The sequence below is a fragment of the Sphingomonas sp. 2378 genome, from assembly GCF_038084995.1.
GTDB lineage: Bacteria > Pseudomonadota > Alphaproteobacteria > Sphingomonadales > Sphingomonadaceae > Sphingomonas.
In genome coordinates, this window is record NZ_JAXCMJ010000024.1 from 1 (window position 1) to 51,945 (window position 51,945).

Here is a 51,945-nt window from a genome sequence, read left to right on the forward strand (position 1 = left end):
ATCTGCTCTTCCGAAAACTGCTTCCGCTTCATTCCGTCCGTCCCTTTAAGGAGACGGTCTCTACTTCCAGTTGGATGAAGAAACGGGGGTCACGTCAGCAAGCCCATGTCTGCCCCTCCACAATCGTCTGTTCTCCTTCCCGATGGATGGAACCCGGGACGCGTAGGGTCGTTGCTGAGCGTCGGTCAGTTCATTCTACAGGCCGACGAAGAACGATCGAGGCTAAGTAAATGATTGACAGTGATAATATCGGTTACACTTTATCCAAAAGTGTATCAGGAGGCAAGCTGTTAATCGTTTCGGCCACCCTTCCTGGTTACCTGACTCAGGATTGACCTCAGCGTCGCCGCTGTGAGCGTGCCGGCATTTGTGACTATGGGACGGAGTATCGGCAGATACGGTCGGATCAAGCGTTTGCGGGGGGGTATCTGAAGTGAATACGATCGGCATTGATCGTGCGCGGGATAATAGGCCCTGCCACCCATCGGGCCTCTCTTCGCAGTTGCTGGGCGGGGAAGGCGGAGCGACTCGCTCTTCGCGCCACATGCGGGACGCGATTTCCCGCTCCTCCGGACCGACAGCGCTGGTATAGATGGCTGTCGTCTTGATGTCCGCATGTCCCAGCCACCGCTGAACCAACGTCAGCGGTACGCTTGCCTGGATCGCCCGCACGCCAAAGCCGTGGCGCAATCCCTTGGGACTGGCATAGCTTCCCCGGACCATCGCATCGCTCATGACTTCGCAGATCCGGCGATATCCGGTCATGCGCGACCAAGGCCACAGACGATCATTCGTCCCCTCAAGCGTTTTAAACCAACGCTTTAGGGCTTTCAGATAGGAAGCGGGAAGCGGTACGGCTCGATATACACGTTTCCCCCGTTTCTTCAGGCAACGGATGACGACGTGCTTCGCTTCGAAGTCGATACTGTCCTTCGTCATGGCCAAGGCTTCCGATATGCGGCAGCCGGTAAAGGCCATCATGCAACAGAATGTCTTGATGTCGGTGCTGCATGATCCGGCAGTATGGACGAACGCATCTATTTCCTGAGAAGTGAGATACTTACGTTGGCCATGGTGGTTGTAGATCGCCGCGGGCATGGTCTCCGTTCCCTGTGCAGGACTGCTTTCCGAGGAACAGGTTAAAGTCATTGCGTTACCATAACGTCTCTCCCGGGCGGCTGATACACTTTTGGATATACGGTAACAGATTCAGTGGTTCGATCCCGACCGCTGCCAAGCTGGGGGTTGCCGATGTCTTTGCGTGCAAAAAGTGGGAGGCAGTCGGCAACCACCTGTGGCACGCTATGCTCGCCGATCCAGCCGGATCGTTACGCCGCGCATTTTCAGTTCCGTATCGGAAATTATCCGCACCTTTTGTCCGCTTATGGCAGCGCGACGGCTGATGCCGTGGTGTCGGCGGTATGCGATCGGCTGGCGCAGGTCGTGCGAAATGATGGTTCGATCGAACGGGTCGCGGCCGATTTGATAGAAATCCGCCTCCTTTCGCTGCCCACCCTTGGCGCCGAACCCGATGGATCGGCCTGTGAGGCATGGGTCGGCGATGTGTGCGAAACCTTGCCGACCGTTCCGTTCGAAACCGCCGCTGGTCCCGTCCATCTCTGGCTGTCCGGGCGCTGGCGTCTGGCAAGCGACGGAGCAGAGTTCGGAGAATGGTGCTTTCCCTTTGTCGGTGCGTCCCCCGGCCAAGGCGATTGGGGTGCCCGGTATCGTAGGGACATGGCGCTGGCGTCGCGCGTTCTGGCAACGCTCGAACCGTCCGGCATCAATGATCCGGATGGCGATTTGCAGTTGTGCTGGCGAGTAGTGTCTAACGTGGAAGACGGGCGCGTCGCCTATTTCGAGACATTGGCGCGGCTGCTCGACCGGGATGGTGCACTTTCTGCGGCCGATGACTGGATATTGGCGCTCGAACGGACCGGGATGGTGCGTCTGTTGGACCGCCATATGGTGCGACAAGTCCTGACCGATCTGGAGCAGGCGCCGGACGAGGTGAACCTGGCGGTCAAGCTGTCCGCGCTGAGCCTATGTGTCGATCCCTGGTGGGCGGATGTGATGGCGCGGCTGTGCGCTCGACCGAATGTCACCCGGCGACTGTTGATCGAGATTACCGAAACCGCTGCCGTGCCAGACATTTCGCGTGCGATTGCGTTGGTCGACCAGCTCCGCCGACTGGGATGCCGGATCGTGATGGATGATTTCGGGGCGGGTCACGCTTCGATCCCTCAGGTGCTCGCCTTCGCACCGAATATCGTGAAGGTGCATCGCATCTTCCTATGGCGGGCAGGCACGTCTTCACGCGACCAGTTGCTCTTTGCGCGGCTCTCCGCGCTGGCGGCATCGCTGGGTTCCATCGTGGTGGCGAAAGGCGTGGAAACGCCTGAGCAGAGTCGAATTGCCCGGGATGCCGGTGCGCTGTGGCAGCAGGGCTATTTTTGGGGGCGGCCATCCTATTGTCGGCCCTGGCGACAAACATGGCGTCATTCGCTGGCAGTCCTCGACCGGCCGACCAGCCGATGCCGTCCGGCAAGCCTGTGTTTTGCGGTCGGGCAATGAGGGCCGCGCAGGTTCCGGATCGCTGGGCGGTGCGATGGCTTCGGTCGACCGAGGTCGTATCATCGTCATATGGGCAAGTAGTTGATTCAAGGGGGCGGCCATGACGGATGTCAAGCATCGGTTCATGATAGAACAAGATCGAGTTTTTGGTGAAGAATCGTTCCGGATTGGTGATGATCTCCAAGATGCCTTGTCATTTTTCCGTGGAGTGCTTTTCGCGGTATCTCTGTCGGTCCCGTTCTGGGTTGCCGTCGTATTTTGGTTGGCATGAATAACAACGTCCATGGCTGCGGTGACGGTGGCCATTTGTCCAAGACGCATCGAAAGGAATGGGTATGTTGGTATTGGCCACTAAATCGTTGATCGCGGCGTCCGCCATCATCTCGCTGGCAGCCGCCGCGCCGCCCACGGCAAGGAAAGCGGCGCGCGTTGGTGCCAAGGTCGGTGCGCAGTCGGGCGGGGCGACTGGCACGGCGGGGGCAGGCAGTGCTGCAGGGGCAAGCGGTGTGGCGGGCGGTGGCCTGCTGACCAACACGCTGTTCCTTGCCGCCCTGGGGGGTGTGGCAGCGACAGGCGCGATCATCGCGGTTGCTGCCGGAGATGATGATCGGCCGGTCAGCCCGGCATCGTGATCCGCGCCTAACGGCGAACATAGACCACTTCCATTGAAGTAGGCCCAGATCCGTAGCGCCGGTTCTGGGGAGGGGAACGCACGTGCTAAATTCGGCTCAACGTTCAATGGGCTATATAGAGGAACCGGCGATTGTCGACGCGCCGGGATGGGGCGGCGCCATGTTATCCGCCAAGCCCATTCGCTTCGTGTTTCTGGGTGGAAAGTTGTGCTTGGCGGATGCCATCGCCTTCCTTGCGGTTTTCAGCCTGTCCGCAACGATTGGCGGGGCGGTCCATCCGCATCTACTGTGGATACTGGGCGCCATCTACTTCGCCGTCGCGGTCTATGGAGCCGCTTATTCGCCCGCGATCGCCGCCGACGCAGTACGTAGCACGCAGCGGGCGTGGCTTGCGCTGCTCATCACCTTCTGCGCCGTGGGGACCTTCGCAATGCTGGAGGGGCGGTCGATCGACCACGTGTCCTCGGCTTTGCTCCCCTCCCTGACCGGCCTAGCCTGCACTTTGGGCGTGGCGCGTACCGCGCTGGCGCTGATGTTAGGGTCTGCCTGGTGGAGTGAACGATCGGGGCGGCACCGCACGATCCTGCTCGTCGATGGCGATGCAAGCCCGTTCACCCCGATGGACGGTTTGGTGATCGACGCCGTCCGGCACGGTCTGCGCGCCGATGTTCATGATCCCGACGTTCTGGAGCGGCTCGGCGCGCTGGCGGGCAGGGCCGACCGGCTGGTCGTTTCCTGCCCGCAGGATCGTCGCGCCGCCTGGGCGGCTGCATTGCGCGGCGCCAATGTCCCGGTGGAACTGCTGGTCGAGGAAGTCGCGTCGCTGGCTCCCATCGGCGCGGGCAGCTTCCATGGACAGGCGACGCTGAAGGTGGCGGGCGAACCGCTGTCGTTCAGCGACCGCATCACCAAGCGGCTGTTCGACATCGTGGTGGCTGGGACCGGCCTGCTTCTGCTGACCCCGTTCCTGCTGTTCACAGCGCTGGCGATCCGGCTCGACAGTCCCGGCCCGGCGTTGTTCCGTCAGCCGCGCATCGGTCGGGGTAACCGACAGTTTCGGATGCACAAGTTTCGCAGCATGCGTGTCGATACGCAGGATCTTTCCGGCAGCCGGCTGACCCAGGGGCGCAGCGACGATCGCGTGACGCGGATTGGCCGGATCATCCGATCCACCAGCATCGACGAACTGCCGCAGCTGATCGACGTGCTGCGCGGGGACATGAGTATCGTCGGACCCCGGCCTCATGCGCTGGGCGCGAAGGCTGGCGACAAGCTCTATTGGGAAGTCGACACCGCTTATTGGCACCGCCATGCCGTCAAACCCGGCATGACCGGACTGGCGCAAGTCCGCGGCTTCCGAGGCACCACCTTCGTCGACGCGGATCTCCAGAACCGGCTCGACGCAGACCTCGAATATCTTCGCGACTGGTCGCTGGGGAAAGACATCAAGATCGTCTTCCGCACCGTCATGGCTCTAGCCGGCCGATCGGTCTTCTGACCGCCTCCTTCAACGCCCGCCCGGCGCACCGGGCAAGCTTTCGCGCGCAAATCACGAGCAGGGGTTTCTTGTAATGCACATTGCTGTTTTCGGTCTGGGCTATGTCGGCCTCACGGCGACGGCTTGTCTCGCCAGGGATGGCCACAAGGTGAGCGGTATCGAGGTCAACGAGGCCAAGGTTGCCGAACTCAATGCGGGCGGATGCCCGATCACCGAACCAGGACTGCATGAACTGCTCCGCAAGGGGCGGGAAGACGGCCTTCTCAGCTATTCCCAAAGCGCGGCCGGCGTCATCAACGAATGCGACATGGCCATCGTCTGCGTCGGTACGCCGAGCGGCCCCGACGGATCGCACAATATGACCTATATCAGCGAGGTCAGCCGCCAGATCGCCAGCGCCGTCACGTCGAACCGCCCGAGTCCGCTGACCGTCGTGTATCGCTCGACGATCCGCCCCGGAACGCTCGATACGCTGATCAGCCCCATCTTCGAGGCCGAACTGGGCGACCGGCTGAACGACGCCGTCGAGCTGGTCTACAATCCCGAATTCCTGCGCGAAGCGACCGCGATCGAGGATTATTTCCACCCGCCCAAGATCGTCATCGGTACCGTCGACGGGAAGCCCTCGGCCAATATGACGGCGTTGTACCAGGGGATCGACGCGCCCCTGTTCGTGACGCGGTTCCGGGAAGCCGAATTCACCAAGTTCGTTGATAATACCTGGCACGCGGTCAAGGTGACCTTCGCCAACGAGGTCGGTCGCACCGCCGTCAAGCTCGGCATCAGCGCGCGCAAGGTCCACGAAATCTTCGTGTCGGACACCAAGCTGAACATCTCGCCCTATTATACCCGACCCGGCGGCGCGTTCGGCGGTTCCTGCCTCCCCAAGGATGTGCGCGCACTGCAATATATCGCGGCGGATGTCGGATCGCATACCGCGATGATCGATTCCATCATCCGGTCGAACGAAAGCCACAAATATTTCCTGTTCGAATATGTGCAGGAACATGTCCGTCCAGGCGGCAAGGTTCTGCTCGCCGGGCTGTCGTTCAAAGCGGAAAGCGACGATCTGCGCGAGAGCGCCAATGTCGACCTTGCACGCAAGCTGCTGGAGGCTGGCTACCAGCTTTCGGTCTATGACCCCGTGGTGGTCCCCGCGAAGCTGATCGGGCAGAATCTGGGCTATGCCTATAGCCAGATCCCTGCGCTCAACAGCCTGTTCGTTCCCCGCGACGTCGCGGAAACAGAGGATTGGGATCTCGCCATCGATACGGTCGGGCTGATCGCCGACCTGAAGGTCAATGCGCGCAAGCATGTTAGCACCAACCGGCTGCCGTGATGGTCGACGCACTTCCAAAGGTCATGGACTGTCTGCCGAGCGACCGGCCGTTGCGCGTGGCGGTCGTCTATAGCCGGTTGCCCTTTCCCATGATGCGCGGCGATCAACTGACCGTCGCGCATCTCCTCAGTTTCCTTGCTGCAAGGGGGCATCAGGTCGATTTCTACACGCTGGCGAAGCATGGCGAGGTCTCGCGGGTCCAGCGGGACTGGCTGAACCGCGCGTGCCGCCATGTCCGCATTCATTCGCACGGGATCGGTCAGATGGCGCGCGGGCTGATCGAGGGGCTGTTCCGCCGCGAGCCGGTGCAGGTCGCCATGTTTCGCAACCGCTCACTGACGCGGGAAGTGAAGGCGAGGGTGCAGGCGGGCGAGTATGACGTCGTCTACTGCTATTATATCCGGAGTGCGCATGCGGTGCCCCATGCGCTGACCCGTGTCGGTCGCCCGGAGGATGCGCGTGCGCCCGTCTCGTTCTTGGCGATGCAATTGTCGCAGTCGCTCAATTCCCGACGCATATTCGAGAATGAGCGTCATGCCATCAAGCGACTCCTGTATCGCATCGAAACGGCGCTGTGCGAACGCTATGAGGCGCGCATTTGGCAGCGCTTCAATCGAGCGGTGCTGATCGGCCCCGCCGACGTCGCCACGGTCGAGGCTGTTTGTATAGCGCAGAAGCAGCGCCCGATCGACAATTGGGTTTATGGCGCACACGGCACCGACCTGACCCGGTATCGCCCGGCGATGGCCGCGGAGGTGGTTGCCGGTCGGATCGTCTTCTCCGGGTCCATGCTCTATCAGCCCAATGTTCAGGCGGTGCTGTGGTTCGTCGATCAGTGCTGGCCGATCGTGCGCACTGCTGTTCCTGGCGCCACGCTGATCATCCAGGGGCGCGATCCGACCGCGGCCATTCGCGATCTCGACGGTCGCAATGGGATCACCGTCACCGGTACGGTGCAGGACGTGGGGCATTTCATCCGTTCGGCAACGGTCTGCATCAATCCGATGCGTGCAGCCGGCGGCATGCAGAACAAGCTGATCGAATATATGGCCTGTGCCAAGGCGACGGTGGCCACCTCGATCGCGAACGAGGGCATCATGGCGCCGGACGATACGCTGCGCATCGCCGACGATGCCGATGGCTTTGCCGCAGCCGTAATCGCGCTGCTGTCCGATCCGGACCAGGCGATGGCGCTGGGGGCCGCCGCGCGCGCCTTCGTCGCGAGGCACTGGACGTGGGAAGCCCATTTCCTCAAGCTCGAAGAGGCATTTTACGACAGCCTGCGCCAGGAAGTGACGGCGGTAGCGCCGACCCTGTCCGGTGCGGGGATCGCGGGTTGATGTCGCAAGCCATGGGGGCGGCCTGGGACGGACGTGCGGTCATGTCGGTGGCGGCGCCCGATATGCTGGCGCGGATGACGCTCGCGGCGGCGCTGGTGCTGTGCTGCCTGCCCTATCTCGTCTTTGGGCCCATCGCCGCGCCATCGCAGGTGCAGCCCTGGGCAGCGCTGCTGTGCTGGGCGTTCCTCGTGCACCGGCTTTTGACCGCGACGTTGCGCGTCACCGGATTCCACCTGCTCGTGCTGTGCTTCGCCTTGTGGTTCATGCTCTATGTTTCCGAACCCGGCTCGGTCGGCCTCGACTATTATCTCCGCCGCTCGGCCAGTTTCGTCATCTGCTGGGCGATCCTGGTCGCCGCCACCTATGTGTCGCCGTCCTTGTTGTGGCGGGTGCTGGCGTTAACCTTGCCGTTGTGGACCATGTTCGCGCTGCTGGGATTTGTCAGCAAGGGGGCTTATCTGGCCGTCACGCGCCCGCTGGTTCCGACCGCTAGCGGCATCCTCGGAGGACGCGGCGCCACCAGCCTGGCACCGGAAGCCACCGATTTCGGCTTTACCATGGCGTTCATGCTGTTGCTGACGTTGGTAACGCGCAAGGCGCTGTCGCGCGAGGGAGCGGTAGTGCCGGTCTGGCCTGTGGGCCTTGCGCTGTTGAACGTGCTGCTGTCCCAATCCGGCTCGGGCTTCTTTGCGGTGATGGTGCTGGGCGGGCTATGGTATCTCACCCAGCGCACGGCGGGGCGGGGGAGCCTGTGGCCGCGCTATCTAGTCGTTGGGCTTACGGTCCTGGCCGCATTGTTCCTGATCGGTACCATTCCCGAAACGGGCATTCGTGGCGTTGACCTGATCTTGTTGACGCTGCGCTCCCCAATGGGCTTGTTGGACACGACATTGTCCTATCGCATCGTTCAGAATGCCGTCGGCATCCTCGGCATGATGGACTCGCATGGGCTCGGCTATGGGGCGGGCGCATTCCTCAAGCTGGGGGGGGCGATCTATGCGCGGCACGACCTCGACACCTTCTTCGGGCTGACCGGTTATTACGCGACCAGCGTTCCGCTGAGCTTCAACGGATCGCCGCTGGCCTATTTTCCGGTGCTGTTCCTGGAGTACGGCCTGGTCGGCCTGGCATTCGCGGTGCTCCTGTTCCGCACGGTCGCCCTGTCGGGCATATCGTTTCGGCCACTCTGCCTCGCGATGATGTTCATGACGTGGGTGCAGAGCTTTCCGGCGGCCTATCCGCCCTTCTGGCTGCTGATCGGGCTGGCGCTGAACCCCGGTTTCTGGATCGCTCCGGCCCGGCAAGGCGGTGTGGCATGAACGGTGTATCCACCAGCGCGACGGCGCGCTTCGGTTATGTCGCCGGTCTGGATGGGCTCCGGTTGCTCGCCGTCGCGATCGTCGTCGTCGCACATTACCGCCTGCTGCCGAATGTTCCGGGCGGATTTGGCGTCTCGATCTTCTTCTTCATCAGCGGTTTCCTGATCTCGCGCCTGCTGTTGGCCGAGGAAAAGACCCATGGTCGGATCGCGCTCGGCCGGTTCTATATCCGACGGCTCATCCGGCTGTTGCCGCCGCTGCTTTTGATGGGCGTGGTCGCCGTTCCGCTGCTCGTGTGGATCGATCCTGCCGGTTTTTCCTGGTCACAACTGCTCCTGTCCTTCGCCTATCTCGGCAATGTCCAGAAGATCGGTGCGCGACTATTGGGATGGGATGCCGGTTATGACGCGCTGGAGCCGCTGTGGAGCCTGGCGGTCGAGGAGCATTTCTACCTGCTCCTGCCGCCGGTGTTGCTGTTCGTGCGAAGGGGGACAAGCCGGATCATCCTGCTGGCTGCAATACTGAGTGGAGCGCTGGCGTTGCGCATGGCCGTCTCATGGATGGCACCGCAGCAGGCCGACAACATCAACTACAACTTCACCCTGACCCGGATCGACGCGATCGGCTGGGGCGTGTTTTTGACGCTGCTCCTCGACGCCGGTGTGCTGCGCGTCTCGTGCTTCGAACGACGTGCCTATTGGCTGCTGTGGGGCGGGTCGGCCGCCATGATCGCGTCGCTGGTCCACTGGGCCGATTGGTATGAGGTCGCGTTCAAATATACGCCGCAGAGTATTGCGATCGGCGTGGCTTTCTGCGGGCTGATCTTTCCTGAGCGAACGCTATGGGCGCGTCGGATCGCCGAATGGCCGACCGTCCGCTACCTCGGCCGGATCAGCTACGAACTCTATCTCTGGCATTTCCCGATCTATTTCGTCGTGGGGCATTTCCTTCCCGCGCCCTTTCCACGGGCGCTCCTGTCCCTCGTCCTCACTGCAGCCGTTTCGACATTGGCCTATTCGGTCACGACGCAGCGACTGGGCCCTCTTAGGAAACGTTATGGTAGTCACCCCGTTTGATGCCGGGCGGAGGCAATCGCCCGGCATCATCGCCCTTGCTCGCGCTGTCGCGTCGGCGCTTCCGCTGGGATGCGGCGCGATGTTGGCACTGTTGAGCGGCTGCGCCCGCCCCGACATGCCACGCGACGGTGCGGCCTATCGGGTGATCCCGGTGGTCGCGCCGGAGGCCGACCGGGAATATGTGCTCGGCGCTGCCGATGTCATCAGCCTGACGGTGCTTAACGAACCCGATCTGAGCCTGAAGGAGGTGCAGATCACCAGTGGCGGCAACATCTCGTTGCCGCTGATCGGGCAGGTAAAGGCAAGTGGCCTGACGACCGACGGACTTGCTCGCGCGATCGCCGGCCGGCTGGGACAGCACATGCTCATCAATCCCGATGTGGCGGTCAACCTGACGACCGCCGCGTCGCTGAAGCTGGTTGTCGAGGGCGCCGTCAACAAGCCGGGCATCTACCCGTTGCAGGGCAAGACCAGCCTGCTGGGCGCGATCGCCATGGCGGAGGGAACGACGCGCGTATCGGCATTGGGAGAGGTCGTCATATTGCGGACGATCGACGGCCAGCCGATGGGCGCGGTGTTCGATGTCGGCAAGATCCGCCGGGGCGAAATGCCTGATCCGGAAATGCAGCCCGGCGACACGGTGGTGGTCGGGTTTTCCGCACTCAAGGCCGCATGGCGCGATGTGTTGAGCACCGCGCCGCTGGTCGCAGTCTTTCGACCCTTTCGATAAGCGCGGCACGGCCACGCGCCTGTGCCGATCGGACCCTGATCGGATCTGTTACTGATGCCCACATTTTCAAAGGCTACCCCGGCCACTGCGGCCCGCAGCGATCCGGCCATGGAAGAGTCCTGGCTCTTCTCCGGCACGCAGATCGATCTGGAGGGCGTGCGGCTGGCCCTGATGCGCAACCGCTGGTTCGTCGTGGCGATCTGCTGCGCAGGACTTTTGCTGGGGTTGAGCGTGACGTTGCTCACCACGCCGACCTATCGTGCCGAAGCCAGCCTGCAGATCGACCAGCAGGCGTCGCGCGTGCTCGACGCGCCCGATGTCGAGCCGGTGCAGGCGGTGCAGGACGCGGACCGCTTCCTTCAGACCCAGACCGAAATCCTGCGCAGCCGCACGCTGGCGATCCGCGTTGCCGAGACGCTGGGCCTGTTCAAGGACAGGGCGTTTCTAGACGCCATGCGCGTCAAGTGGAAAGGCAGCGCGCCGGGGCAGGCGGATGCCGAAGTTGCGCTGCGCGAACGGGTTCTGGCGACCTTGCGCGAGCATTTGAACGTGACGCTGCCAGATGGGTCTCGCATCGCCAGGGTGACGTTCGACAGCCCCGATCCCGCACTGGCCGCAAAGATCGCCAACGCCTTTGCCGATGCGATGATCGCCAGCAACCTGTCCCGCCGGTTCGACACGTCAGGCTATGCCCGGCAATTCCTGCGTGAGCAGCTTCAGCAGGCGAAGGAGCGTCTGGAGGAATCCGAACGGAGCATGGTGGCCTATGCTCGTTCGACCGGCATCATCGATACCGACGCGATCAAATCGGCGAACCAGCAGACGAACAGCACCCCGTCGCTCATCGGGGCGAGCCTGGTCGAGGCCAACGACGCCTTGTCGCAGGCACGGGCAAGGCGGATCGATGCCGAACAGTTCTGGCGCAATGCCCAGGCGGCTCCGGTGATGAACCTGCCCGACGTGCTGTCCAATCCTGTCGTGCAGACCATGATGGAACGGCGCGCCGAACTGGATGCGAGCTATGCCGAGCAGAGTCAGCGCCGGCAGAGCGATCATCCCGACCTGATCCGCCTGCGCGGACAGATCGCCGCGCTCGACCAGCGATTGGCAGGGCTCGCGGCGAATATCCGCGACTCGATCCGCAACCGCTTCCTGACCGCCGAACTGCAGGAACGGCAGATGCAGGCGGAGGTGGATCGGCTGAAGGGTGCGACGCTGACCGAACAGGATCGCTCGATCCGCTACACGATCCTGCGGCGCGAGGTTCGCACCAACCGCGAACTCTATGACGACCTGCTCCAGCGGTTCCGACAGGTGAGCACGGCGGCGGGCGTATCGTCCAACAACATCGCGATCGTCGACGCTGCATCGACGCCCGGCCGACCGGTCGCGCCGCAACTGGGCGTCAATCTCGGGTTGGCGCTGCTGGGATCGCTGATCGTCGCGCTCGGCTTTGTCTATCTGCGTGAGAATCTGGATGATGCCGTGGGTTCCGTCGAACAGACAGAACGCAAGCTCGGCATCACCGGTCTGGGCATGGTACCGCGACTGGAGGCCGGGCTGGTGTTCCGTGAGGAACTGGAAAGGCCCCATTCGCCCTTGAGCGAAGCGATCCACGCGATCCGCTCCACCGTCGAATTGTCGGACAGTGCCGGGCCCCCACGGACGACCTTCGTCACCAGTTGCGGCAAGGGCGAGGGCAAAACCAGCATCGCCTATGCCCTGGCACGGGATTTCGCGCAGACCGGTCGCCGGGTGCTGCTGATCGATGCCGATATGCGCCGCCCTTCGATGCACAAGCTCTTCGGGCTGGAAAACCGGAACGGACTGGTCGACCTGCTCCGGCGCGAGGCGGAGATCGCCGATGTCGTGCACTCCACGCCGATACTCAACCTCGCATTCATCGCGACCGGCGGATCAGCGGCCAACCCGGCCGAGTTGCTGGCGATGGGCACGCTGCCCTGGCTGGTTGGACAGTTTGAGGAACAATACGACCTCGTGCTGTTCGATGGTCCCCCCGTGCTGGGGCTGGCCGATGCGCCCAGCATCGCCGCCCATGTCGATGCCACGCTATTCGTAGTGGATAGCAGCAAGGTCAACCGCCGCACCATCCGCGCTGCTCTCCGCCGCCTGCGCCTGAGCCGCGCGGCCCTGCGCGGCATCATCCTAAACCGGGTCGAGGTGCAGGCGTTCGGCTATGGCTATGGCTATGCCTATTATAATTACAGCCATGACGACGCCCCTCGCAAGCGATGGTGGCGTCGATGATGCGATCGCTGCGCGCCTTTCGCGCCGATCCGTTGCCCGTTGCGATCTTGCTGACGGTGATGGCGGGGGCGGTGCTGATCCTCGTTCAGACCTTGCGCTTGCTGTCCGATCGCACGGACCCACGGCAGCGGCTGGCGGTCTCGCTCTATGACCAGGCGGCGCTGCGGGACCTTGCGCTCGCCGAACGCGCGACCGGGCACGGGGACTCGGCCGACGCGCTGGCCGAATTGAGCGGCAGACTGGGCTGGCGAGACAGGGAGACGCAGCGACTGTTGATCGACGCCGCGATCCGACGCGGCGACGATGGAGCGGCGATGCGCCACGTCGATGCGCTGCTGCGGCGCAGGCCCGCGCTCGAACCTGCCTTGCTTCCGGCGCTGCACGCGGCCGCGGTGGACGGGACCGGGCGAACCGCCCTGCTGCTGCGTCTGAAGGCCCGGCCGACATGGCGCACCGCCTTCTTCCAGCGGATCGACGCGATCCCGCCCGCTTTGCGCGATGCGCACGAGGCCCTGCTCGAGGTGTTGGCACGGCAGGGACAGCTCGATCGGACAGGCGAACTGGTACCCTATGTCCAGGCCCTGGCCGCGACGGGGGAGGCGGCGCGTGCGCGCAACTTCTGGCTGCGGTTGACCGGGGCGGAGCAGGGGGCGGTGCTCGATCCGGATTTCGAACGGCTTCGTCTGGACAGGACGGCGGACCGGATCGTGCCGTTCGAATGGACCACGCGGCGCCAGCCGGGCGCGGACATGCGCCTGGTCTCGGGGGCAGGGGGCCGTTCGCTCGTTGTCGGTGTCGACCGATCGGCTTTCGGCGCGCTGCTGTTTCAGCAACTGGTGCTTGGGCCGGGGCGCTATCGCTTGATCACTGTCACCCCATCCCATCAGGTGATGGGACTTGGCGTGCTCCGCTGGACGCTGCGGTGCCTGCCCGGCGGCACCATGGTGGCGATGGCGGGGGCACCGGAGACGTTTGGCTGGCGCGAGGATTTCGCGGTGCCGGCGGACGGCTGCACGACGCAGATCGTGGCGCTGGAAGCGCGGCGTGCCGATGGTCCGTCATACAGCGAGGCGCGCTTCGACCGTATCACGATCACGCCGGTCGGGGGGGCTGGGCGTTGACGTCCCACGACCGTTCGACCGGTAGCAGTCAACTCGTCCTGCGCGCGGCGGTGCTCCTGGTCTTCGCGCTGCTGTTCGGTGGTGGGGGCAGCGGCCACCCTGTCGCGGAACTGACCATCGAGGCGGTGGCACTGACGATACTGGCATCGCTCGTGCTGCGGCCATTGCCATCGCGTTCGCCGGGGGCCGCCGTGCCTCTGGTGCTGCTGATGCTCGTCGCGGTGCTGATCGTCGTGCAACTCGTGCCTTTGAATCCCGGTTGTTGGCGCGCTCTGCCGGGGCGGTCGCTGGCCGCCGTCATCGCCGATCGCGTGGGATTGAGTGATCGAGCCTATCCGATCAGCCTCGATCCCGCGGCGACGCGACGCTCGTTGGCCGCATTGCTGCCCGCCGCCGCGATGCTGACGCTGGTCATCCATATGGACCTGCGGCAGCGGACGCTGCTTGCCTGCATCGCGATCGGTTGCGCGCTGGCCAGTCTGATGCTGGCCGTGGTGCAGCTTGTGGCGGCCGGAGCATGGGGGACCATCTATCCCGAAGGCCATGTCGGCTATGCCACCGGCCTGTTCGCCAATCGCAATCATCAGGCGGCGTTCCTGCTGGTCGCGACCGCCCTGACCGGCGCTTTGCCGCGATCGCGTTCGATGGGTGCGTTTCTGCCGCTATCGCTGGCGGTGGCGCTTGGGGCGGGAGTGATCGCCACCACGTCGCGCGCCGGGTTGGTGCTGCTGCCGATCGCGCTGTTGCCGGTGCTGCTGCGCCAGTGGCTCGTCCGCTGGCGGTGGATGGTGCCGCTGTCGGGCGTGGCGGTGATCGGCGCGGTATCGCTGGCACGGCATAATACGGTCATCGCGCGGGTGGTCGAGCGGTTGCACAGCGGCAATCTCGAGCGTTTCCGCTTCTGGGGCGATAGCTGGACGGCGATCACGCGCTCTTGGCCGGTCGGGTCCGGCTTCGGCACATTCGAGACCATCTTTCGGTCGGTCGAACCGCTTGATCATGTGGGGCTGCATTACGTCAATCACGCGCATAATGAATATCTCGAACTGATGCTCGAAGGCGGTTTGCCAGCCATGCTGCTGCTGCTGCTTGCCGTTGTCTGGGCGGTCAGGCGCTGCATCGCCATTTCCCGGCTTGGCCGGGATGCCAGGCGGCTGGCCTGGGCGTCGGCAGCCGGATTGCTGGTGCTGCTGCTCCATTCGCTGGTTGATTATCCGACGCGGATTCTCGCGATCCAGTTGCTGGCCGCGATGCTGGCCGGCTTCCTTACCAAGCCTGCGCCGTCACTGCCCATGATGGGCCAGTCCATCCCTCGGTTTCGGGCGCGCTTCCTTCCATTGATCGACAAGGCCGGTTTCCGATGATCTCTCAACCGATGGCGCATGCGCTGCGTCGTATTCCCTTGCCCGTGCTGGCGCACCAACTGCGCCGAAAGTTGCGCGATCATGTCGTGCCCCTGGCGCCCCGCCATTATGCCCGCCGGCTTGCGCGATGGACCGATGCCACGCCGGAATTGCCACAACCATGCGTGCTGGATGCAGGCCTCGCCGACTTGATCGGTCGCTACTATCGGGTCGATGCAGCGGCCCGCGCCGAAGCGGCGCGCGGCGTCTTCCGTCTGATGGGGCGGCAGGTCGATTTCGGTGGTATGGCCGACATCGACTGGCGGCACTGCCTGCCCGAGGAGAAGGATCATCACCTCTGGCGCATGAAGCTGTGCCAGCTCGAAGTGATGCATTCTCTGCTGGCGGAGGGCGATGCCGACGATGCGCAGACCGCGCTTGCCCTGCTTGACATGTTCGAACGGGCGACGGGGTTCGATCTTCCTGCGCCGTTCCAGACGATCTGGTCGCCCTATGGCGCATCGCACCGCATTCTAGCCCTATTGAGCGGCGTCGCCTTGGCACAAGCGCGGGGCAAGAGCGATCCGCAGCTCCATGGCCGGGTCGCCGGGCTGCTGCGCCGCGACGCGGCATTCGTCCGGGCCAATGTCGAACATGACCTGCGCAACAACCATACCGAGCGTAACCTGGCGGCGCTGTGTCTCTATGGCATGGCATGCGGCGGCTATGGCGGGGCGGCAAACCGGCGTCTGGATCGTGAGGTCGCGGCGATCATTGCCCAGACCATTTTGCCCGATGGCATGCAGATCGAACGATCGGCGATGTATCAGGGGCTGAGCGTGATGGCGTTGCGCATTTTTGCGGCCACGACTTTCCTGCAAGCGGAAACAAGGGCTTTAGCGCGGATTCGTGGCGACGCGGCGGCTCGCGCGTGGGCGTTGCTTTCGCATCGGGACGGCGAGATCGTGTTGTTCAACGACGCGTGGATGGGCGAGGTGCCGCCGGTGGCCAGCGTGCTGGGCGACGTTTCCCGAACGGGCGGCAGTTCGTCGTTACCCGATGCGGGCTATGCGCACCTTGCCCATGGTATGATCGATGTGTGGATGGACGCCGGGGCGATCGGGCCTGCGTGGAATCCGGGGCATGGTCATGCCGATTTCCTCGCACTCGAACTGGATGTCGCTGGGGAGCGCCTGTTCGTCGATCCAGGTACGTCGCAATATTCGACCGGTCCGCGGCGTGCCCATGAGCGGTCGGCCGCCAGCCATAATGGTCCCTGTTTCGACGGAGCCGAACCCGTCGACTATCTGGGCTGTTTCAAGGTCGGTCGCCTCGCCGCCGCGCGGCCGCTCGACCCGCGCGAGCTGGCGGGACTGCCCGAGCACACGATCGGCGGCGTATTGCGGACCGGGGCGGGCAAGGTCCGTCGGCTGGTTACGCCATTGCCGGACGGGGCGCTGCTGATTGCGGATGGCTGGTCGCCCGGCCCGGCCCCGGCCCGATCACGGTTCCTGATTCCGGCCGAGTGGCAGATCACGGTGGAGAACGCCCAACTCCTTCGTCTGCGCAAAGACATGACCGTGGTCTGGCTGGATATTGTGGAGGGGGCGGCCGTACTCGCGCCGCCGGATCATTGGTCCCGCCGCTATATGGCGCTCGAGCGGGCGCAGGTGCTGGACATCCTGCCGGTCGGCCATGACGATTGGCGGTTCGGCATCATGCGGCTCCGCACCACGCCGTCTGCCGTGGGAGAACGGATCGAGACACTGCAACTGCTACGCGAGCGGGTGCGCGAGGGGCTATGACCATCAACGCTGCTTTCGCATGGACGTCGCTCAAGCTGTGGATCGAGCGCGCCGTCAAGATTGCGCCGGATGCCCTTCACGCCTTTGTCGGCGTGCTGCTGCTCGTGCTGTTCCATCTGCTGGTGCGGCGCCCGTCACTGCGCTGGCCGTGGTTCGGTGTCCTGATCTTCGAACTGATCAACGAGGCGCTTGACATGTCTCGCCCGGCCGGAGCCACGGAAAGCGATATGGCTGCGTCCCTGCACGACCTGTGCGTCACCCTGTTCCTGCCGAGCGTGCTGTTGCTGCTTTGGCCGCTGCTGGTGCGGGCCAGTCTGCGCGAACCGGTGGAGCGTCCGCTGCCCTCCGCCACGGCGGATGCGCGATGAGGCTGGCCGCAACCTTCATCCTGCACGCGTTCCAGATCGGATATCCGGCGTTCATCACCTGGCTGGCCGCTGCGATGGCCAGTCAGGCGATCGGCTCGGAAGTCGTCTTCTATCTCGGGCTGGGATCGCTGATCCTGGTCGGGCTGGAATATGGCTTTCGCTATTCGGGCGCGCGCGAAATATCGCTGGCGCTGGGCAATGCCCCGCGCATCGCGGCACTGATCGCCGCCATCCTGCTGATCCAGACGGTGCTGCTGCTGATCACGCTGCTGGTCGCCGGAGGGGCGATGAGCATTTCCGTGCCGGCGATCGGCATTGGCCCGGCGATGTGCGTGCTGGTGTTCATGATCATGAACGGCATCATCCCGACCTGGATATTCATCGCACTGTCGTTGCAGAAGGAGTTTCTGCTCTACACCGCGCCGGTGCGGCTGATCGGCCTCACCGCCGCGGTGACGGCGGGGCATTTCCATAGTCTGGACGGCCTGTTCCTGTCGCAATGCATCGCCATGTTCGCAATCCATGTCGCCGGGCTGACGCTGTTGTGGCGCAAGGGCTATCTCGAGCGTGTATTGCCGCTTCGCCTCGCCACCGCGTTGCTGCGGGACGGGCGCGACGTTTTCGTGATGAAGCTGGGCGTGTTCTCCTACACCAGCGCCGGCGTGCTGGTCCTGGGGATCGTCCAGTCCCCCGAAATGGTCGGCGCGTTCGGTCTTTGCCAGCGGCTGGTGACGGCGCTGCAGCAGGCGTCGGCACCATTGTTCATGTCGGCCTATCCGTTAAGCATTCGCCATGTCGCGGGAGAGAAGGGGCTGGCGAACAGCCTTTTGCGGCTGAACGGCGGCGCATTGCTGTCCTCGCTGGCGATGAGCCTGGGGATCGCTATCGGCGGTACGTCGCTGTTGCGGTTGATCCAGCTCGATCATTATGCCGGTATTCTCGACTGCATCCGCATCATGGCGCCCTTGCCCATGTTGCTGGGAATATCGACCTTCCTCGTCAACAATGCCGTCCTGGCCGCCAAGCGCGATGACATCGTTCGAACGGTCACGCTGGTGTGCGGCGGCATCGGCATTCCTGGCTATTTCGTGATGTCGCAACACTATGGCCTGATCGGCACGGCGATCACGCTGACCGCTATCGAGGGCTGCGTGGCGCTGACCTATTCGATCATCTGCCTGCGAGCGGGTCTCCTTCCCCCCTTGCTTTACTGGAGGTGCCGCCATGAAAATTAGCGTCGTGACGCCGACCCTCGCGCTGGACGATTTCCTGACCGAAGCCCGGCAATCGGTCGCGCGGCAGGATAGCGATTGCGAGATCGAGCATCTGATTGCCGTCGACGACCGCCATGTCGTGCTTCCCCCCGACGAGATCACGGGGCGGCTGGTGACCCGCTTCTTCCACAATCGGCGGGGGAAGGGCCCCGGCGGCGCGCGGAACAGCGGGCTGGATCAGGCGACCGGTTCGATCATCTTCTTCCTCGACGCCGATGACATATGGCCCGTCGACTATATCCGGCGTGTCGTTGCGGTCTATGCGGCTCATCCAGCGATCGATTGCGTTTCGGTTGCGGGTCTGAGCTTCGGCGAGGCAATCGAACGGCCAAGGCTGACCATTCCCGCGCTGCCAAGCGGGATCATTCCCCGCACGACGATGGCATGGAATCCGATCGGTGGGCCCAGTGGGTTCAGTTATCGCCGCAATGCCGTGACCGAGGCCGTCCGCTTCCAGGACGCGATCTATTTCCAGGATATTCTCTTCTATCTCGACCTGTTGCGGCAGGGGAGGGTCTTCTGGCGCGAGACGGGCGTGTATTATTGGTACAGGCGTTCACCGGGGCAACTGATCTCCACCATCGCCATCGACAAGGTGCGCGCCTCGCGGATACTGGTCGAGCAGTCGATCGCAACATGGTGTAACGCCGGCCTGACGCGGTGGGAGGCGGCAGTGGCCCATGTCCAGATCCAGCGCCTGAGCGCCAATCGCGAACGCCGCCGGGACTGGCGCAATACGTTACTTCTGGTGGCGATGGAACCGGGCTGGGCCATCGCGCAAATTCGACGGCAGTTGGAGAATCGTCGGCTGGCTCGACGTCAACTGCGGGCGCGTTGACCATGCCCGGCCGGGCGGGATGCGGCAAGGGAGCGGGAGGGCCGATCAGGCCGGCCCGGGGATGATTGACGTGCTCCCCTGAAACTCCGCCAGTTTGAGCTAGAGTCGGCCTTCGTGAGGAGACGGACGTGAAGAAGACTAGGTTCAGCGAGGAGCAGATCATCGCGGTGCTGCGCGAGCAGGAGGCCGGGATGAAGACCGCCGACGTTTGCCGCAAGCACGGCATCAGCAGCGCGACGCTGTATGCGTGGAAGGCGAAGTATGGCGGCATGGATGTGTCGCAGGCACGCAAGCTGAAGGTGCTCGAGGAGGAGAACGGCCGGCTCAAACGACTGCTGGCTGATGCCATGCTGGACAACGCCGTGCTGAAGGAGGTGGCGGGAAAAAACTGGTGAAGCCCGCCGCTCAGCGGAAGGCTGTTGAGCATGCTCGGCAGCTGTTCGGCATCAGCGAGCGTCGGGCCTGTACCATCTTCGGTGTCGATCGAACGTCGGTGCGCTACGCGCCCCGGCGTAGTGATGATGGCGACCTGCGGTCGCGGTTGCGCGAGATCGCGGCGGAGCGTCGCCGCTTCGGCTACCGTCGGCTGGGGATCATGCTGGCCCGCGAGGGGCTGGTCATGAACCACAAGAAGCTGCTGTGGCCGTACCGCGAGGAGAACCTGCGGGTCAGACGCCGGCGTGGCCGCAAGCGAGCGATGGGCACCCGAGCGCCCATGGTGCTGCCGCAAGGTCCGAACCAGCGGTGGAGCCTCGACTTCGTCAGCGACACGCTGATCAGCGGCCGGCGCATCCGTATCCTGGCGGTGGTCGACGACTTCACGCGGGAATGCCTGGCGCTGGTGGCCGACACCTCGCTGTCAGGCGCGCGTGTCGCTCGTGAGCTCGACGCCATCATCGCCGTCAGGGCCGTGCCGCTGCTGATGATCGTGAGCGACAACGGCACCGAGCTGACCAGCCTAGCGATCCTGAGATGGACGCAGGAGCGCCCGGTCGAGTGGCACTACATCGCGCCGGGTAAGCCGCAACAGAACGGCTACGTCGAGAGCTTCAACGGTCGTCTGCGCGACGAATGCCTCAACGAGACGCTGTTCGTGTCGCTAGGCCATGCCCGCTCGGTGCTGCGGCTCTGGCGCGACGACTACAACCATGTGCGGCCGCATAGCGGTGTTGGTGGGCTGACGCCCGCCGATGCTGCCAGGCGGGTTGTGCAACATCGCCCCGAGGGGCACCATACCAACCCCGGACTCCAGTTATGACTGGAGGAGCTTTGGGGAGCACGTCAAGGGGCAGGACCCATTGATCTGCGGTACGTCGATCGGCGTCGTCTACGCGATCAACCTACTCGGCCATTCGCTACGCGTGCCGTTCTAGGCGCCCTGTATTTGGGCGCTCGAGCATGAGCAGGCCTTCAGCGCATTGACCGGAGCCCGGGCCTGAGACGGGCCTGACCCGCCCGTCTCTATTGTCCCACCGCGACGTTGGGCGATCACTCCCTCGGCAGGTGCCAGGTCAGCGACTGCGTGGCGAACCCATCCACCGTTCTGCCGCCTGCATCCCGAGCCGGCGCGTACGGGCCAGTGGTGGGGGGGTGACCGCCTCAACCACAAAAAATCCGTTTCGGAGGTGACACTTTTGTTGCGACGCCCGTCAAAGCCAGTGGAGGCCGTCAGTCCGGCGGCATGGGGTGGGCAAGATGCAGGACACATTCAACGTCAAACGTAGCATGATGGCCTTTTGGCTGGCGACGGCGGGGGTGGCGATGGGGGCGCCAGCCCATGCGGCAGCGGGCCAGGTGATGTTCCATGTACCGGCGGGGTCGCTCGACAATGTGCTGACCGAGATCGCGGCACAGGCGGGCCGCCGGATCACCTTCGATCCGGCGACCGTCCGCGGCAAGTCGGCACCGGCCGTCAACGGTTCCATGGCGCCGGATAGCGCGGCACGCATGGCGCTGGATGGCAGCGGTTTGATGTTGAAGACGACGGCTGGCGGCGAATGGCTGGTGGTTCCGATCCCCGGAGCCGACGGTGGCGGCAAGCTGCTCTCGACGGTGCGGGTCACGGCCGCCGGTGCCGGTGTCGCAGCGAGCGGGACACCGGCGGGTGCCAACGGAAGCAGCGATCCGATCGCGACCGAGGGCACGCGCAGCTACACGACGAACGCGACGACCATCGCCTCCAAGACGCCGCTGGCGCTGAAGGATACGCCGCAGGCGGTGTCGGTGCTGACGCGCACGCAGCTCGACGATCGCGTCATCAACAGCTTCACCGATGGCCTCGATGCTTTGCCGGGCGTGTCGTCCGTACAGACCGCGCAGGGGCCGAACTTCTTCTCGCGCGGCTTCCAGATCAACAATGTGCAGATCGACGGCGGGTCGCCGATCTTCATCGGGGCGACCGGCAACGGCAACTTCACATCCAACTATTCCGTACTCGACGATCTGTCGATCTACGACAGCGTCGCCATCCAGCGTGGCGCGGCGGGGACGTTCACCGGGGTCGGATCGCCCGGCGGTTCGATCGGCCTGGAGCGCAAGCGGCCGCTCGACCATCGCATGTTGGACATCACCGTGCAGGGCGGCTCGTACAACCAGCTTCGCACCGTGGTCGACGCCTCCTCCCCGGAATGGCTGGGTGGTCTGGTGAAGGCGCGGACGGTGCTGACGGGCGAACGCAACGAGTATTTCTATGACAATGCCTCGCGCCGGTTCCTGCAAGGCTATGTGAACGTGGAGGTCACGCCGTCGACCGCGACGACGATCAACCTGGGCGGCAAGATCAGCACCAGCCGCGATACGCCCTTCTGGGGCTTGCCGACCAACGCCGATGGCAAGCTGCTCGACCTGCCGCGCGGCACCTGCCTGTGCACGCCGTGGAGCCGCACCAACACGAACACGCGCGAAGTGTTCGCGCAATTGCGGCAAAAGCTGTTCGACAATTGGGATCTGCGCCTGAACGGGCAGATCACATGGCAGGACATCAACTTCAATACGTTCGCCTTCACCCCGACCTTCGGGAAGATCGGCGTAAGGCCGGGTGTCGTGAACGAGGGAACGGCGACCGCCTTTCGGGCCAAGAGGCGTTCGGACCAGTATCTGCTCGACGGCTATGTGCACGGCACATTTTCGATCGGCCAGGTGGCGTTCGACCTGACGACCGGCGCAAATTATCAGTTGATCCGCCAGAGCCTGGCCGACATCTCGGGTTTCTTCGCCTATCGGAACTATGTCATCATCCCGTTCGATGCGGCCCGGTTTCCGCAGCCTGCGGCGTCCGATTACAGCCTGAGCTACCAGACAGCCTATCCGCAGGATCAGCAGATCCAATATGGCGCCTACGCCACGCTACGCATCTCACCCTGGTCCTGGGCACATCTGACGATCGCGGAGCGGTATTCGGGTTACAGGACGGCGGTCAAGACCGCTACTTATTATGGCGAGGGCGTCGCGCCCGATATCTCTACGAACACGACCAGCACCAGCAACCTGGCCTATCCGAATGTCGGGCTGGTACTGGACGTCACCAAGACCGTGTCCTTCTACGGCAATTACAACACGATCTTCGACCATTTCAATTACTATCAAGCCGACGGAAATCCCGTGAAGCCGCTGACCGGCGCCAATGCGGAGGTCGGCATGAAGGAAGCGCTGGCGAACGGCACGCTGAACCTGTCGCAGTCCATCTTCTACATCCGTAGCCGCAATACGCCGGTCTTCGATCCGTCGGGCCGTTATTCGCAGAATCCGACGACCGGATCGCAATGCTGCTACCTGACGGATGGCACCGAAAACCGGAGCAAGGGCTTCGAATTCCAGGTGCAGGGCGCGTTGACCCGCAGTCTGAATATCGACGCGTCCTATACCTATACGCATTCCAGCCAGAAGGCGGGCACCGTCCTGACGACGGCGGGCCTGGTCCCGCTGCAGCAGCAGGTGCCCGATCATCTGTTGAAGGCGTTCGCGACGTGGCGCGTTCCCGTCCTGAACAACAGGCTGATCGTCGGACTTGGCGGCCATGTCGAAAGCAGCGTCGCTCCTTATACGAGGTTGCAGACCTATGATCGGCCGACGAGGAAGTTCAAGACGACCTATGTCTACACGCCGCGCGACGGATACGCGACTGTCGACGCGATGCTGAAGTTCATGATCCAGCCCCGCTTGTCGCTCCAGGCGAATGTGACCAACCTGTTCGACAGGAAATATTATTCGACCGTGATGGCGAGCATGGGCAGCTATTACGGTCAACCGCGCACCGCGCTGCTGACGCTGCGCGGATCGTTCTGAAGATGTTCACGCCCGTTGCCGAAGTGCCGGTCCCGACGCTGTTAGAGGCGCGGGGCTGGCGTCTCGACAGCCGATCGCTGGCGGCGGCGATCGCCATGACGGCGGAGCGGCACGTCCTGCCCAACGGCCTGACCGTCCTGTTGCAACCCGATCGCACGACCGCGCTGGTCCATGTCTGCGTCGGCTACCGCGTCGGGGCTATGGAGGAGGGAAGGGGGCAGACCGGGCTGTCGCATTTCCTGGAACATATGATGTTCAGCGGCACGCGGGCGCTGCCGGGAAGCTATGTCACGCGAATGCTCGATGCGGGGGCCATCTCGGTCAATGCCATGACCGAGCCGGACCAGACGCGCTACGTCCAGACGATCCCTGCGCATCTGCTGAAATATGTGCTGTTCGCCGAGGCGGATCGCATGGCGAACTTCGCCGACAGCCTCGATGCCGACATCATCGAGCGGGAGCGGAGCGTGATCCTGGAGGAAAAGCGCGAGAACGAGGCCCGGCCGCTCGGCAAGGTGTTCGAGTGGCTGGCGGACGGGATGCTCCCCGCCGGTCACCCCTATAAGCATCCCGTCATCGGCCATGTCGCGGATATCGAAGCGGTCACCGCCCAGACGCTCCGCGACTGGCACCGGACCCATTATGGTCCGGCGAACGCGGTGGTCGTGGTCACCGGGGCGATCGACCGTGCCGAAACGCTGGACATGGTGACGCGCTACTTTGCCGGGATCGCCCCGGTGCCGTCCGCCCCGAGGCGGTTGGCCCGGTTCGATGCCATGCCGCGCGAGAGCGTCTTGCGCGTGGCGGACAGGATCCAGCGGCCCGGCCTGTTCTACCAGGCATGGTCCACGCCCTCCATCGTCACCAGTGCGCGGGACCATGTCGCGCTGGCCATGGCCGGGGAATTGCTGGGCAACGGCCGCTCCAGCCTGCTCCACCAGCGTTTCGCGACGGGTGATGCGCCGATCGCGTCGAGCATCGACATATCGGTGGTCAAAGGCCGCGCATCGGGCATGTTCGTGATATCCGCCGAACTGCGCGCGGCACCCGTCGCGGATATCGCCGATTTGCTCGACGGCGCCGTCGCCGACTTCGTGTCGAGCCCGCTGCCCGCCGACCGGCTGGAGGCCTTGCGCGTGCGGATGCTGTCCGACCGGATGCGGGATATGGAATCCTTCGAACGGCGCGCGGGCGCCCTGGTGGAAGGCGAACTGCTCCACGGCGACGCGGACTGGTTCCATCGTGAAGTGCGGCTGATCAGGGAGCTCGAAGACGAGGATATTCGCGGCGCGGCCCGGCGCTGGCTGGGGCGCGATCGCTTCGTTCTCATGGTCGATCAGGTGCGGCCGGGCACCGTGGCGGAGCAAGTGCCCCTGTCCGCACCGGCCATCGCGGATCCGGCGGCGGCGATGATCCATGCGCCCGATTATCATGAGGTGCGGCTGCGATGCGGAGCCCGCCTGCGGCTGGCGCGCCGCGTCGGCGATCCGCGCTTCCACCTCCGCGCGATCGGGCGCGGCGGCACGGCCTTCGAGCCGCATGGGCTGGAGGGGATCGCGCAGGTGATCGCGTCGGGCATGGCGATCGGTGCGGGCGGCGACGATGCCGCCGCGCTGGCCGATCGCGCATCGGGCGCAGGGCTGAAGGTCGCCGCCCGCGCCATGCTCGACCGGTCGACCGTCGACATCAGCGGGTTGCGGCCAGCGTTGCCGAGTGCGCTGGCATTGCTCGCCGACCTGCTGAGCGCGCCGCGCTTCGGATCGGACGATCAGGTGACCATGGTCGCCACGCTGGCGGCCAATGCGCGCGGACGTGCGGGCACCCCCGCCGCGCTGGCCTATGCCCTTGCCAATGCGTGCGTCCTGGGTGCTGACCACCGACTGGCGGGGGCCATGCCCGCAGCCACCGATATCGACCAGCGGCTGACGATGGCGGATATGCGGCACTTCCATGGCTTTGCGTGGCAGCCCGAGGAAACGCTTCTGCTTCTCGCGGCGGACATGGATATGGAGGAGGCAACCGCGCTGGCGGAGGCGATGCTCGCGCCCTGGGCCGGGTGGGAATCATTCTTGCCGCCGACACGGCTCGATCTCGCGCCGGTCCGGTCGGGTATCCGCATCATCGACGCGCCGGGGCGCGAGTCCGCGCGCGTGTCGCTCTACTGGCGGTCGCCCCATCGACTGGAGGAGGACGAACTGCTTCGCTTCGCCTGTCTGGGCCATGCGCTGGCCGGTGACTTCGGCGCGCGCGCGGGTTTGCGGCTGCGGGAGGAACTGGGCTGGACCTATGGCGTCCAGGGGCAGGCCGGTGAACTGGTCCCCCGCCGCGGGCCCGGCTATGGTGTCGTCCATACCGAAGTGAAACCTGCGCTGGCTGGGCCCGCCTTGCGCGAGTTGCGCACGATCGTCGACGGTCTTCGTGGCAGTCACCCCGTGCGGGCATCGGAGATCGAGGCGTTCAGGCGATCGGAGCGACAGCGTCTGGCGCGGCTCAACGAAAAGGCCGTCGACACGGTCAACGCGCTGCAATCGGGTCATGATCACGATTATCGGGGGCCGGACGATTGGTATCGCTATCGCGATCGTGTCGAGGCGCTGACGCCGGATGAACTGGCGGCGGCGGCGATCCCGCTATTGCCGGAGCCGGATGCGCTGGTCTGTGTGATGACAGGCGAGGCGCGTGCCATCGCCGCTTCCATCGCGGAGGCGGGGCTGTCCGATCTGGTCGTCGCGGAGCCCTTGGCATGAAGGCGTCGGGCAGCACGACCGGGACGATGCGATCGCGTATCGTCGTCGATCCCCGCGATCGCAAGATCAACGCCGTCTTCTTTCGCCGCGTGGCGTTGCTGGTATGGCCCTATTGGCTGCGGCGATGGGCTTGGACGCCATGGGCGCTCTTGGCGGCGGCCTTCACCTGCAATGCGCTGAATGCGGTGGCGAGCGGCTACAACACCCAGCTTGTCGGGGAGCAGACCAACGCCCTTGTCGCCAAGAGCGTGGATACATATTGGCCGCTGACCCTGACGATCGCTGCCCTGTTCGTCGGCAAGGGAGTTGTTTCCTGGGTTAGCGACTTCGTGACCAGCTATCTCGAAGTGCACTGGCGCCGCTTTCTGACCACTTTGCTCGTCGACCGCTATCTGGCCAATCGTGCCTATTACGACATCAATATCGACAGGGACATCGACAACCCCGACCAGCGGATTCAGGAAGAGATCGCTCCGCTGTGCAAGGCACTGGTTGCCTTCCCTCCGATGATCTTTTCGATCGGCTTTTCGATTACGATCCAGATGGCGCTACTTTCCCGGATATCGCCGCTGATCGCACCGGCGATCTTCGTGCTTTCCGGTATCCGCATTCTGGCATTCTTCTATGTCTACCGGCCCGGAATCGGCATTGCGTGGGACGTCAAGATCGCCGAGGCGGACTTGCGCTACGGCGTCCTTCACGTTCGCGACAATGCCGAAACCATCGCCTTCTATGGCGGTGAGGAGGCCGAATGCCAGCAGATCGACACCCGCCTGCGCCACGCCGTGCGCCATTCGGTCCGCAACATCGTGAACGACGTTCGGGTCCAGTTCTTCATACGGCTGTTCGAGTTGGCGGAGTTCGCCCTGCCGTTGATCTTCGTCATCCCGCTCTATCTGTCGGGGAAGATCGAATTCGGTGCGATCGCCTCGGCCGCAATGGCGACCATGGTCATCCAGAGCGCGATCGGCAATTTCGAAAGGTTGATCCCGACCTTGTCCCATGTCGCGCCCAATGCCGTGCGTCTCGCGCAAGTTTTAGAAAAATCACGGGAAATCGAAGAGCGGCACCGGACGCGCGCGGAGAAGCCCGGTCAGCATTCCATCGCGCTTTTTCGCGGCGGCGATGCGATCCGGGTCGATCATGTGACCTATCAGACGCCGGGCGGCGAACGCAGCCTGGTGCGGGATATCAGTTTCGACCTGGAGCCCGGTCAGCGCATGATCGTGGTCGGCCAGACGGGCGTCGGCAAAAGCTCGTTCCTGCGCATCCTCGCCGGCTTGTGGACGCGGGGCAGTGGACGGCTGGATCTGCCGCCGCTGGAGCGGATGCTGTTCATGCCGCAAAAGCCGTATATGATGCTGGGCACGCTCCGCAGCCAGTTGATCTACCCGAAGCAGGATGCTGGCGATGTCGAGGACGAGGTGTTGCTGGCGGCGCTGCGGCGCGTCAATCTGGGCGATCTGGTCGCCTATCATGGCGGCCTCGACGCCGAACAGGACTGGTCGCGCATCCTGTCGCTAGGGGAGCAGCAGCGGATCGGCTTCGCCCGCTTCCTCATCAGCAAGCCCGCCCATGTTTTCCTCGACGAAGCGACCAGTGCGGTCGACGTCGCGACCGAGGCGCTGCTGTACGGCCTGCTGGTCGAAGCGGGCGCGACCGTGGTCAGCGTCGCGCACCGCACCAGCATCATTCCGTTCCACCACCTCATGCTGGAACTACGCGAGGGCGGCTGGTCGCTGCGCCCCGCCACCATGCCGTCACCGCCGGTTGCCGAGGGCGTCATGGCGGATCAATCCAACGCCGCATTGCCGGAGATCGACAGATGACAGGTAAATCGACGCAAATTGCCATCGGCATCGGTGCTGGGGCGCTGGCCGCTCCGGGGATCGCCGCGGCACAGGCCCCCGGCGGAACGACGGTTCAGGTCGATTTCGACGCCTTTGCCATGTTCGTGAACGCGGAACCCGTGGTGAAGGCGGTCATGCTGATCCTGCTGGCGGCCTCGTTCGTCAGTTGGACCCTGTGTGTCGTCAAGCTGAGGGAGTTCCGGTCGGGGCTGTTGGCCGTCGAGGCGGCGACCGTCAGGCTCGCCAGCGCCAAAAGCCTGTCGGATGTCGACGGGCTGGACTCCGCGACCGCAAGGATGGCGCAGGCGGCGGTCGATGAGATCGCGCAATCGGCATCGTTGATCCAGGCCGGAAGCATCGCAGGCGCCGGTCAGCGGGCGGAGGACCGGATCGCCCGGATCGAGGGGGATGCGGTGGCGACGATGCGACGCGGGCTGCCGGTCTTCGCGTCGATCGGTTCGGTGGGGCCGTTCGTCGGGCTGTTCGGAACGGTGTGGGGCATCATGCACAGCTTCACCGGCATCGCCGCGGCCAAGACGACCAGCCTCGCCGTCGTCGCACCGGGCATTTCGGAGGCGTTGCTCGCGACCGCGCTCGGCCTGGTCGCGGCGATCCCGGCGACGGTGATGTACAACTACCTGGTTCGTCGCCTGGCCGTCTATCGCGGCGCACTGGAGATGACCGCGACGCTGGTCGCCGGGCTTGCCGGGCGTGAGATCGAGGATATGGCGCTGGCGGCGGGACGGAAGCAAGCCGCCTTCATCCCACAAGCGCGGAGCGCCTGAGCCATGGCGATATCGAACAAGCTCGGCGACGATCTGGAGGAATGCGCCGACCTGAACCTGACGCCGTTCATCGACGTGATCCTCGTCCTGCTCATCATCTTCATGGTCGCGGCACAGGCGTCCAACGTGTCGCAGTCTGTGGACCTGCCGGGATCGAACGCGAAGACGACACCGCCCGCGACGCGCCCGGTGGTCGTATCGATCGACGCACGCGGAACGCTGTCCGTCAATGATCGCCCCACGTCTCGCCGCGAACTCGGCCGCGCGCTGGCCGCCGCCGGTGCCCGCGCCGATGATCGCCTGTTGCTGGCCGCCGACAAGACCCAGACCTATCAGGCGCTGATGGACATTTTCGACGATCTTCGCGCGGTGGGCTACACCCGCGTCGCCCTGGCCGCGCGAGAGCGGTAGGGATGGGCGATCCGGGATCATCATCGGAATGGCGCAGGCTTGCGCCCGGCTTGCTGGTCGCAGCGGCGCTCCACGGCGGCATCATCCTGGGCCTGGCGCTGAAATTCGGCCAGCCTTTCCAGGTCATAGCGGCACCGCCCAGCCTGGCGGTGGAGCTGGTGCCGCTGCCGCCATCGCCCGCACCGCAACCGCCGCGGCCGCAGCGGCAACCCGACCAGCCGCAGCCCACCCCAGCGCCGCCGACGCCGCCCTCACCGCTGGACAAGCTGAAGCTGCCCACCGCGCTGGCGCATGACGATGTCACGCTGCCCCCGCCGGCGGTGTCGAAGCCACCACCGCCCGCCGCTCCTGCCGCGCCCGACGTTCCGGTTCAGGCGGCCGCCGTCAAACAGGCCGATCGCGATCGGACCGCCAGCGCCATCAACAGCGACGCCAACGCCAAGCCGAACTGGGAGTCGATGGTCCTGGCGCGTCTGGAGGCGGCCAAACGCTATCCGGCGTCGGCGCGCTTCGCCCATGAGGAAGCAACCATGGTCGTCCGCTTCACCGTCAGTCGCGCGGGCAAGGTGCGCGACGTGCGGATCGTCGGTCGCAGCCCGTTCGTCGATCTGGAAGAGGAAACGCTGGACCTGCTGCATCGCGTCCGTCTGCCACCGCCTCCGGCGTCGATCGGCGACCAGGATCTGACGCTGACCGTGCCGATCGAATTCTCGATCAGCACCGCCCGTTGAAAACGCCCCCTCGACATGGAGCGGCGGGCGCATACACTCCTCCGAAACAAGTGATTCGAGAGGATATGTCTGGCGGCGGGCCATGCGGTGGATGGGGGGCAATCGTGTCGGATATCTCGAGCATTCTGGGGCTTCCGTGCCTCCGGGGGGATCGCCTCTAATGGCGGCGGCCGAGCCTTCCGTCGCGCTGGATGGCATCTTCCGCCTGCATCACGACTGGTTGCGCCGGTGGCTTCGCCCGCAAATGACCCATGCGCATCTGGCCGAGGATATCGCGGCCGAGACGATGCTGCGGCTGATCACGATCGCCGCGCGTCAGACGATCGTGGAGCCGCGTGCGGTCATGACCGTGATCGCGCGGCGTCTGATGTCCGACCTCCGCGCCAAGGACATCGTCCGGCTTCAATATGCCGCCGCCGTCGCCCATCTGCCGCCCGCGCTCGAACCGTCGGCGGAGGACCGCCTTATCATCCTCGAGGCGCTCCGGCGGATCGAGCGCGTCCTGCGACCGGTGTCTGCCAAGGCGCGGACGGCCTTTCTGCTCAGCCAGATCGATGGGCTTCGCCATGCCGAGATCGCGGAACGGCTGGGCATCTCGGTCAGCATGACGCGCAAGCACATCGCCGCAGTGATGCAACGCTGTTATCAAGAGTTCCAGGATGACGAATAGGGCCATGTCGGCGGCGCCACCGCCGCATGTCGTGAACGAAGCGATCGGCTGGATGATGGCCGTGCGGGAGGATGCGCTGACACCCGCCGAACGCGCCGAATTCGATGCGTGGCTGGCCCGCGATGTCACACATCGTTGCGCCTGGGACCGCCTCAACGGTGCCCTGACGCCATTCCATTCCGTCTCGACCAGCGTCAGCGGCGCCGCGCTCGCCGCCTCGATCGACCGTCAGGCGATCTCCCGCCGCGCCGCGCTGCGGAAGGGCGGCGGCGCGGTGGCGGCATCCGTGCTGGCGCTGTTGCTCGCCGATCGCGTGACCCCGCTGGTGGACCTGTTCGCGCAATATCGCACCTCGACCGGGCAGCGCCGCCGGTTCGACTTGCCGGACGGGAGCGTGCTGATGCTGGACGCCCGCAGCGCGGCCGATCTGGTGGCCCCCGGCGGGCGGAGGCATGGACTGACGATCGACGAAGGTATCGCGCTCGTCGACGCCAGGGCGGCCGAGTCGCCCTTCGGCGTGGCGATCGGCGGGTTGCGGGCGAAATGGCGGGAAGGCCGGGCGATGTTCGTCAATCGAGCGGGCGTACGCCAGGCGATCGCTGTCGATCATCCCCTCTTCGTCGACCTGCCAGGTTCGGCCTCGCGGATGTTGGCGCCGGGCCGGGGAATCCAGTGGGACGGCAACCGCTTCGTCGAACTGGCGTCGAACGAAGTCCTGAATTCCGCCAGTTGGGTGGAGGGCAAGCTGATCCTTCACGACCGCCCTTTGCGCGCGCTGATCGACGCCGTCCGTCCCTATCAGATGGGCATCCTGTCCATCACCGAGCAGGCGGCACGGATTCATGTGAGCGGTGTCTTCGATCTCGACAGGACCGAAGAGACTTTGGAGATGATCGCCTCGTTGTTCCCCATCCGCATCGTCCGGTTCGGACGCTTCTTCCTGCGTATCGAACCGGGCTGACGGATCACTCTTCCTGTTATTCGCTGGCCACGCATCCTTTCGCGTTATGGAATGATTCGGACAGCCATGGGGCCTGAATCCTAAGCACGGAATTTGCTACCGGAAACGATGGGAGGCTCCCTTCACGCCAAAGGTCATTTCAACAGGTTCCGCCACGTCGCCACCCTGTCCGTGCAAGACAGCCTTGAAACGGCTTGAGGCATAGGCGCCGACCGGCTTTCCTGCGGCGCGGCGAAGGGTCAGGGTGCGCGTCGCGTCGTTCCAGCGGCAGGTGACGATGGCATGGTCGCCCTGTTCATAGGCATAGTCGAGCCCGCTATCCTCATAGACCTCGCAAATGCCGTCGGCGCCCGGATAGACGTGGAGCACGATGCGGTCGCGGATGCTCTCGGCGGTCGACTGGGTCACCGGCCCATGCGCGACGATGCTGCCGGCGCGGACATGGACCGGGATGCGATCGACCGGGGCCGGGACGTCATGGACCTGTCCGCCCTGACGTCGCTCGCCCGTCCAGTAATCATACCAGCCGCCGGGCGTCGACGGCAGATAGACAGGCCACCGCTCGACCCCGCCCTTCAGCACCGGCGCGACGTGGAGCGCCCGGCCGAACATATAGCTGTGCGTCTGGTCGAGCGCTTTGTCGTCGTTCGGGAAGTCGAACACCAGCGGCCGCATCAACGGCGCGCCGGTCCGCCAGCAATCCGCCCCCATCGAATAGAGATAGGGCATCAGGCGATAGCGGAGTTCGAGATATTGCCGTCCGACCCGCTCGACCGTCTCGCCGAAGCGCCAGAGTTCGGTGTCGGTCTGATAGCCATGCACGCGCTGGAGCGGCAGGAAGGTGGCATATTGCAGCCAGCGCAGGAAGCATTCGTGATAGGCGGGGTCGGTATATTGCCCATTGCCCGGCCGGAAGAAGCCGCCCGCATCGACCGTCCAATAGGGATAACCGGCCGCCGCCATGTTGAGCCCCGCGGGCACCTGGCGGCGCAGCGTGTCCCAGTCGCTGCCGATATCGCCCGACCATGTCGCGGAGGCATAGCGCTGCTGCCCCAGAAAGGCCGATCGGGTCAGGATCATGACGCGCCTGCCCGGATCGAAGGAGCGCTGTCCGTTGTAGACGGTCCGCGATACCTGGAGCGGGTAGGTCAGCCGGACGCGTTCGCCCGGCCCGCCGAACATCTCACGACCCGCCAGGTCGTCATTCTCCGGCTCGGTCGCATCCTGCCACCATGCGTTGATGCCGAGGATCGAAAGCCGAAGCGACTGGTTCCTGGCGTAGAATTGCGCGGCCTCCGGGTTGAGCATGTCGACCCAGTTGGTGTCCTCGATATAATAGCCCAGGCCAGCGACCTGTTTCCCCAGTTCCGAATCCCGGCCGATCGCCGCCCAGACCGACAGCATAAACCGCATGTCGAGCGCGTGCAGATCCTTCACCATCGCCGCCGGATCGGGATAGTCGGCCTCGTCGAAGCGCATCGCGCTCCAGCCATATTTGCCCCAATATTGCCAGTCCTGGACGATGACGTCGACGGGCAGGCGACGCCGCCGGAACTCGCGGGCATTTTCCAAGATCTCTTCCTGCGAGTTGTAGCGCTCGCGGCACTGGATGAAGCCATAGGCCCAGCGCGGCATGATCGGGACCGCGCCGAGCAGGTCGCGATAGCCGCGCATCACCTCGTCCGCCGACGGCCCCGCGATCACGACATAATCGATCGCCTCGGCGACCGGCGACTGCCACTGCGTCATCGGACGCACGGGACCGACATGCAGGACCGGTGCCTCGTCGCTTTCGGCGCGCACCCGGACATGATGCTCGCCCGCGCTCAGCGGAGCGATCATACTGGTCGTCGGCGGCAGCCAGCGATTGGCGAAGTCGAACAGCGGCTTGCCGTCGATCTCCATATAATAGCGCGACGTCATCCTGCGCCCCAGGTCGAGCAGCAGCGCATGATCGCCCGCCGTTGCGACCGTGAAGCGGCCCTCGAAAATCGCGGGCCGTCGCGCCACGGTCGCGTTGCCGTTGGTCGTGGTGACGTCGACATTGCTTGCCCCGCCATCATAACCGACCAGGGCCAGATCGACGCGCGCTTCGGCTGGGTTGAGTTCGCTGAGGCCCGTATTGTGCCACAGCAGGCCATAGCCATGGCTGGACAGGACGAAGGGCAGGCTGATCTGCGTGTTCACCTGGGTCAGCCGTCGCGGCAGTCCGCGCAGGTTCAGCGCGCCATCCTGGAAGCAGCCGGTGCCATAAAGGCGCTCGTCCGGCGCGGAGTCGAATCCCTGCGTCGCGGCCATCGTCGCATGGTTGCGGACCCTGGCGTCGACCAGCGAGCGCGTGCCCGGCGTCTCGCGCAGCAGCAACCGGCCGCTCGCGTCATGAAAGCTCAGCACGCCCGATGACCGATCGAACGAACAGCGCAACGCGGGCAGACGGAGGGAAGGGGCCGCCCCCTTCGAAACCACCGCCGCCGGGAAATGCTGGCCGGGATCGGCCAGGATGTCCGGCATCGTCAGGATCGGGGTCGGCGGTCGGCGGGTGAAACGCACCCGCACGGCCCGTTCGGTCAAGGCCGTCAGTTCGAGCGTTCCACCATCGACGGGGATCGAGAGATCCGCACGCGGGACCGCCGCCTTGGCCCGAAATGGCAGGGTCGTGATGGCACCTATGGCCGTTGCGCTCTGAAGCATCGCGCGGCGGGAAAAGGTGAAATGGTCCATCGAACTCCCCGAGTCGAACTGTCGTCAGCCCATTCTCGGCAAGGCCGGAGGAGCCGTGATTTCGATATGTAGCTTTACGCTATTATCGAAGCAGTCAATGATGTTCGGGGGCAGCCGGAGATCAGGGCTGGCTGCCCCCTTGAATCACGGATCGCGCGTCAGAACTTCGCCCGCAGACCGATCAGGTAGCGTCGGCCGGTCAACCGGTAGCCAAAGACCTGCTCCGGAACTTCGGAATAGGTGAACTCCTTGGCATTGTTCAGGTTCAGGGCGTTGGCGCTCAGCGTCAGGTGCGGATTGATGTCGTACATCAGGCTGGCGTCGATCTGGCCATAGCTGGCGAAGTAGAGCGGCAACCCATTACGCCCATTGGCCTGGGCGAGATATTTGTCGCGCCAGCTATAGGCGACGCGCGCCTGGAGCCCGTATTTCTCGTAGAAGCCGACCAGGCTGTACGAGTTCTTCGACAGGCCCTCCAGACCATAGCTGGTTCCGGTGACCTGATTCTCGTAATTCGCGTCGCTTGCGGTGTAGGTGTAGTTGGCCTGCACGCCCAGGCCATCAAGCGGGGAGGGCAGGTTGCGGAAGGCCTGCCGGTAGTTCAGCTCGAAGCCCTTGACGACGGCACCCTTGCCATTGGTGGGCGTGTTCACCTGGAAGGTGATCTGATCGACCTTCTGCGGAGAGGTCGAACGCGAAACGAAGCTGTCGATGCTCTTGTAGAACACCGCGCCCGACAGCAGCGAGTAGCGATCGATATACCATTCGACCGCCGCGCCGACCTGCGACGCCCGGAACGGCAGCAGGTTGGGATTGCCGCGCGTGATCTGCTCATTGCCGGGGTTGGACAGGATCGACTGCGCGGGCGACAGATCGGTCAGGGTCGGACGGCTCATGACGCGCGACGCATCGGCGCGGATGACCAGCTTGTCGGTCAGGTCGAGGCGCGCGTTGAACGACGGCAGCAGGTCGGTGTAATGCCCCTTGAAGCCGACCGGCACGACCGGCGACAGCACGATCGTATTCTGTCCGGTGCCGTTCGACACCGCGCTGATGATGGTCTGGGCCGCGCCGTCCGAACTGAAGCTGGTATCCTCGAACCGAACGCCGGTGTTGATCGCCAGCGGCATGGTGCCGAGTTCGGTCTTCACGTCGAACATCAGATAGCCGATCCACACCCGCTCCTTGACCACGGAGCTTTGCGCCGGATCGTAGACGGGCCGCTGATAGCCGACGAAGCCCGGTGCGGTGCTCTTGAAGCCGGCCAGCGTGCGCGCCATTTCGCGCGGGTCATAGGTCACCCACTGGCGGATCGTGTTGCCGTCATAGCCGGGAAACCAGTTGGATGGGGTGACGGAGAAGAGCGAGGACGGAAGCGGATAATAGACCTGGCCGCCGCAAAAGGCGCATTGCGAGGCACCGGGTTGTGCGATTGTGCTCGCGAGCTTGTCGCGATTCTCCCGCGCCGCGCCGATCGAAATTTTGACGTCGTCCGTCGGGCTCCACTCGCCATCGATATGGGCTTCCAGCGTCTTGTCGGTGGTGTTCGTTCCTCCCGCGAATTCGTAATGGGCGCCGATGTGCGATAGATCGGTAGGCGCGTTGGCATAGCCTGGATTGCTGAAGGCGAGGTTGAAGATGGGCGACCCGGTTCGGCTATCCCACTCCATCGTCGTATTCGTGCGCCGGATCGTCGAAAAATACTGATCGTCATTGCCGCGTCGCGTCGCACGCGATGCCGACAGATCGCCGCTGATCTTGAGCGGGCCGTGATCCCATGTCAGGTTGCCGCCGATGAGCAGCGTGTCGGCCTTTCGTGGCGTCCGCGTCACGATCTGGTCCATCGTGCCACCTGTGAACTGCTGGTAAACCGCGCGGTTGTTCGACCCGACCACCATCTTCGACAGGGTGCCGCCGCTGAAGTCATAGGCCAGGCCGCTCCCGGTATCGAGCTGGTCGAGGCGCGAGTAGAAGGCATCGCCGGTGAAGGTCAGTTCCTCGGTCGCCTTGGCCTGTATGGTGCCGCTCAGGCCGATCCGCTCACGGTCCGAAAAGGACATGGAGGGCGAGATGTTGGACGGCATGATGACGTTGTTGAACGCGCCGACCGACGATGCGACGCGACCTTTATAATAATCGTCATTATTGCTGTGGCGGACCCAGCCTGCACCGATGTCGAACGAGTCGACCCGGACGTTGCGCTTCTGATAGGACGCCACCAGCGATGCGCCGATCGTCTCGTCCGCATTGTGCCAGCTTACCACGGCGGACGCGCGCGGGTTCCACTTGGCGGACAGGTCGTCATACTGCATGTCGAACGACCCGGCGAGGACGAACGACTTTTGCGTCAGCGGGCGAAGCGTGCGGATGTCGACTGTGGCGCCGATGCTGGCGCCGTTCAGCCTAGCCATCGGGCTCTTGAACACGTCCGCGCCCGCGATCAGTTCGGACGGCAGGATGTCGAAGCTGAACTCGCGACCGATATTGTCGGTCGCCAGCGTACGTCCGTTCAGCGTCACGACGTTGAACTGCGGACCCAGGCCACGAACGGAGACGAACTGCCCGTCGCCGCCGTTGCGAGTGATGGTCACGCCGGGGATGCGCTGGAGCGACTCGGCGACATTCTGCTCCGGCAATTTGCCGATGTCCTGCGTGGTGATCGAGTCGACCTGATTGATCGCCGCACGCTTGAGGTCGATCGAGGCCTGCTGACTGGCGCGCAGGCCCGTGACGATGATGTCGGCGGAGGACGGCGCATCCGCATCGGCGGGCGTTGCCGATTGGTCGGTGCCACGCGCCCCCGGAGAGGCGGTGCTCGGCGACAAACCATCCTGAGTTTGGGCGAAAGCCGGTGCCGATACCGCAACCAAGCCCACGCCACACAATAAAGCCATTTTTACAGCCATTTGCCCCTCCTTTTGAAAATCATCTTTACGTGATTCTGATATATCAATATCGCGAAATTTTATTTGTGCAAGCGGTGTGTTGTGGGATGGCTCACAAAGAGGAGGGCGGGGTGCGACAGAAGACAATGACCGGAATGTCTTCACGCGCATCCAAAAATCGCTTGCACGATGAATCCAATTGAATATGTATTTTGATATATCAGAATAGGAGAGGTGTGATGGGGCAGCGATCGACGCTGACGGAATTCCGTATCACGCGATTTCAGTATCCGCGCATCCGCCCCGTCGGCGACTCGCAGGTGCGAAGCGAAGAGGTCAATGTCGCGACGCTGGAACTGATCGACGGTGAGGGGCGGGTGGGCCTGGGCTTCGTCCAGGCGCTGTTCACCGTCCTGCCCGATGCGGACGAGATCACGCGAATCTTCGCCGAACAGGCCTGGCCGAATCTGGAGGGCAAGCGGCCGATCGAACTGGCGATGGCGGTGCGCCATGCACGCGGCGGCAATGCCCGGCGGATGACGCTACCGTTCGAGGAGGCGATCCAGCACGCGGTCTGGGATCTGCTCGCGCAACAACAGGACATGCCGCTGTGGCGCATGTTGGGCGGCGATCGGGAATCGGTGCCGGTCTATGCCAGCGGGCTGGACTTCCACCTGTCGGACGCGGACTTTGTCGAGTTGTTCGGCAACGCGGCGGAGCAGGGTTATGACGCGTTCAAGATCAAGGTCGGTCATCCCGATCTGGCGCGCGACCTGCACCGTCTCGACCTGTTGCGCCAGGCGGTGGGCGCGGGGCGCAAGGTCATGGTCGACGCCAACGAAGCCTGGACCGCGCAGCGCACGATCGAGGCGCTGCGCTGCTTCAGCCGCGCGGGGCATGAGATATACTGGGTCGAGGACCCGGTCCCGCGCGACGATATCGACGGGCTGCGGCTCATCCGCCAGCAGGGCGTGACCTATGTCAATTCGGGCGAGTATCTGGATTTGACGGGCAAGCGGCGGTTGCTGGAGGCGCAGGCCTGCGACATGCTCAACGTCCATGGCCAGGTCGGCGACGTGATGCGCGCCGCGTGGCTGGCGGGGGAGCATAATGTCGAGGTGACGCTGGGCAACAGCTTCCTGGAAATCGGGGTCAACATGGCGCTGGCGCTGCCCGGCGTGCGGTGGCTGGAATATAGCTTCCAGAATTTCGACCATCTGGTTGAGCAGCCTTTCCGTATGCGCGATGGCAAGATCTACGGCAGCGACCAGCCGGGCCACGGCTTGCGGCTGAGCGACGCGGCGCGGCGTCACCACAGCCGGCCCGAACTGTCCAGCGCCAGCCCGTCGGTCCCGGCATGACGATGTCGCGTCCCTCATTGGCGGCGGCGGGAGGGGCGATGAACCGTCCGGCGCAGCATTGGCGGCTGATCGTCAGCCTCGGCATCGTCTTCTTCGTGCTGCTGACCCTCTATGCCAGCGTGCTGGGCGTCCTGCTGCCCAACCAGATCCAGGATATCGACCCCGCGACCAAGACCCGGACATTGGGCATCGTCTTCGCGATCACCTCGGTATTCAGTACGCTGGTGACGCCGCTGGCCGGGGCGCTGTCGGACCGGACGCGCAGCCGCTTCGGGCGGCGGACGCCGTGGATCGTGATCGGCGGCGTGATCGGGGGCGGGGCCATCATCCTGGTTCCCCATGGCTCCGGCATCGTGTCGGTGACCGCCTTCTGGATCGTGGCGACGGTCAGCCTCAATTCGATGCAGCCCGCGATCACCACCATCGTCGCGGATCGCTTCGTCGAGGAGCAGCGCGGCTTCGTGTCCGGCGTGGTCGGCGCGGCGATGACGGCGGGCGTGTCGGCGGGCACCATCTTCGGCGGTCTGCTCGCGCACGACCTGCCGCGCGCCTATCTGATCCTGGGGGTTGCCATCATCGTCGCCTGCCTGGGCTTCGTCGCGCTCAACCGGGAACCGCGCGAGGCGCTGCCCCCGGCACCGCCCTTCCATCTCGGCGCATTCCTGAAATCCTTCTGGATCGATCCGCGCCAGCACCCCGATTTCGCCTGGGCGTTCCTCGGCCGCTTCACCATCTATATGGGCTATCAGGCGATCGTGACCTACCTGCTCTATATCCTTCAGGATTATGTCGGGCTGTCGCAAGGGGATGCCAATGGGATGATCGCGCGGCTGTCCTCGGTCACCTTCGTCGCGCTGGTCGTGTCGGGGCTGGTCTCGGGCTGGCTGTCGGATCGCCTGCGTCGTCGCAAGCCGCTGGTCTTCGCGGCGGGCATCATCATGGCGGTGGCGGTGAGCGCACCGCTGATCCAGCCCAATGCCAGCGGCATGTTCGCCTATGCCGTGCTGATCGGGCTGGGTTATGGCGCGTTCATGTCGGTGGACCTGGCGCTGATGACGCAGGTCCTGCCCGCCGGAACCGGATCGGCGGAGGATACCGGCAAGGACCTGGGCATCCTGACCACCGCCGTCAACGTGCCCCAGATCCTCAGCCCGGTGCTTGCCGCGATGCTGCTGGGGATGACGGGCAACGACTATCCGCTGCTCTTCATGGTCGCGGGCGCATTCGTCCTGATCGGGGCCTGTTTCGTCCTGCCGATCCGCAGTGTGCGGTGATGGCTGACATATCAATTTCCCTTCGCGCGCGCGCGATGTTGATCCGTCGTGCCGATCCACCCTATTCAGGTTGCCATGGCACGCACCAAGATATCGCATTCCGAGACCGAAACCGCGGCTTCGCCCCCGCCCAAGGAGACCCAGGGGCTGGCCGAGCAGGCGTATCGCGCCATCCTTCAGGGGCTGTTCGACCGGACCATTCCGTCGGGCGCGGAATTGTCGCAGAGCCTGTTGATGAAGCGGCTGGGCATCACGGTGCAGCCGCTCCGCGACGCGCTCCGCACGATGGAGGCGGAGGGGCTGGTCTCGATCCATTCGCGCTCCTGCATCCGCTTCATCAAGGCCGATCTGGAACTGTCGCGCTCGACCTATCAGTTCCGCTCGCTGCTCGAGCGGCCGGGCGCCCGCGCGCTGGCCGAGACGGGGGAGGCCAGCGATATCGAGGAGATGCTGGCCGATCACCGCGCGCTGATCGCCGATCTGGAGGAGAACGGCCTTCATGCCGAGCAGGAGGCGCGGCTGAAGGAGATGGAGGAGCGGCTGCACGGCGCGCTGATCACCGCGCTCCGCAATCCGCTGATCGAGATCACCGCCCGGCGGTTAAAGAATTACGTCACGCTCGTCCGGCTCGATCGGCTGGTGACCACGCCGCTGGCGCTTCGGACGCTACGCGAGCATCTCGAAATCCTGGAGGCCTGCGCCCGGCGCGACGCCGATGCGGCGGAGGCGGCGCTGGCGATGCATTTCAAACAGGCGTTGCAGCGGATCCTCGGCATGGAGTGAGGGCATGCGCGTGATCGACGCCCGCCATAAGGGGGCGCTCGACACCGCAGCGCATCGAGGGGTGATCCCGTGACGATAGCGTCGGCCGACCCGTCGGTCGCGACCGACGTCGTGCATTCTCCGCAGACCGGCGTCCGGAATGCGGGGCAAGACATTCATACGATAGGAGAGAAGGCGATGCGGAAGCTGCTTGGGTTGCTCACGACCGGGATGACCGCCGCGATCATGGCCGCGCCGGGGGTGGCGCAGACCCTGCCCGCGCCGTCCATTCCCCCCGAACCCATCCCCGCGACCGCCGAGGAGATGCTGAAGACCCCGCATATCCTGCGGCGACCTGCTGGCGTGCCGGTGGTCGTCACCGTGTCACCGCGCGGCGACGATGCCGGGGACGGCTCGCCCGAGCGTCCGTTCGCGACGTTGACGCGGGCGCAGGCGGCGGTCCGGCAGCTCAATCGCGGGAGCGACGTCACCGTCCGGCTGATGGACGGTATCTATCGCCTGCCCGCGCCGCTCCATTTCGGCGCGGCGGACGGCGGGCAGAACGGCCATGTCGTCCGTTGGGAAGCGGCTCCCAATGCCCGACCCGTCCTGTCCGGCGGCACCAGCGTGACGGGCTGGCGGCTGGCCGATGCGCAAGCCGGCATCTGGGTCGCGTCGATCCCGATGGGCTCGGCGCCGCGCCAGATCTGGGTCGAGGGGCGGATGGCCAAGCGCGCCACCGTCGAGGCGTCGCGCCGCGCCTTCGCCTTCCACGACTGGGGGATCGAGATCGTCGATCCGGCATGGCGGTTCCTGGCCGACCTGCCCGACCAGGGCCGCATGGAGGTGGAGGGGACGAGCTGGTTCACGCACCGCCACGCCGTGGTCGACCATATCGACGGCAACCGCATCGTGATGAAGCAGCCGGGCTGGCAGAACAGCATCATCGGCTATGACACGATCGCCCAGCCGCTGTCGGGGGAGAAGGCGCGCTTCTTCCTGGTGAACGCGCTCGCCTTTCTGAAGAAGGGCGGGGAATACTACGCCGATCCCGCCAAGGGGCAGCTTTACTACAAGCCGCGCGCGGACGAGGACATGGCGAGGGCGGAGGTGGTGATGCCGACGCTGCAATCGCTGGTCGCGATCGGCGGCACCTATGACGTTCCGGTCCGCGACTTGGCCTTTGTCGGGCTGTCGTTCCAGCATACCAGTTGGCTCGCCCCTTCCGGCCCGGACGGCTATGCCAGCCAGCAGAGCGGCGCGTTCCTGTCGGGACGGGTGCCCGACTATCCCGACCAGCCGATCCGCGATTGTAGCTGGGGGTGCCGCGCCTTCGAGACGACGCGTAACCGCTGGCATCAGCAGCCCGCCGCCGTCCAGGTCGCGGCGGCCACCCGCATCCGGTTCGAGCGCGATGATTTCACCCATCTCGGCCAGATCGCGCTGGGGGTCGGCAACAACGCCGACGCCAATGAGCGCGGCATCGGCATGGGCACGACCGCGATCACGATCGAGCGCAACCGCTTCCTCGATCTGGCGGGCGGCGCGATCATGGTCGGCGGCATCACGCCCGACGCGCATCACCCCGCCGTGCCGGAAGCGGGGGTCCGCGACATCCTGATCCGCAACAATATCGTCAAGGGCGTGTCGCAGGATTACCACGAACAGGCGGGCATCCTGGTCACCTATGCGACCGGCGCGGTCATCGTGCACAATGACGTGTCGGACGCGCCCTATGACGGGATCGATGTCGGCTGGGGCTGGGGCACCAACGATCCGGGCGGCAGCCCCGCTTACCGGGTGGCGAGCCGGGGCTATTACGATCACCCTGACAATCGCGTCTACGACACCCCGACCATCCTTCGCGACACGGTCATCCTGGGCAATCGCGTGCACAATGTGAAAAGCTGGTTCCCGGACGGCGGCGCCATCTATCACCTGTCGGCGGACCCCGGCGCGCTGATCGCGGAGAATTACGTCTATGACGTGCCGGGCGGGATCGCGCTCTATCTGGACGAGGGATCGCGCTACGTCACGATGCGGAACAATGTCGTCAGCAATGTCGGCGTCTGGCTGAACCTGAATTCGCAGGGCGACATGCTGCCGCTGCGTACCGCGATGGACAATGTCGCGGAGAAGAACTGGTATGATTCCGGCCGCCAGACCGGCGCATGGACCGACTATCTGAACAATCGCGCGGTCGACAATATGCTGGTGAAGGGCGGCGCATGGCCCGCCGCCGCCCGTGCGATCATGGACCGCGCCGGTGTGGAGCCCGAAAAGTGAGCGACGCGTCCGCTGGCATGGCGACGCGCCGTATCGTTCGGATCATGGACCTGGCCGACGATCCGGCGACGCTCGCCGCCTATGACCAGGCCCATGCGCCGGGCAACACGCCGCCGGAGGTGATCGCGGCGCAGCTTCGCCATGGGATCGCCGAACTGCAAATCTACCGGGCGGGCTGTCGGCTGGTGATGCTGATGGACGTGACGCCCGATTTCGATCCCGAGGCGCTCGATGCCGAGCGCCATGTGCAGGCGGCGATCGACCAATGGCATGTGCGGATGGGAGCGTTGCAACGACCGCCCTTCGCCGATGGCGAAGCATGGCCGGAGGCGGTGCGCGTCTTTCGGCAGTCGGATCATAGCAAAGAAACGGAACAGGCATGAAGCGATTGGAAGGAAAGCGCGCGCTGGTCACCGGCGCGGCGCAGGGGATAGGCCGGGCGACGGCGGAGATGTTCGTTCGCGAGGGCGCGACGGTCTTTGCGCTCGACCGGAACGGGGACGCGCTGGCGGGACTGGCCGGATGCACGCCGGTCGTCGCCGACCTGCTCGACGCGGCGGCGGTCGATGCGCTGGCGGAGCGGGTGGGGACGCTCGACATATTGGTCAACTGTGCGGGCTATGTCGATGCGGGAGATATACTGAACACCGACGAGCGCGGCTATGCACTGTCGTTCGATCTCAACGTCCATGCGACGATGCGCGTGATCCGCGCGGTGCTGCCCGCGATGGTGGCGGCGGGCCGGGGGTCGATCGTCAACATCGCGTCGGTGGCGGGGGCGATGATCGGCGTGCCCAACCGCATGGCCTATTGCGCGTCCAAGGGGGCGCTGGCGGGCCTGACCCGGTCGGTCGCGGTGGATTATGTCGGCCTTGGCATACGATGCAACGCCATCTGTCCGGGCACGGTGCAGTCGCCCTCGCTCGACGAGCGACTCGCGGCCACCGGCAATGCCGAGGCGGCGCGCGCCGCCTTCGTCGCCCGCCAGCCGATGGGGCGGATCGGCACGGCGACCGAGATCGCGGCGCTGGCGCTGCACCTGGCGAGCGACGAAAGCGCCTATACCACCGGCTGCCTGATGGCGGTCGATGGCGGCTGGACCATGGCCTGACCGCATGGCGACGATCTCATCCGTCGAGGATTTCCGGACGGCGGCGCGGCGCAGGCTGCCGCGCTTCCTGTTCGACTATGCCGATGGCGGGGCCTTTGCGGAGGAGACGCTTCGCCGCAATGTCGAGGACTTGCGCGGGGTGACGTTGCGCCAGCGGGTGCTGCGCGATGTCGCGAATGTGGACCTCGGCACGACGATCCTCGGCCGTGACATGCCCTTGCCGGTCGTGCTCGGCCCGGTCGGGATCGGCGGCATGTTCCGACGGCGCGGCGAGGTGCAGGCGGCGCGTGCGGCGCATCGGCACGGCGTGCCTTTCACTCTGTCGACGGTCGCCATCTGCGCGATGGACGAGGTGCGGACTGCGCTGCCTGAGGGACCCTTGTGGTTCCAGCTCTATGTCATTCGCGACCGGGGTTTCATGCGCGAACTGATCGCGCGGGCCAAGGCGGCGCGGGCGGAGGCGCTGGTGTTCACGGTCGACATGCCGATCCCCGGCATCCGCTACCGCGACGCGCATTCGGGCATGTCGGGGCGGTTCGGCCCGGCGCGTCGCGTCATGCAGGCGCTCGGCAAGCCCGGCTGGGCCTGGGACGTGGGCCTGCGCGGGCGGCCGCACCGGCTGGGCAATCTGGAGCCCGTGCTCGGCCGCGATAGCGGCATGAACGATTATATGGGCTGGCTGGGCGCGAATTTCGATCCGGGCATCATCTGGCGCGATCTCGAATGGCTGCGCGCCGAATGGGACGGCCCGCTGCTGATCAAGGGCGTGCTCGACGTCGAGGATGCACGCGCCGCCGCCGATTATGGCGCGGAGGCGATCATCGTCTCCAACCATGGCGGGCGGCAGCTCGACGGGGTGCTGTCCACGGCGGCGGCGCTGCCCGGAATCGCGGCGGCGGTGGGTGATCGCCTGACCGTGCTGGCCGATTCCGGCGTCCGCTCGGGCCTCGACGTCGTGCGTTTGCTGGCTTTGGGCGCGCGAGGCGTACTCCTGGGCCGGGCCTGGCTCTGGGCGCTCGCGGCGCAAGGCGAGGCGGGCGTCGACCGGATGCTGACCATGCTCGCGCAGGAGATGCGCGTGGCGATGACGCTGACCGGCGCGGCCTCGGTGCGTGCGATCACCGACGACATTCTCGTCCAATCTCCATCCATCCGATAGCTTGAAGGGATCATCATGAAACTCTGTCGTTACGGCGAAGCGGGCCAGGAAAAGCCGGGCCTGATCGACGATGCCGGTCGCATCCGCGACGTGTCGGCGCATGTCGTCGATTTCGGGCCCGACGCCATCGGGCCGGAGGCGCTTCGCCGCCTGTCCGCGCTCGCGCTCGACGACCTGCCGCTGGTCGAAGGGCCGGTGCGCTATGGCCCGCCGGTCAGCGGTACGCGCAAGTTCATCGCGATCGGGTTGAACTATGCCGACCATGCCGCCGAATCCAACCTGCCGATCCCCGAGGAGCCGGTGGTCTTCAACAAATGGGTCAATTGCATCCAGGGGCCCAATGACCCCGTCACCATCCCGCGCGACTCGGTGAAGACCGATTGGGAGGTCGAACTGGGCGTGGTGATCGGCACCGGCGGCCATGATATCGCCGAGGCCGATGCGCTGGCCCATGTCGCGGGCTATTGCGTCATCAACGACGTGTCCGAGCGCCAGTGGCAGGCCGAGCGTGGCGCAACCTGGGACAAGGGCAAGGGCTTTCCGACCTTCGGCCCGGTCGGCCCCTGGCTGGTGACGGCGGACGAGGTGGGCGATCCCCAGGCGCTGTCGATGTGGCTCGACGTCAATGGCAAGCGGATGCAGGACGGCAACACCGCCACCATGATCTTCACGGTCGCGCAGATCGTGTCCTATTGCTCGCAATTCATGGCGCTGGAGGCCGGGGACATCATCACCACCGGCACGCCCCCCGGCGTCGGCCTGGGCCAGAAGCCCGCGCCCTGGTTCCTGAAGCCCGGCGACGAGGTCGCGCTCGGCATCGCCGGGCTGGGCGAGCAGCGCCAGCGTTTCGTCGCGGCCTCGCCCGTGCGCTGACCGTGACACCGGACCGTGGCTCGGCACGGGCCACGGTCCCCGTTGGCGAAAAGGTTCGACCGATGAATGCCTCTCCTCCTCTGCCCGTCCGCGCGCTCGGCGACACCGGGTTGCACGTCACCGAACTCGGCTTCGGGGCCGCCTCGCTCGGCAATGCCCATCGCGCGGTCGCGGACGATGCCGCCCGCGATGCCGTCTCGGCGGCGCTGGCGGCGGGTATCCGCTATTTCGACACCGCCCCCTTCTACGGACGCGGCCTGAGCGAGCGCCGCCTCGGCGATGCGCTTCGCGGCCAGGACGATGGCGCGCTGGTCCTCTCCACCAAGGTCGGCCGGCTGCTCGTGCCCGATGCCGCGTCGGGCCGGGGCGGGGAGGTCGATGGCTTCGTCTCGCCGATGCCGTTCCGTGTCGCCTATGATTATAGCCGCGACGGAATATTCCGGTCGTTCGAGGCCAGCCTGCACCGGCTGGGGCTCGACCGGATCGACATGCTCTTCGTCCACGATATCGGGCGGTGGAGCCGTGGCGCGGCGCATGACGCGGGCTGGGCGCAACTGACGCGCGGCGGCGGCTTCGATGCGCTGGTGTCGTTGCGCGAGCAGGGCGCGATCCGCGCCTTCGGCCTGGGCGTCAACGAGGTGGAGATATGCCTGGAGGCGATCGACGCCGCCCCGCTCGACGTGCTGCTGCTGGCCAACCGCTTTACCCTGCTGGAGCAGACGCCGCTCGACGCCCTGTTCCCCGCCTGCGCCGCGCGCGGCATCGCGGTGATCGCGGGCGCGCCCTATAACAGCGGCATCCTGGCGAGCGGCACGCAGGGGCCGGGGACTCCCTTCTACGACTATGCCCCCGCGCCTGCCGACATCGTCGCCCGTGTGCGGCGGATCGAGGCGGTGGCGGAGGCCTGGGGCATTCCGCTGGCGGCGGCGGCGCTGCAATTCCCGCTCACCCATCCCTGCGTCGCCAGCGTGCTGCCCGGCGTCGCCAACCCGCGCCGCCTGGCGCAGACGCTCGACCTGTACCGGACGCCGATACCCCCGGCCTTCTGGCAAACGCTGATCGCGGAGGGGCTGATCCGGGCGGACGCCTTCGCCGAAGATGCAAGGACCATCGCATGACCACCACCTATCCCATCGTCACCGTGACGCGGCGGCTCCCCGAGCCGGTCGAGACGGTGTTGACGCAGCGTTTCGACGCCCGCCTGAACGCGCAGGATCGCCCGCTCGACCGAGCCGCACTGGTTGCGGCGATGCGCGACAGCGACATCCTGCTGCCCACCATCACCGACCGGATCGACGCCGACCTGATCGCCACCGAGGGACGCCGGGTGAGGCTGATCGCCAATTTCGGCGCGGGCGTGGATCATATCGACCTGGCGGCCGCCGCCGCGGCGGGGATCGCGGTGACCAACACGCCGGATGCGCTGACCGACGCGACCGCCGAACTCGCCATCCTGCTGATGCTGATGGCCGCGCGCCGGGCGGGGGAGGGCGAGCGCGAGTTGCGCGCGGGCGACTGGACCGGATGGCGGCCGACCCATCTGGTCGGCCGGGGGCTGACCGGCGCGGTCCTGGGACTGGTCGGGTTCGGGCGGATCGCGCAGGCCACCGCCGCCCGCGCCAAAGGGCTGGGCATGACGATCCGCTATTTCAGCCGCACCGCCGCCGATCCGGCGACCGCCGCCGCGCTGGGGGCGGAACGCTGCGAGACGCTGGCCGAACTGGCGGCGGTGGCCGATGTGGTGTCGTTGCACGTCCCCGGCGGCGATGCCACGCGGCACATGGTCGATGCCGCCTTCCTGTCGGCGATGCGGCGCGACACGATCCTGGTCAACACCGCGCGCGGATCGGTCGTCGACGAGGCGGCGCTGGTCGAGGCGCTGGACGGCGGCCGGATCGGGGCGGCGGCGCTCGACGTCTATGAGCGCGAACCGGCGGTGCATCCGGGGCTGCTCGGCCACGCGCGCGCGGTGCTGTTGCCGCATCTCGGCAGCGCAACCATCGAGGCGCGCACCGCGATGGGGCTTCAGGCGATCACGAACATCGACGCCTTCCTGACCGGAACGGAGCTGCCCAACCGTGTCGCTTGAGGCAGTCGTCGCGCAGGCCATCGCCCGGCGGGCGGCGGAGATACCCGGTCGCCCCATCGTCGTCGGCCTCTGCGGCGCGCAGGGCAGCGGCAAGTCGACGCTGGCCGCCGCCTTGTGCGAACGGCTGGAGCGGGCGGTGACGCTGTCGCTGGACGATCTCTATCTGACGCGTCGCGATCGCGAGGCGCTGGCGCGCGATGTCCACCCCCTGCTGCGGACGCGCGGCGTTCCCGGCACGCACGATATCCCGCTGGGCCTGGCCGTGCTCGACGCGATCGGAGCGGGGGAGGCGGTGGCGCTTCCACGCTTCGACAAGGCGCGCGACGACCGAGCCCCGGTCGAGGCATGGCCGGTCGCCCCGGCGGACACGCGGGTCGTACTGTTCGAGGGATGGTGCGTCGGCGCGAAACCCGAAGCCGAAGCCGCGCTGCAAAGCCCCGTCAACAGGCTGGAGGCGAGCGAAGACGCATCGGGCCGTTGGCGATCCTTCGCCAACGCGGCGCTGGCGGGGCCCTATCAGGCCTTGTTCGGCCATATCGATATGCTGGTGCTGCTCGCCGCGCCGGGCTGGGACGTCGTCGCCACCTGGCGAATGCAGCAGGAACAGGCGCTACGGCAATCCGGGGCGAGCGGCCCCGGCGTGATGGACGATGCGCAGGTGCTCCGCTTCATCAGCCATTACGAACGTCTGACCCGCCACATCCTCGAAGAGATGCCGGGGCGGGCCGATCTTGTCCTTCGGCTGGATGACAGACGGCGTCCTATCCCAATTTTGATGATATCGGATCGATGACCATCAGCCCCGATCGATATTCACCGTATCGGGATCAATGCGGCGCCGAGATGGACGAAGCCGCGGAAGGGGATGGTTCAACGGTCATAGCGGACGGCGAAGCGCCGGAAGATGCTTGAGACAGCCAAAAACCACGTGATATCATTGCAATGCTTGTGAGCGCCCGCAGGTACAAGGCGGCCATGCCAGCGGCTATGCTTTTCCATGCGGCATTCGCGCGAGCGCGTTAGGAGCAAATTCCTAGAGCGCTTCTGCGCAAACCGGCGCGGGGGAAGCCGCGCGCGGCATCGATGGAACGACTAACCGTCGATACTATTGGGATGCGCCACAGGATGAGTACATCGGTCCCTTGATCAAGGCCAAGATGTGCCAGCCGGAACGAATGTCGTCCGGCCGCCGATCTGGCTCCTGCCGAGGCGATGTTTGATCGAACGAACTGCTCCCGGATAGAGCAGACCGTGACCGGCTGGCGCGCTACCTGCCGGAAGCAGATGTCATGTGGGCAGAGACGGGTGCTGAGTCTACCGGCCGCGAGACCAATGCCGGCGTCAGCGACATTCTCGTCCGCGACGTGATACTGGACGGCGCGCCCTCCGGCCTTCGTATCAAGAGCGACGCCAGCCGGGGCGGACCGGTGACCCGGGTGCGGTACGAGGGTGTCTGCCTGCGCGGCAATCGACGGCCGATCGACCTCGACACACTATGATGCCGGGATGATGCCGGGGCGAGCGGCACAGCGATACCGGTCTATCGCGACATCACGCTGCACGATGTTACCGGGACCGACGGTACGCTCATGCTGCGGGGGCATGACGCGAGCCACCCGATTCGGGTGCAGTTCGACGGTCTTCATTTCGTCTCACGTGCCCGGTGGCAGATCGAAAGCGCTGAGGTTTCGGCCGGGCCCGGCGGTGTCCCCCGACCCCGACCGAGCTCGACCTTGCTCCCGCAACTGGCCCGACAACTGATGGCGCCGCCCGCCGGATTCCCTTTCCTGCAGGAAATCAGGTCGGGCTTACATTCAAGGATGTTTACTCTCGCCCGTTATCAAAGGGTTAGCGGAGCAAGAAGCAAACATGAATATTGGTCGGACCTAGGTTTATCCCTTCTGATGGACGAGGTTTCTCGTCACAAACGTGGTGAAGGTGCTCATCCAGTTCTGAAAGAATGCCTGGCTCCCGTCGGCAAAGATGCCATCTTCGTTTACCAGATCGGCCTGCCATTGAATGTAAGTCTCAGGCTGCCCGAACATCGGCATATCAAAAAACGTGAGGACGCTGCGCAGATGTTGTTGCGCGATGGCTGTGCCAGTACCGCCGGGGGAAACGCCGACGATCCCTGCGGGACGACCTGACCATGAGTTGTCGCCATAGGGGCGTGAGCCATGATCGAGGGCGTTTTTCAGCGCACCGGGTATGGAGCGGTTATACTCCGGCGTGACAAAGAGGACGCCATCCGAAGCCTCGATGGCAGCCTTCATCCGGAGCACCGCCGCGCTTTGATTTGCGTCTTCGTCCTGATTGTAAAGCGGAAGGTCGCCGATCGACACGTCGACGAAATCGAAGTTCGACGGGGCGAGACGTATCAATGCGTCCGCGACGCGGCGGTTGATCGAGTCCTTGCGCAGGCTGCCGATGATGGTGGCAATACGATAGGTCATGGATAGTCCTTCGAAATGATGGCGGCTCAGGCTTCGATGCGCCCGCGGTCGCTCTGATAGACATTGGGGTCGAGGCCGAAGGAGCTCTGGTTCTGGTCGAGCGCGGAGATGCGGGTCATGTCCGCCTCGGACAGCTCAAAGTCCCAAGCTGCAAAATTATCAGCCAGATGCTTGGCGTCCGCTGCCTTCGGGATCACGACGAGGCCACTCTGGATGTGCCAGCGAAGGACCACCTGCGCGGCCGAACGTCCGAGGCGCTGAGCGATCTCGATGACCGCCTTCTGCTTCAGGATCAGGCCATGCTCCAGTGGGCTCCACGCCTGCGTCAAAATGCCCTTGGAGGTATTGTAGGCACGGAGTTCGCGCTGCTGGAAGCGCGGGTGCAGCTCGACCTGGTTGATGACCGGCGCCACGCCGGTTCCGGCAGTGATGCGATCGATCATCTCGGGGGTGAAGTTGGCAACGCCAATCGAGCGAACCCGGCCCTCATCCTGCAAGCGCACCAGCGCGCGCCAGCTTTCGGCGTACAGGTCCTTGGCGGGCTGCGGCCAATGGATGAGGTAAAGGTCGATCGACCCTATCAGCTTCTCGCTGGCATCGAAGGCGCGCAGGGCATTGTCATAGCCGTGGATGCCGTCCTGCAGCTTTGTGGTCACGAAGACCTCGCTGCGGTCGAGGTCGAGCGAGCGCAGGCCCTCGCCGACTTCGCCCTCGTTGCCATAGACGGTCGCGGTATCGAAGTGGCGATAGCCGACCTTGGCCGCCTCACGCATCAGCGCGGGCAACGTGCCTTCGGGCACATACATGACGCCCAGGCCCATTTGCGGGATGGCGGCACCGTCGCGCAACGGCAGCGTCCGTGCGGTATGATCCATAAAAGTCTCCGGATACAGCGCGTAGGGAATGGCACTAGGGTCCGGACTCATAACCACCAGATGACGGCGGCAGCGAAAGCGATTGCGCTGAGGAAGTTCTTGATGTTGCGGTCGAAGCGGGTAGCGATGCGT

Annotated in this window: 43 protein-coding genes; 38 read left to right on the forward strand and 5 right to left on the reverse strand. The window is 65.1% G+C overall.

Going from position 1 to position 51,945, the window contains the following annotated elements; genetic code table 11:
• Positions 1-222 precede the first annotated feature (222 nt).
• On the reverse strand, positions 223-1,098 hold the full coding sequence (locus SM191_RS12410; protein WP_341506464.1) for a tyrosine-type recombinase/integrase: 876 nt from the start codon (positions 1,096-1,098) through the stop codon (positions 223-225).
• A gap of 153 nt (positions 1,099-1,251) precedes the next feature.
• On the opposite strand from SM191_RS12410, the gene SM191_RS12415 reads away from it, so the two are divergent.
• The 25 genes from SM191_RS12415 to SM191_RS12535 all read left to right on the forward strand — a co-directional run bounded on the left by SM191_RS12415 (position 1,252) and on the right by SM191_RS12535 (position 31,964).
• Positions 1,252-2,574: an EAL domain-containing protein gene (locus SM191_RS12415; protein ID WP_341506504.1), complete on the forward strand. Its 1,323-nt coding sequence runs from the start codon at positions 1,252-1,254 to the stop codon at positions 2,572-2,574.
• A gap of 100 nt (positions 2,575-2,674) precedes the next feature.
• The gene (locus tag SM191_RS12420) at positions 2,675-2,845 is read left to right on the forward strand and encodes a hypothetical protein (RefSeq protein ID WP_341506465.1); all 171 of its coding nucleotides are present in this window, start codon (positions 2,675-2,677) and stop codon (positions 2,843-2,845) included.
• Positions 2,846-2,909: 64 nt separating this feature from the next.
• The gene (locus SM191_RS12425; RefSeq protein ID WP_341506466.1) at positions 2,910-3,206 is read left to right on the forward strand and encodes a hypothetical protein; all 297 of its coding nucleotides are present in this window, start codon (positions 2,910-2,912) and stop codon (positions 3,204-3,206) included.
• A 211-nt stretch (positions 3,207-3,417) separates the two neighbouring features.
• The gene (locus SM191_RS12430; protein ID WP_341506467.1) at positions 3,418-4,704 is read left to right on the forward strand and encodes a sugar transferase; all 1,287 of its coding nucleotides are present in this window, start codon (positions 3,418-3,420) and stop codon (positions 4,702-4,704) included.
• Positions 4,705-4,777: 73 nt separating this feature from the next.
• Positions 4,778-6,043 carry a nucleotide sugar dehydrogenase gene (locus SM191_RS12435; RefSeq protein ID WP_307001138.1) on the forward strand — a complete coding sequence of 422 codons (1,266 nt, stop codon included), beginning with the start codon at positions 4,778-4,780 and terminating at the stop codon, positions 6,041-6,043.
• Positions 6,043-7,383 carry a glycosyltransferase gene (locus SM191_RS12440; protein ID WP_341506468.1) on the forward strand — a complete coding sequence of 447 codons (1,341 nt, stop codon included), beginning with the start codon at positions 6,043-6,045 and terminating at the stop codon, positions 7,381-7,383. The genes SM191_RS12435 and SM191_RS12440 overlap by 1 nt, the downstream gene beginning before the upstream one ends.
• Positions 7,383-8,702 carry a hypothetical protein gene (locus tag SM191_RS12445; protein ID WP_307001133.1) on the forward strand — a complete coding sequence of 440 codons (1,320 nt, stop codon included), beginning with the start codon at positions 7,383-7,385 and terminating at the stop codon, positions 8,700-8,702. The genes SM191_RS12440 and SM191_RS12445 overlap by 1 nt, the downstream gene beginning before the upstream one ends.
• Positions 8,699-9,778: an acyltransferase family protein gene (locus SM191_RS12450; protein ID WP_341506469.1), complete on the forward strand. Its 1,080-nt coding sequence runs from the start codon at positions 8,699-8,701 to the stop codon at positions 9,776-9,778. Before SM191_RS12445 ends, SM191_RS12450 begins: the two co-directional genes overlap by 4 nt.
• Positions 9,779-9,857: 79 nt before the next feature.
• Positions 9,858-10,508 carry a polysaccharide biosynthesis/export family protein gene (locus SM191_RS12455; protein WP_341506470.1) on the forward strand — a complete coding sequence of 217 codons (651 nt, stop codon included), beginning with the start codon at positions 9,858-9,860 and terminating at the stop codon, positions 10,506-10,508.
• A gap of 108 nt (positions 10,509-10,616) precedes the next feature.
• Positions 10,617-12,776, forward strand: coding sequence for a GumC family protein (locus SM191_RS12460; RefSeq protein WP_341506471.1), 2,160 nt, complete (start codon positions 10,617-10,619; stop codon positions 12,774-12,776).
• Positions 12,773-13,897 (forward strand): hypothetical protein, encoded by a 1,125-nt coding sequence (locus SM191_RS12465; RefSeq protein ID WP_341506472.1) that lies wholly within the window; start codon positions 12,773-12,775, stop codon positions 13,895-13,897. Before SM191_RS12460 ends, SM191_RS12465 begins: the two co-directional genes overlap by 4 nt.
• Positions 13,894-15,261, forward strand: coding sequence for an O-antigen ligase family protein (locus SM191_RS12470; protein ID WP_341506473.1), 1,368 nt, complete (start codon positions 13,894-13,896; stop codon positions 15,259-15,261). Before SM191_RS12465 ends, SM191_RS12470 begins: the two co-directional genes overlap by 4 nt.
• Positions 15,262-15,272: 11 nt before the next feature.
• Entirely contained in the window at positions 15,273-17,045 is a 1,773-nt protein-coding gene (locus tag SM191_RS12475; protein ID WP_341506474.1) for a heparinase II/III domain-containing protein, read from the forward strand.
• Positions 17,042-17,413 (forward strand): hypothetical protein, encoded by a 372-nt coding sequence (locus SM191_RS12480; RefSeq protein ID WP_341506475.1) that lies wholly within the window; start codon positions 17,042-17,044, stop codon positions 17,411-17,413. The genes SM191_RS12475 and SM191_RS12480 overlap by 4 nt, the downstream gene beginning before the upstream one ends.
• On the forward strand, positions 17,410-18,648 hold the full coding sequence (locus SM191_RS12485; protein WP_341506476.1) for a lipopolysaccharide biosynthesis protein: 1,239 nt from the start codon (positions 17,410-17,412) through the stop codon (positions 18,646-18,648). The genes SM191_RS12480 and SM191_RS12485 overlap by 4 nt, the downstream gene beginning before the upstream one ends.
• A gap of 4 nt (positions 18,649-18,652) precedes the next feature.
• Complete coding sequence (locus SM191_RS12490) at positions 18,653-19,525, forward strand: glycosyltransferase family 2 protein (protein ID WP_341506477.1); 873 nt, start codon at positions 18,653-18,655, stop codon at positions 19,523-19,525.
• Positions 19,526-19,653: 128 nt separating this feature from the next.
• A protein-coding gene (locus SM191_RS12495) for an IS3 family transposase (protein ID WP_445949853.1) occupies positions 19,654-20,783 on the forward strand; the annotation gives its coding sequence in 2 pieces (ribosomal slippage) (positions 19,654-19,906 and positions 19,906-20,783; 1,131 coding nt in all).
• A 437-nt stretch (positions 20,784-21,220) separates the two neighbouring features.
• Positions 21,221-23,809 (forward strand): TonB-dependent siderophore receptor, encoded by a 2,589-nt coding sequence (locus SM191_RS12500; protein WP_341506479.1) that lies wholly within the window; start codon positions 21,221-21,223, stop codon positions 23,807-23,809.
• A 2-nt stretch (positions 23,810-23,811) separates the two neighbouring features.
• A complete protein-coding gene (locus SM191_RS12505) occupies positions 23,812-26,556 on the forward strand; it encodes a M16 family metallopeptidase (protein ID WP_341506480.1) in 2,745 nt (914 codons plus the stop codon).
• Positions 26,557-26,582: 26 nt separating this feature from the next.
• Positions 26,583-28,385: an ABC transporter ATP-binding protein/permease gene (locus SM191_RS12510; RefSeq protein ID WP_341506481.1), complete on the forward strand. Its 1,803-nt coding sequence runs from the start codon at positions 26,583-26,585 to the stop codon at positions 28,383-28,385.
• On the forward strand, positions 28,382-29,191 hold the full coding sequence (locus SM191_RS12515) for a MotA/TolQ/ExbB proton channel family protein (protein WP_341506482.1): 810 nt from the start codon (positions 28,382-28,384) through the stop codon (positions 29,189-29,191). The genes SM191_RS12510 and SM191_RS12515 overlap by 4 nt, the downstream gene beginning before the upstream one ends.
• Before the next feature lie 3 nt (positions 29,192-29,194).
• Positions 29,195-29,602 carry an ExbD/TolR family protein gene (locus tag SM191_RS12520; protein WP_341506483.1) on the forward strand — a complete coding sequence of 136 codons (408 nt, stop codon included), beginning with the start codon at positions 29,195-29,197 and terminating at the stop codon, positions 29,600-29,602.
• 50 nt (positions 29,603-29,652) lie between these two features.
• Positions 29,653-30,333 carry an energy transducer TonB gene (locus SM191_RS12525; protein ID WP_341506484.1) on the forward strand — a complete coding sequence of 227 codons (681 nt, stop codon included), beginning with the start codon at positions 29,653-29,655 and terminating at the stop codon, positions 30,331-30,333.
• Between the two features lie 160 nt (positions 30,334-30,493).
• Complete coding sequence (locus SM191_RS12530; RefSeq protein ID WP_341506485.1) at positions 30,494-31,003, forward strand: sigma-70 family RNA polymerase sigma factor; 510 nt, start codon at positions 30,494-30,496, stop codon at positions 31,001-31,003.
• Positions 30,993-31,964: a DUF4880 domain-containing protein gene (locus tag SM191_RS12535; protein WP_341506486.1), complete on the forward strand. Its 972-nt coding sequence runs from the start codon at positions 30,993-30,995 to the stop codon at positions 31,962-31,964. The genes SM191_RS12530 and SM191_RS12535 overlap by 11 nt, the downstream gene beginning before the upstream one ends.
• 96 nt (positions 31,965-32,060) lie before the next feature.
• Here SM191_RS12535 and SM191_RS12540 read toward each other — a convergent pair whose 3' ends face one another.
• Both SM191_RS12540 and SM191_RS12545 read right to left on the reverse strand, forming a co-directional pair.
• The gene (locus SM191_RS12540) at positions 32,061-34,685 is read right to left on the reverse strand and encodes a glycoside hydrolase family 31 protein (RefSeq protein ID WP_341506487.1); all 2,625 of its coding nucleotides are present in this window, start codon (positions 34,683-34,685) and stop codon (positions 32,061-32,063) included.
• 158 nt (positions 34,686-34,843) lie between these two features.
• The gene (locus SM191_RS12545) at positions 34,844-37,510 is read right to left on the reverse strand and encodes a TonB-dependent receptor (RefSeq protein ID WP_341506488.1); all 2,667 of its coding nucleotides are present in this window, start codon (positions 37,508-37,510) and stop codon (positions 34,844-34,846) included.
• A gap of 299 nt (positions 37,511-37,809) precedes the next feature.
• On the opposite strand from SM191_RS12545, the gene SM191_RS12550 reads away from it, so the two are divergent.
• The 13 genes from SM191_RS12550 to SM191_RS12610 all read left to right on the forward strand — a co-directional run bounded on the left by SM191_RS12550 (position 37,810) and on the right by SM191_RS12610 (position 49,984).
• The gene (locus SM191_RS12550; protein ID WP_341506489.1) at positions 37,810-38,931 is read left to right on the forward strand and encodes a mandelate racemase/muconate lactonizing enzyme family protein; all 1,122 of its coding nucleotides are present in this window, start codon (positions 37,810-37,812) and stop codon (positions 38,929-38,931) included.
• Complete coding sequence (locus tag SM191_RS12555; RefSeq protein ID WP_341506490.1) at positions 38,928-40,205, forward strand: MFS transporter; 1,278 nt, start codon at positions 38,928-38,930, stop codon at positions 40,203-40,205. The genes SM191_RS12550 and SM191_RS12555 overlap by 4 nt, the downstream gene beginning before the upstream one ends.
• Before the next feature lie 75 nt (positions 40,206-40,280).
• Complete coding sequence (locus tag SM191_RS12560; RefSeq protein WP_341506491.1) at positions 40,281-40,988, forward strand: GntR family transcriptional regulator; 708 nt, start codon at positions 40,281-40,283, stop codon at positions 40,986-40,988.
• A gap of 177 nt (positions 40,989-41,165) precedes the next feature.
• Entirely contained in the window at positions 41,166-43,253 is a 2,088-nt protein-coding gene (locus tag SM191_RS12565; protein WP_341506492.1) for a right-handed parallel beta-helix repeat-containing protein, read from the forward strand.
• Positions 43,250-43,636: an L-rhamnose mutarotase gene (locus tag SM191_RS12570; RefSeq protein WP_341506493.1), complete on the forward strand. Its 387-nt coding sequence runs from the start codon at positions 43,250-43,252 to the stop codon at positions 43,634-43,636. Before SM191_RS12565 ends, SM191_RS12570 begins: the two co-directional genes overlap by 4 nt.
• The gene (locus tag SM191_RS12575; RefSeq protein WP_341506494.1) at positions 43,633-44,364 is read left to right on the forward strand and encodes an SDR family oxidoreductase; all 732 of its coding nucleotides are present in this window, start codon (positions 43,633-43,635) and stop codon (positions 44,362-44,364) included. Before SM191_RS12570 ends, SM191_RS12575 begins: the two co-directional genes overlap by 4 nt.
• A 4-nt stretch (positions 44,365-44,368) precedes the next feature.
• Entirely contained in the window at positions 44,369-45,523 is a 1,155-nt protein-coding gene (lldD, locus tag SM191_RS12580) for an FMN-dependent L-lactate dehydrogenase LldD (protein ID WP_341506495.1), read from the forward strand.
• A 15-nt stretch (positions 45,524-45,538) separates the two neighbouring features.
• Positions 45,539-46,396: a fumarylacetoacetate hydrolase family protein gene (locus SM191_RS12585; RefSeq protein WP_341506496.1), complete on the forward strand. Its 858-nt coding sequence runs from the start codon at positions 45,539-45,541 to the stop codon at positions 46,394-46,396.
• Between the two features lie 62 nt (positions 46,397-46,458).
• Positions 46,459-47,514, forward strand: coding sequence for an aldo/keto reductase (locus SM191_RS12590; protein WP_341506497.1), 1,056 nt, complete (start codon positions 46,459-46,461; stop codon positions 47,512-47,514).
• Positions 47,511-48,485: a 2-hydroxyacid dehydrogenase gene (locus SM191_RS12595; protein WP_341506498.1), complete on the forward strand. Its 975-nt coding sequence runs from the start codon at positions 47,511-47,513 to the stop codon at positions 48,483-48,485. The genes SM191_RS12590 and SM191_RS12595 overlap by 4 nt, the downstream gene beginning before the upstream one ends.
• The gene (locus SM191_RS12600; RefSeq protein ID WP_341506499.1) at positions 48,475-49,278 is read left to right on the forward strand and encodes an AAA family ATPase; all 804 of its coding nucleotides are present in this window, start codon (positions 48,475-48,477) and stop codon (positions 49,276-49,278) included. The genes SM191_RS12595 and SM191_RS12600 overlap by 11 nt, the downstream gene beginning before the upstream one ends.
• Positions 49,275-49,397, forward strand: a complete 123-nt coding sequence (locus SM191_RS12605) for a hypothetical protein (RefSeq protein ID WP_341506500.1) — start codon at positions 49,275-49,277, stop codon at positions 49,395-49,397. Before SM191_RS12600 ends, SM191_RS12605 begins: the two co-directional genes overlap by 4 nt.
• 377 nt (positions 49,398-49,774) lie before the next feature.
• Positions 49,775-49,984 (forward strand): glycosyl hydrolase family 28 protein, encoded by a 210-nt coding sequence (locus SM191_RS12610; protein ID WP_341506501.1) that lies wholly within the window; start codon positions 49,775-49,777, stop codon positions 49,982-49,984.
• A gap of 393 nt (positions 49,985-50,377) precedes the next feature.
• Here SM191_RS12610 and SM191_RS12615 read toward each other — a convergent pair whose 3' ends face one another.
• Together SM191_RS12615 and SM191_RS12620 are read right to left on the reverse strand one after the other, a co-directional pair.
• Positions 50,378-50,938: an NADPH-dependent FMN reductase gene (locus tag SM191_RS12615; protein WP_341506502.1), complete on the reverse strand. Its 561-nt coding sequence runs from the start codon at positions 50,936-50,938 to the stop codon at positions 50,378-50,380.
• A gap of 26 nt (positions 50,939-50,964) precedes the next feature.
• The coding region (locus SM191_RS12620) for an aldo/keto reductase (RefSeq protein ID WP_341506503.1) at positions 50,965-51,945 on the reverse strand (981 nt) is incomplete at its 5' end.

Excerpts from the sequence above, each read along its gene's own strand:
- SM191_RS12515 (WP_341506482.1), top strand. The coding sequence starts at position 28,382 with ATGACAGGTAAATCGACGCAAATTGCCATCGGCATCGGTGCTGGGGCG.
- SM191_RS12475 (WP_341506474.1), top strand. The coding sequence starts at position 15,273 with ATGGCGCATGCGCTGCGTCGTATTCCCTTGCCCGTGCTGGCGCACCAA.
- SM191_RS12540 (WP_341506487.1), bottom strand. The coding sequence starts at position 34,685 with ATGGACCATTTCACCTTTTCCCGCCGCGCGATGCTTCAGAGCGCAACG.
- SM191_RS12610 (WP_341506501.1), top strand. The coding sequence starts at position 49,775 with ATGTGGGCAGAGACGGGTGCTGAGTCTACCGGCCGCGAGACCAATGCC.
- SM191_RS12585 (WP_341506496.1), top strand. The coding sequence starts at position 45,539 with ATGAAACTCTGTCGTTACGGCGAAGCGGGCCAGGAAAAGCCGGGCCTG.
- SM191_RS12420 (WP_341506465.1), top strand. The coding sequence starts at position 2,675 with ATGACGGATGTCAAGCATCGGTTCATGATAGAACAAGATCGAGTTTTT.
- SM191_RS12565 (WP_341506492.1), top strand. The coding sequence starts at position 41,166 with ATGCGGAAGCTGCTTGGGTTGCTCACGACCGGGATGACCGCCGCGATC.
- SM191_RS12555 (WP_341506490.1), top strand. The coding sequence starts at position 38,928 with ATGACGATGTCGCGTCCCTCATTGGCGGCGGCGGGAGGGGCGATGAAC.
- SM191_RS12465 (WP_341506472.1), top strand. The coding sequence starts at position 12,773 with ATGATGCGATCGCTGCGCGCCTTTCGCGCCGATCCGTTGCCCGTTGCG.
- SM191_RS12445 (WP_307001133.1), top strand. The coding sequence starts at position 7,383 with ATGTCGCAAGCCATGGGGGCGGCCTGGGACGGACGTGCGGTCATGTCG.
- SM191_RS12530 (WP_341506485.1), top strand. The coding sequence starts at position 30,494 with ATGGCGGCGGCCGAGCCTTCCGTCGCGCTGGATGGCATCTTCCGCCTG.
- SM191_RS12550 (WP_341506489.1), top strand. The coding sequence starts at position 37,810 with ATGGGGCAGCGATCGACGCTGACGGAATTCCGTATCACGCGATTTCAG.
- SM191_RS12575 (WP_341506494.1), top strand. The coding sequence starts at position 43,633 with ATGAAGCGATTGGAAGGAAAGCGCGCGCTGGTCACCGGCGCGGCGCAG.
- SM191_RS12615 (WP_341506502.1), bottom strand. The coding sequence starts at position 50,938 with ATGACCTATCGTATTGCCACCATCATCGGCAGCCTGCGCAAGGACTCG.
- SM191_RS12520 (WP_341506483.1), top strand. The coding sequence starts at position 29,195 with ATGGCGATATCGAACAAGCTCGGCGACGATCTGGAGGAATGCGCCGAC.
- SM191_RS12435 (WP_307001138.1), top strand. The coding sequence starts at position 4,778 with ATGCACATTGCTGTTTTCGGTCTGGGCTATGTCGGCCTCACGGCGACG.
- SM191_RS12460 (WP_341506471.1), top strand. The coding sequence starts at position 10,617 with ATGGAAGAGTCCTGGCTCTTCTCCGGCACGCAGATCGATCTGGAGGGC.
- lldD (WP_341506495.1), top strand. The coding sequence starts at position 44,369 with ATGGCGACGATCTCATCCGTCGAGGATTTCCGGACGGCGGCGCGGCGC.
- SM191_RS12455 (WP_341506470.1), top strand. The coding sequence starts at position 9,858 with ATGTTGGCACTGTTGAGCGGCTGCGCCCGCCCCGACATGCCACGCGAC.
- SM191_RS12425 (WP_341506466.1), top strand. The coding sequence starts at position 2,910 with ATGTTGGTATTGGCCACTAAATCGTTGATCGCGGCGTCCGCCATCATC.
- SM191_RS12510 (WP_341506481.1), top strand. The coding sequence starts at position 26,583 with ATGCGATCGCGTATCGTCGTCGATCCCCGCGATCGCAAGATCAACGCC.
- SM191_RS12450 (WP_341506469.1), top strand. The coding sequence starts at position 8,699 with ATGAACGGTGTATCCACCAGCGCGACGGCGCGCTTCGGTTATGTCGCC.
- SM191_RS12605 (WP_341506500.1), top strand. The coding sequence starts at position 49,275 with ATGACCATCAGCCCCGATCGATATTCACCGTATCGGGATCAATGCGGC.
- SM191_RS12480 (WP_341506475.1), top strand. The coding sequence starts at position 17,042 with ATGACCATCAACGCTGCTTTCGCATGGACGTCGCTCAAGCTGTGGATC.
- SM191_RS12505 (WP_341506480.1), top strand. The coding sequence starts at position 23,812 with ATGTTCACGCCCGTTGCCGAAGTGCCGGTCCCGACGCTGTTAGAGGCG.
- SM191_RS12500 (WP_341506479.1), top strand. The coding sequence starts at position 21,221 with ATGCAGGACACATTCAACGTCAAACGTAGCATGATGGCCTTTTGGCTG.
- SM191_RS12535 (WP_341506486.1), top strand. The coding sequence starts at position 30,993 with ATGACGAATAGGGCCATGTCGGCGGCGCCACCGCCGCATGTCGTGAAC.
- SM191_RS12590 (WP_341506497.1), top strand. The coding sequence starts at position 46,459 with ATGAATGCCTCTCCTCCTCTGCCCGTCCGCGCGCTCGGCGACACCGGG.
- SM191_RS12410 (WP_341506464.1), bottom strand. The coding sequence starts at position 1,098 with ATGCCCGCGGCGATCTACAACCACCATGGCCAACGTAAGTATCTCACT.
- SM191_RS12440 (WP_341506468.1), top strand. The coding sequence starts at position 6,043 with ATGGTCGACGCACTTCCAAAGGTCATGGACTGTCTGCCGAGCGACCGG.
- SM191_RS12415 (WP_341506504.1), top strand. The coding sequence starts at position 1,252 with ATGTCTTTGCGTGCAAAAAGTGGGAGGCAGTCGGCAACCACCTGTGGC.
- SM191_RS12560 (WP_341506491.1), top strand. The coding sequence starts at position 40,281 with ATGGCACGCACCAAGATATCGCATTCCGAGACCGAAACCGCGGCTTCG.
- SM191_RS12485 (WP_341506476.1), top strand. The coding sequence starts at position 17,410 with ATGAGGCTGGCCGCAACCTTCATCCTGCACGCGTTCCAGATCGGATAT.
- SM191_RS12595 (WP_341506498.1), top strand. The coding sequence starts at position 47,511 with ATGACCACCACCTATCCCATCGTCACCGTGACGCGGCGGCTCCCCGAG.